Origin of the sequence: Umezawaea sp. NPDC059074 (assembly GCF_042738955.1) — a bacterium.
Taxonomy (GTDB): domain Bacteria; phylum Actinomycetota; class Actinomycetes; order Mycobacteriales; family Pseudonocardiaceae; genus Umezawaea.
Genome location: NZ_JBHYHC010000021.1, coordinates 1 through 57,671 on the forward strand (window position 1 = coordinate 1; position 57,671 = coordinate 57,671).

A 57,671-nucleotide genomic window follows, 5' to 3' on the forward strand; every position below is an offset into this window, starting at 1 on the left:
CAGGGCTTTGGGGCACTGCCTTTTGGCCCGATCAAGGGGCAAATCTAGGGGCCCCAAATCAAATCGGACACAGCGGGCTGGGAATCGAAGCCGCCAGGTGACCAAGCTGGAAGCCGCAGGCGGACGACCCGGCCACGCTGGTCCCGGACGACAGGCGGCCGGGACCAGCGTGGCTCTAGCGGTACAGACGGATGTCGGCGAGGCTCCACCAGTTCGCCGCCGTGCCTGTCGACGTGACGCGCAGGTACCGGGCCGACGTAGGTCGGACGTCGACAGTGGTCAGCTGGCCGGTGGCGGTGCCGGTGGCCAGGGTGCGCCACGTCGTGCCGTCCGTACTGGACGACAGCTGCCACGAGCGTGCGTAGTCGCCCTCGTAGCCGCCACTGTCGATGGCGACCCGGCTGAACTGCTTGCGCGACTTGAGATCCAGCTCAACGTACTGCCCCGCTGCCTGTGCGGCCCCGCTGGACCAGCGCGTTGAGGCGTCGTCGTCCGCGATGAACGCCGCGCCCTCGCCGGCGGGCACGGACGTGGCGGTGGCTCCGGTCAAGGAGACCGCGTCGTAGCGGGACCGGAGGTCCTGTGGCCAGGTGAAGGTGGCCAAAGCGCCGCCAGGGAGGGTGTACTCGAACTGCTTGGTGCCCACACTCACCGCGAAAGTGCGTGGCGCGTCGTTCTCGTTGTGGACGACCAGGGCGGTGGAGCCGTCCGGGTTGCGGAAGGCCGTGTCCATGATTTGGCCGTTCCAGCCTGTGGTGCCGAAGGAGGTGCTGGCGATTCTGGTGGCGCCCGGCTTCACGAACTTCGACAGGTGGCCGATGGTGTAGTACTCGGCGTCTGTGGTGACGCTGCCGTCTGGTTGGACGGTGACCAAGCCGGTGCACGTGTCGCAGCCGCCGTTGTGGGGGCCGCCGGTGCTGTCCAGGGCGATGTTCCAGTTGACCGCCGACTTGGCCCAGTTGCGGGTGGTGCCCAGCACGACGTTGCGGGCGTGCCAGCGGAGGGTGTCGTTGAAGACCTTCGCCGGTGGGTCTGTCGGGCCGTGGGAGCCGGAGCACTCGGTGAACCAGATTCCCTTGTCGGGGAACGCGTTGTGCAGTGCGGTCTGGTCTGCTGGGGAGCCCGCGTAGCAGTGGTAGGCGGTGCCCGCGATCCAGCGTGCTGCTGGGCTGCGGAGGATTTGGTACGGGTAGTCGGTTTCCGGGGACGAGCCCGGTGGGGTGCCTGCCACGTCGCCGGGGTGGGTTTGCCAGTTGTGGTCGTAGGCCAGGATTTTGGTGCGGGGGCTGGCTACGCGCAGCTTCGGGCCGAGTGCCTCGATGACCTTCAGTTGCTGTGCGACGGGCATGTCGGTGCCGGGATAGGCCGACGGGGTGCGGTTTTGGGGTTCGTTCTGCACTGACAGGAAGTCGATGGGGACGCCTGCGGATTCGTAGGCCTTCACGTACTTCACCAGGTAGCGCGCGTAGGCGTCGTAGACGGCTGGGTCGTCCTTGAGGCGGCCGCCGACCAGGGAGTCGCCCGTCTTCATCCACGCGGGTGGGCTCCACGGGGTGCCCATGACCTTGAGTGCTGGGTTGAGGCGTTTTGCCTGGCGTAGCAGGGGGAGGATGCGTTGTTGGTCCGCTGCGATGGTGAAGTGCTTGAGGGGGAAGTCGGTCTGGCCTGGTGGGACGTCGTCGTAGGTGTAGTGCTGGGCTGCCGCCGTGAAGTCCGAGGAGCCGACTGGCTGGCGGAGGAAGCTCACGCCGATGCCGTTTTTCGGGTCGAACAGTTTGCGCATGGTGTCGTCGCGGACGGCGGGAGTCAGGCCGCTGAGGACTGCCGCTGAGGAGTCGGTGATGGACGCGCCGAAGCCGTCCACCCGTTGGAAGGTCTGGTTCGGGTCGACCACGATCGTGGGGTGGGTGGACGTGCTGGAGGTGAAGGCGACGGGGTCGCGTTCGGTCAGCAGTTCTGCCCGGTCGGGGGTTGTCACCCACACCCGTGCGCGGGGTGTGTCGTGGTTCGGGGCCGCCGCCTGGCCGGACGTCGTGCCCGCCAAGGTCAGGACCACTGCTGCCGCGACGCCGTACGCGGTTCTTCTCATGAGCCACCCGTCCCGATGTGTAACAGGGCATCAATCAGGATGTAACAAGTCGTTCCATCATGGAACACGTCGGCCGGGTTCAGCGTCAAGAGGCAGGTCAGGGGTCGGCGGTTATAGTGATCGAGTGGAGCGGCGAACGAGGGTGCGGGACATCGCCGCGGAAACCGGGGTCTCGATCGCCACGGTGTCCCGCGTGCTGAACGACCACGTCAACGTGGCTCCTCGGACCCGTGAGCTGGTGCTCCAGGCTGTCGAGAAGCATCGGCAGGACGACAAGCCGCGTGGGGCGGTCCACGTGCGGTGTCCGTATCTGCTGACCGACTACTTCGGGTTGATCGTCTCGTCGATCGCGGAGACGCTGCGGCTGCACGGGTTGCGGATGGTGCTCGACGCGGGTGAGGCGGCCCAGCGGAGTGATGCACTTGGTGCGTTGCCCGATGAGGTGGGGGTTGGGTCGGCGATTCTGATTCTGCCGCCGGAGGACGGGGATCAGCTGGTCGCGTTGGCGCGGACCGGGTTTCCGTTCGTGGTGGTCGATCCGCGGACGCCTCCGCCGCCGGATGTGGCGGCGGTGTCGGCCGCGCATTTTTCCGGGGCGCGGTTGGTGGCTACGCATCTGGTGGAGTTGGGGCATCGTCGTGTTGGGGTGATCGCGGGGCCGGAGGAGTGGTTGGCGAGTGATGCCAGGGCGGCTGGTCACCACGCGGCGCTGGCTGCCGTGGGTGTGCTGCCTGATCCTCGGCGGATTCGGCACGTGGAGCCGACTGTGGATGCTGGGGTGCGGGCGGGTGGTGAGTTGTTGGACGACGTGGATCCGCCTACGGCGCTCGTTTGCTTCAACGACAAGCTTGCGGTGGGGGCGTTGCGGGCCGCGCGTGAGCGGGGGTTGCGGGTGCCCGAGGACGTGTCGATCGCCGGGTTCGACGACATCGACCTCAGTCGGGCCACCACGCCCGCGTTGACGACCGTGCGGCAGCCGTTGGCGGAGATGGGGCGGATCGCCGTGACCCAGTTGGTGCGGGTGTTGGACGGGCATCGGCCGGAGGCGTTGCACCTGGAGTTGTCGACGTCGCTCGTGGTTCGGGATTCCACCGGGCCCGTCCGTTAGCCTGTACCGGGTAGTACAAACCGGGGAGGGCCTGTGCTCACGAAGAAGGGTGCGGCGACTCGGCAGCGGATCATCGACGCCACCGCGGCCGAGATTCGTGAGCGGGGCGTCACGGCGGTCACGTTGGAGGACGTTGGGGCGCGGAGCGGCACGGGTAAGAGTCAGCTCTTCCACTACTTCCCGGAGGGGAAGGAGCAGCTGTTGCTGGCCGTGGCGCAGCGGGAGGCCGATCGGGTGATCGAGGACCAGCAGCCGCAGCTCGGGCGGCTCACGACGTGGGCCGCGTGGGCGGAGTGGCGGGATGTCGTGGTCGAGCGGTACCGGCGTCAGGGCGTGCACTGCCCGCTCGGGGTGTTGATCACCGAGGTCGGGCGGCACACGCCCGCGGCGCAGGAGGTGACCCGGCGGTTGCTCGACCAGTGGCAGGGCGAGGTGCGGGCGGGGGTCGAGCACATGCAGGCCGACGGGCTGATCGGTCGTCACGTCGACCCGGACCGGGCGGCGGGAGCCGTTATCGCGGCGATCCAGGGTGGGGTGGCGATCCTGATGTCGACCGGGTCGTCGAAGCACCTGGAGGCGGCGATGGACCTGTGCCTCGACTACCTGAGGACCAGCGCCGGACGTCCCGGCTGAGACGTCCGGCGCTCGTGGTCACACCCAGTTGCGCACGGCCGGGTGGTAGCCCGCTGGCTTGTCGCCGACCTTGGCGCCGGTGCTGACCAGCCATTCCTGGTAGTTCGGCGTGAACATCCGGTACAGCGACTCCGGTGGCACGGCGCTCGCCTCGTCGAGTGCGGTCCGCAGCTCCGGCGGCAGGTCGAAGTCGAGTGCGGCGATGGTGGTGTCGAGTTGGGTGGCGCTGCTCGCGCCGACGATCGCGGAGGCGATCCCCGGCTGGGTCGCCGCCCAGTTCAGTGCTACCTGCGCCATCGTCACGCCCAGGTCGTCCGCCACGGACTCCAGGGTCTTCAGCAGGTCCCACTGGCGTTCGGTCCACTCGCCGCTGTTGCCGAAGCGGCCGTCGCCTGCCGAGCCCTGGCGGTACTTGCCGGTGAGGAACCCGCCCGCGAGCGGGCTCCACGCCGTGATGCCGAGGCCGAGTTCCCGGCCCGCCGCCACGTGCTCCACCTCGATCGCCCGGTCGATCAGGGAGTACGGGAGTTGGAGGTTGATCATCGGGACCAGGGAGTGCGCCTCGGTCAGCGACTGGGCGCGGGCGGCGTACCAGGCGGGGACGTCCGACAGGCCCGCGTAGCGGATCTTGCCCGCTTTGACGAGGTCGTCGAACGTGCGCAGCACCTCGTCGATGGGGGTGACGCGGTCCCACGTGTGCAGCAGGAACAGGTCGAGGTAGTCGGTGCGCAGGCGGCGCAGTGACGCCTCGACGGCGCGGATCATGTGCTTGCGGCCGTTGCCGCCCGCGTTCGGGTCGCCGGGGTCGACGCTGTTGGTGAACTTCGTGGTGAGCACGAGCCGGTCGCGGGTGCCGGTCTCCGCGATCAGGTTGCCGAGGATCGTCTCGCTCTCGCCCGCGGTGTAGAAGTCGGCGGTGTCGAGGACGTTGCCGCCCGCGTCGAGGTAGCGCTGGAAGATGGGCCGGGCCTCGTCCTCGGTCTTGCCGTACGCGGCGTGGAAACCGCTGGTGCCGAAGTTCATCGTGCCCAGCGTCAACCGGCTGACGCGAAGGCCGGAACGCCCCAACAGGAAGTACTGGTCTAGTGACATGCCTCCAGAGTGGGCATTTGGAAATGGACCGGCAAGTACAGAAACGGGCTAGGGGGTGAGGTGGAGTTCGGTGCCCTGCCAGCGGGAGCGGAGCCTTCGGTCGTGGCTGGCGATGACGATCGCGCCTGGGCCCGCGCCCAAGGCCTCCTCCAGTTCGTCGCAGAGGACGGGGGAGAGGTGGTTGGTGGGTTCGTCGAGCAGCAGGAGTTGAGGGGTGCGGGCCACGAGCAGGGCGAGGTTGAGGCGTCTGCGTTGGCCCACCGAGAGAGTTCCCACGGGTTTGTCCGTGTCCCACGGGTCGAGCAGGCCGAGGGAGTCGAGGGGGACGATTTCGGCGCGGGCCGGGCCCAGAACGGCGTCGTAGGCCTCGCGGGCGGTGCGTTCGGGGCGTTTGAAGGCGGTGTCCTGGCTCAGCATGCCGACTCGGAGATCCGGGGCGCGGACCACGCCGGTCGCGTCGAGCTTGCCCGCGAGCACGGCCAGCAGGGTGGACTTGCCCGCGCCGTTCGGGCCGGTGACCAGCAGGCGTTCGGAGGCGGTGACGTCGAGGCGGGCCACGGTGAGCCTGCCCGGCACGTGGACCTCCCGCAACGCCACCAGCACCTCGTCCGGGGCCTGTTCGGCGACCGCCTCCGGGTGGAAGCGGAGTGGGAGCGGGGGAGCGTCGACCTGGCGGCGTTCCAGGTCGTCCAGCTTGCGGGTGGTGCTGCGGACGCGGCGGGCGATCCGGGCCTGCGCCCGGCCCGCCGCGTTGCCGTAGCCCATCTTCTCGTTGTCGCTCTTCACCCGGTTCGGGATGGACCGGCCCGCGGTCACGCCGAGGGTGTCCCGCAACGCGGTCAAGCGCTCCTGCTCGTCGGCGTGCCGCTCGAGCCACCGGTCGCGCTCGGCGCGCTTCCACGCCAGGTAGTCGCTGTAGCCGCCGCCGAACCGCGTCGGCCAGTCGATCGCCGGATCGAGGTCGATCAGCTCGGTGCACACGGCGTCGAGGAACGTCCGGTCGTGGCTGGCGACCACGACGACACCGGGCAGCTCGCGCAGCCGGGCCTCCAGGAAGGCCGCGCCCGCGTCGTCGAGGTGGTTGGTCGGCTCGTCGAGCACCAGCGCCGCGGGCCGCCGGACCAGCAGTGCCGCCAGCGACAGCCGGGAACGCTGCCCGCCGGACAGGGTCCCGAGGGTGCGGTCGTGCGCGAGCCCGCCGAGGCCCAGTCCGAAGAGGACGGTCTCCGCGCGCCGGTCGGCGTCCCAGGACTCCCGGCGCTGGGCCAGTTCCAGCCGGTCGGCGTACTCGGCGAGGTGCTGTTCGTCGTGGAGCAGGCCCGCGAGCCGGTCGAGTTCGGCGAGGTCCTCGCGCGACTCGGCCAAGGCGTCGTCGAGCACGGCGGAGACCGGGAGCCGCGGGTCGTACGGCATCTCCTGGCCCAGGTAGCCGAGGTCGTCCGGGCGTTCGACGCTGCCGCGGTCGGGGTCGTCGACCCCGGCGAGCAGCCGCAGCAGCGTCGACTTGCCGACGCCGTTCTCGCCGATCAGGCCGACGCGGTTGCCGGGTGCGGCGGTGAGGGACAGGCCGTCGAGCACCCGGCGTCCTCCCAGGTCGCGCACCAGGTCGTGGGCGATCAGCGCGGTCTCAGGCATCGGGCGCGCCCGTCTCGATCAGCACGTGGTTCTCCAGTCGCAGCCTGCGGTCGATCCTGATCTCCCGGAGGAAGCGCTCGTCGTGGCTGACGACGACGAACGCGCCCTCGTAGGAGTTGAGCGCGCTCTCCAACTGGCCGGTGCTGACCAGGTCGAGGTTGTTGGTGGGCTCGTCCAGCAACAGCAGTTGCGGGGCGGGCTCGGCGTACAGGACGCACGCCAGCGTGGCGCGCAGCCGTTCCCCGCCGGACAGCACGCCGACCGGGAGGTGCGCCCTGGACCCGCGGAACAGGAAGCGCGCCAACAGGTTCATCCGCTGCGCGGGCGGCATCTCGGGGGCGAACACCGCCAGGTTCTCGGCCACGGTCCGCTCGTCGTCGAGCAGGTCGAGCCGTTGGGACAGGTACGCGATCCGGCCGTCGGCCCTGGTCGTGGCACCGCTCACCGGGGTGAGGTCGCCCTGCACGATCCGCAGCAGCGTCGACTTCCCGGACCCGTTCGGTCCGGTCAGCGCGATCCTCTCCGGCCCGCGGATCGCCAGGTCGAGGCCCTGGAACAGGTCGCGCTCGCCGCGGCGGGCGTGCAGCGCCTCGCCGAGGAAGAGCGTTCGGCCCGCCGGGACCGCGGTCTTCGGCAGCTCCAGGGTGATCTTCTGGTCGTCGCGCAACGCCCGCTCGGCGCGGTCCAGCTTCTCCTTCGCCGCGCCGACCCTGGCCGCGTGCGTGCCGTCCGCCTTGCCCGCGGACTCCTGCGCGTTGCGCTTCATGGTCCCGGCGAAGATCCGGGGGAGGCCCGCGCTGCCGAGGGTGCGGGCGGCGTTGCTCGACCGGCGGGCCGCCCGTTCGCGCGCCTGCTGCATCTCGCGCTTCTCCCGTTTCACCTCCTGCTCGGCGGTGCGGATGTTCTTCTCCGCCACCTCGCGCGCGGCGTCCACGGCCCGCTCGTAGTCGGTGAAGTTCCCGCCGTGGAACCGGATCTCGCCGCCGTCCAGCTCGGCGATCCGGTCCACCCGGTCGAGCAGCTCCCGGTCGTGGCTGATCACGAGCAGGCAGCCGTGCCAGTCGTCGAGCACGGCGTGGAGCCGGTGCCGCGCGTCCAGGTCGAGGTTGTTGGTGGGCTCGTCGAGCAGCAGCACGTCCGGCCGCTTGAGCAGCTGGGCCGCGAGCCCGAGCGACACGACCTGCCCGCCGCTCAGGGTGTCGAGGGACCGGTCGAGGTCGATCTCGCCGAGCCCCAGCCGGTCGAGCTGGGCACGGGTGCGCTCCTCGACGTCCCAGTCGGTGCCGATCGTGGTGAAGTGCTCCTCGGCGACGTCGCCGGACTCGACCGCGCGCAGGGCGTGCAGCACCGGGGCGACACCGAGCACCTCGGCCACCGAGAGACCCGCGACCAGCGGAAGGTCCTGCGGGAGGTAGCCGAGGACGCCGTCGACGGACACGCCGCCGGACGACGGCCGCAGCTCGCCCGCGATCAGCTTGAGCAGGGTGGACTTCCCGGCCCCGTTCGGGGCGACGAGCCCGGTGCGGCCACCGGGGACGGAGAACGACAGGCCGTCGAAGACGGGGGTGTCGTCCGGCCAGGAGAAGGACAGGGCGGAACAGACGACGAAGGCGTCGGACATGCTGGTGAGACCTCAGGAGGTGGAGCGGGCCACGGGGCTCCGCTGGTGTGCTGGGGACGACTGAGGCGGCCCTGCGGCGTCGCGCCGGGGCCTGCTCCTACCGGGAATCACCCGGAGATGTCGTCTTCACCTGCCACACCCCGACCCTACCAACCGCGCCCCGGCCTCGCCTCCCGCGGTGGCTGTGACGCGCGACCGTCCACGGGTGACCGTCGTCTCGCTCCGGCGGTCGCGGGGAGGTCCTTGCGGTCCGCGCAAGTTGAAAGATCCTCACGGATTGTGCCTTCCGGGCAGGAAAGCTGCCCCTTCGTGCAGACCGATTGATCCATCCGAGTGATGCCGCTCGACAGAAAGTGAGGTTAGGCTAACCTACATTCGACCGCCTGGCGTGGCTCGCCCTGTGGTCGTTCGGTGGGTGGAAGTTGTTGTGCGCGAAGGGTTTTGCGCCTTCGGGAGATGGGTCGACGTGGATGGACCGATGCGTGAGGACGCATTATCGCTTCCTTATCGACATCGACTATCGTTTCCAATCATGCCCGAACGGGTGATGGCTTTCGTGGCCGTCCGTGATCAAGCGAGGGGAGGTGGATCGGCGTGTTCGCGAGTCCGTGGTTGCGGTGCCGCACGCCAAGGCCCCGGTCCGACGTCCGGGTGGTGTGCCTTCCGCACGCCGGGGGCTCGGCGGGCTTCTACGGGACCTGGGGCGCGGCCGCGCCGGAGGACGTCGAGGTCGTGGCGGTGCAGTACCCCGGTCGCGAGGACCGGCTGACCGAGCCGTTCGCGGACGGGATGGCGCGGTTGACGTCCCGGATCGCGGCGGCGGTCGCGGCGCTCGACGAGCGGCCGACCGTCCTGTTCGGACACAGCTTCGGCGCGCTCGTGGCGTACGAGGTGACGCGGCTGCTGGAGGTCCGGCACGACCGGGTCCTGAGTGGACTCGTGGTGTCGGGTCGGCGTGCCCCGTCGGACCCGCCGAGCGGAGCCGTGCACCTGCTGCCGGACGACGCCGTGGTGGCGGAGTTGGCCCGGCTCGGCGGGACCGGCGGCGAGCTGCTGGCGATACCGGAGGCCCGTGCCGTGTTCCTGCCCGCGATCCGCGAGGACTTCCGGCTGGCCGAGACCTACCGGCACGCGCCCGGCGTTGAGCCGGGCTGCCCGGTCACGGCGGTGATCGGGGACGACGACACCGAGGTCGACGCCGCGCAGGCGGCGTTGTGGGCCGCGCACACCACCGGCCCGTTCGCCCTGCGGACCCTGCCCGGCGGGCACTTCTACCTGCTGGACCACGCCCCGGCCGTGCTGGAGCTGGCCACCCCGAAGAGAGGACGACCGTGACCGTCGAACGCCGGATCCCGTTCGTGTGCGATCCCGTGGCCACGGCGGCCGCGCTGGCGGCCGGGTCCCCCGACTCCTACGTCGTGTACGAGGACCACGGCGTCGTGGCCTACGCCGAGGGCGAGGTCGCGTCGGTCAGCGCGCACGCCGAGGGCAGCACGCTCGTCGAGGGCTCACGACGCCGCTTCTTCCCGGCGAACGGGCGGGTGCTCGCGTCGGTGTCCGAGGCGCTGGCCGCCATCGGCGCCCCGACCTGGCGGGCCTACGGGTGGGCCACCTTCGAGCTGAGCCACGTGCTGCACGGCCACGACCTGCCCGGCGGCCCGTTGGCCTACCTCGCGGTGCCGCGCCGGGAAGTGCGGCTGGACAACGGGATCGCGGTGCTCATGGCACCCGCCGCCGAGCTGGACGACCTCGAACGACGGCTGCGCGACGCGGCCGAGCACGTGCCGCCGCCCGCGGGCCGCGTCGAGGTCGACATCCGCGAGGACGGCCGCGACTACCTGGCCGCCGTGGCGGCGGCGGTCGCCGACATCTGCGCGGGGCTGTTCGACAAGGTGATCCTGTCGCGGGTCGTGCCGGTCGACGAGGACGTCGACTTCCCGGCCACCTACGTCACCGGGCGGCGCGGCAACGACCCCGCGCGGTCGTTCCTGCTGCGGCTCGGCGGCTGGGAGACGACCGGGTTCAGCCCGGAGATCGTCGCCGGGGTGGGCGCGGACGGTGTCGTGAGCACGCAGCCGCTGGCCGGGACGCGGGCCTTCGACGGCGACTCGCTGCTCGACGTTGCGCGGCGGGAGGAGCTGTACCGGGACGCCAAGGAGGTGTTCGAGCACGCGATCTCCGTGCGACTGGCCGCCGCCGAGCTGGCCGAGGTGTGCGCGCCGAACTCGGTGCGCGTCAACGACTTCATGTCCGTCAAGGAGCGCGGCAGCGTGCAGCACCTCGCCTCCGACGTCGAGGGCAGGCTGCGCGCCGGGCACACGTCGTGGGACGCGCTCGCCGTGCTGTTCCCGGCCGTCACCGCCTCGGGCATCCCGAAGGCGGCGGCGTGCGAGGCGATCCGCCGCGCCGAGGCCGAGCCGCGCGGCCTCTACAGCGGGGCGGTGCTGACCGTGGACTCCACCGGCGCGCTGGACGCGGCGCTGGTGCTGCGCAGCGTGTTCCGCCGCGACGGCCGGACGTGGCTGCGGGCGGGCGCGGGCGTCGTCGCGCAGTCCACGCCCGAGCGGGAGTTGGAGGAGACCGTGGAGAAGCTGCGCAGCGTCTCCCGGTTCCTGGTCGCCGAAGTGGCCGAGGTCCCCGCCGTGCGGGCGGCCGCGTCGTGACCCGAGTCGTGGTCGCGGGCACGGCGTTCGGCCGGATCTACCTCGACGCCGTGGCCCGCGACCCGGACCTCACCCTGGCGGGCGTCGTCGCCCGTGGCGGCGACTACTCGCGCGCCACGGCCGAGCGGTACGGCGTGCCCCTGTTCACCAGCGCCGACGAGGTGCCGGAGGACGTGGACGTGGCCTGCGTGGTCGTCCGGTCCGGCGCGCTCGGCGGACCCGGCACGGACCTGGCGCTGGCGTTCCTGCGGCGCGGGATCCCCGTGCTCCAGGAACATCCGGTGCACGCCGACGAGATCGCCGTCTGCCTGCGCGCCGCCCGCGCCGGGAACGCCGCCTACGCCGTGCACACGCTCTACCCGAGCCTGCGGCCGGTCCGCCGGTTCCTGGCCGCGGTGGACGTGCTGCGGCGCAACGGGAAGCTCGACTTCGTCGACGCCGCCTGCAACAGCCAGGTCGCCTACCCGCTGCTCGACGTCCTGGGCCGGGTCGCGGGCGGGCTGCGGCCGTGGGAGTTCGGCGAGGCGACCACCGCGCCGGGCCAGCCGTTCAGCACGCTGCACGCGGTCGTCGGCGGGGTGCCGGTGACGCTGCGGGTGCAGAACCAGGTGCACCCCGAGGACGCCGACAACCACTCGTTCCTGCTGCACCGGATCGCGGTCGGCTGCGAGGGCGGGGTGCTCACCCTCGCCGACACGCACGGCCCCGTGCTGTGGAACCCGCGCCTGCACTCGCCTCGGGACGACACCGGACGGCTGGTGATGGCCGGGCCCGGCACCGAACGGCTCGCCGTGCCCAGCACCGTCGTGCTCGGCGACGAACCGCCGGGGACCTACCACGCCGTGTTCGCCGACCTGTGGCCCGACGCCGTGGCCACGGCGCTGCACGACCTGCGCCGGGACGTCGCCGAGCCCGGTCGGCGGATGCGCGCGGGCCAGTGGGCGCTGGGCGTGAGCCGCGCGTGGAGCGACCTCACCGCCCGGCTCGGGATGCCCGAACTGGTGAGACCCCCTGTGCCGCACGAGATCCCGCTCGCCGACCTCCTCGCCGTGAAGGACATCGCATGAGGTGCAGCCACGTCCTGCTGAAGGTCGACGACCTCCACCGCGCGGTCCGCGACTTCCGCGACCTCGGGTTCGTCGTCGACTACGCGTCCGCCGAGCGCAAGGCCCGGCACGCGCACATCTGGTTCGCCTCCGGGCCGATCGTCGAGATCCTCACGACGCCGCCGGGCGCGCGGTTCACGAAGTGGCCGCTCGACCTGGCGTTCGGCCGGGGCTCGGGTGCGCGGATGACCCGCTGGGCGCGGTCCGAGGAGGGGTTCTGCGACGCGGCCCTGCTCGCGGACGACCTCGACCTGCCGGACCTCGGCCGGAAGGTCGGCTGGACCCGCACCAAACCCGACGGGTCCACCACCCGGTTCTCGTTCGCCTACCCGCGCAACGAGCGGGTGCCGTTCCTGGTCACGCCGTACGACCCGCCGCAACACCCCGCCGCCATCACACATCCCAACGGTGCCACGGGCGTGAGCCGCGTCCACGTCGACATCGGCCACGTCGACCGGGCCGTGTTCGACCGCCTCGTCGGCCCCGACGACGGCTTCGCCACCCGGCCCGCCGACACCACCCGCGTCCGCGCGGTCGAACTCGCCGGACTGACCCGCGCCCTCGATCCCGCACTGCTGCACGGCGCCGTCGTGCTCGCCCCCTAGCCAGCGAAGGACCCCTCATGTCGATCAACCGCCGCGACCTCTTCCGCACGGCCGGGATGGCGCTCGGCGTGGCAGGCGCGGGCGCGTTCCTCAGCGCCTGCGGCACCTCCGCGCCCGCCGCCGGACCCGTGCGGAACACCGGGGTGACCACCGCCAGACCGGGCGGGGTGCTGCGCGCCGTCTTCACCGGCGGTGGGGCCGCCGAGAACCTCGACCCGTTCGGCAGCGGCTCGCCCGTGGACTTCGTCCGCAGCGACGTCGTGTTCGACTCGCTGTTCACGCTGCACGCGGGCGAGGTCGTGCCCGCACTCGCGACCGGCGTGGAGGTCGGGCCCGGCGCGACCTCGTTCACGCTGAAGCTCCGCGACGGCGTGAAGTGGCACGACGGCACGCCGTTCACCGCGCAGGACGTGGTCTACAGCTTCACCTACATGAGTTCGGCGGACCGGGCGTACCCCAGCGAACTCGGCAGGTACTTCGACTTCACCGCCGTGCAGGTGCGGGACCCGCTCACCCTCGTGGTCCCGGCCCGCCAGCCGATCGGCGATCCGGCGCTGTTCCTGGCCGCGTTCCCCGGCAAGGTGGTGAAGAACGGCGCGGCGTTCGCGGGCACGACCGCGATCGGCACCGGCGCGTACCAGCTGACGGCGTTCGAGGCCGGGCGCGAGGCGCGGCTCAAGCGCTTCGAGGACCACTGGGGCGGCAAGGCCCCCGCCGACGAGCTGGTGCTGCTCAGCCTCACCGACCCGCAGGCGAAGGTCAACGCCGTCGTCACCGACCAGGCCGACTACGCGGGCGACATCCCGTTCACCACGGCCAAGACCGGCGTCGCGTCGGCCGATCTCGAGGTGCGGACGGCGGGGGAGGCCAACCGGACCGCGTTCGGCTGGGTGCTCAACACGACCCGCGCGCCGTTCGACGACCCGCGCGCCCGCAAGGCCGTGCGCCTGGCCGTCGACCGGCAGGCGTTGGTGGACTCCGTGCTGCTCGGCTACGGAGTGCCCGGCAACGACCTGCTGTGCGCCGGGGCCAAGTACTTCAGCTCACGCGCGCCGATCACCCGCAACGTCGACGAGGCCAAGCGGCTGGTCGCGGAGTCCGGGGCGGCCAAGACCGAGGTCGTGATCCGCACGGCGGAGTGGGAGATCGGCTACAACGCCTCCACCCAACTCCTGGTCGAGCAGCTCAAGGCGATCGGCCTCAACGCTCGCGCGGAGGTCGTCGGCCCGGCCGAGTTCTTCGAGCCGAACGCCGTCGCGGCGGCCAACGCGGTCGCGTTCTCCAGCGGCGGCATCCCGCTGACGGTGATGTACGGCCGGTTGAGCGCCTACCCGCCCCTCGGGCTGGCCGACGAGAAGCTCACGGCCGCGTTCGGCACGGCCGTCGGCAGCGCCGACGAGGCCGCGCGCGCCCAGGCGTGGGCCGACGTGCAGGACGTGATGTTCGACCACGGCAACACCGTCGTGTGGGGCCAGGCGGACGTGCTGTCGTTGGCGCGCAAGACCGTGGCGGGCGTCGACGTCCGCGACCAGCCCAAGTACCCCTACCTCGGCAAGGCCGGGCTGGCGTGATCGCCCGACGACTCCTCACCGGCCTGGGCTCGCTGGCCCTGCTGTCGCTGGTGGTCTTCGTCGGGGTCGACCTGCTGCCCGGCGACCCGGTCACCAGCCGGGTCGGGCCCGGCACGTCGCCCGAGCGGGTCGCGGAGCTGCGGCACCACCTCGGCCTGGACCGGCCGGTGCTGGTCCGGTACGGCGAGTGGCTGGCCGGACTCGCCGGGGGAGACCTGGGCACGTCCGCGTCCGGCCGCCCGGTCACGGCGCTGCTGTCCGACCGCGTCGGCAACTCCGCCGTGCTGGCCGGGATCTCCGTGCTGCTGCTGGCCCCGCTGTCGCTGGGGCTGGGCGTGTGGGCGGCGTGGCGGCGCGGCAGGGCGGTCGACCGGATCGTGTCCACGGGCGCGCTGCTGCTGGTGTCGGTGCCGGAGTTCGTCGTGGCGGGAGCGCTGGTCCTGCTGTTCGCGGTGACGCTGCGGGTGCTGCCCGCGGTGTCGCTGCTGCCGGTCGGCGCGAGTCCGCTCGCGCACCCGGACGTGCTGGTGCTGCCCGTGCTGAGCCTGCTGCTGGTGGGCCTGGCCTACGCGGTGCGGGTGATCCGGGCGTCGGCCGCGACGACGCTGACCAGCCCGCACGTGGAGTTCCTCCGGCTGGGCGGCGCGTCCGAGGCCGTGGTGCTGCGGCGCGCGGTCGTCCCGGCCGTGCTGCCGGTGGCCGTGCAGGTGTGGCTCGTCAGTGGCGTCTCGTTCGTCGGCGGCGCGGTGCTGGTGGAGAAGGTGTTCGGGTATCCGGGGATCGGGGAGCTGCTGGTGTCGTCCGTGCAGATCGGGGACCTCCCGGTCGTGCAAGCGCTGGTGCTGCTCCTCGGTGGCGCGATGCTCCTGGTGCTGGTGCTGGCGGACCTCGCCGTGGTGCTGCTGACGCCCCGGCTGCGCACGGCGGTGGCGCGGTGAGGCGCGTCGGTTGGACCGTGGTGGCGCTGGTGGTGCTGGCGATCCTCGTCGGCCCGGAACTGGCCCCGCACACGGCGACCGCGCCCGTGGCGCCGCCGTACTCCCCGCCGGGGGTGGGTGGCCCGCTCGGCACGGATCACCTCGGGCGGGACGTGTTCTCCCGGCTGCTGCACGGCGGTCGGCCGATGCTGCTGACCAGCGTCGTGGCGGCGCTCGTCGGGTCCGGGATCGGTGTCCTGGCCGGGCTGTTCACGGCGTTGGCCACGCCCGGCCGGAGCCGGTTCGTGCTGCGGCCGTTGGACGTGCTCGCCGCGGTGCCGCCGATCCTGGTGCTGCTGCTGGTCCTCACGGCGCTGCCGGACCGCACCGGGCTGGTGCTGGCGGTCGCGCTGTCGGGCGTGCCGCTGTCCGCGCGGGTCACCCGTGCGGCGGCGGAGCAGGTAGTGGGCCGGGCCCACGTGGAGGTGGCCGTGGCGCGCGGCGAGAGCTGGGCGTGGCTGCTGGGCCGCGAGGTGCTGCCGCTGGTGGCGGGCACGGTGCTGGCCGACCTCGGCCTCCGGTTCGTGACGGCCGTGTACCTCGTGGCGGCGGCCGGGTTCCTGGGCCTCAGCACGTCCGCCTCCGACTGGGGGCTGCTGATCGTGGAGGCCCTGCCGGGAGCGGCGTTGCAGCCGTGGGCGCTGCTGGCCCCGGTGCTCGGCATCGCGCTGGTCGCCGTGACCGCGAACCTCGGGTCCGACGGGCTCGCCCAGCGGTCGAGGTCGGTGCTCGGATGAGCCCCCTCGTGGAGGTCGGCGGGCTGCGGCTGCGGGCCGGGGACCGGGCGATCCTGGACGGCGTCGACCTGACCGTCGCCGACGGCGAGGCCGTGGGGCTCGTCGGCGCGTCCGGGTCGGGCAAGACCACGCTCGCCCTCGCCGTGCTCGGCCACCTGAGGTCAGGCGTGCGCCACGACGGCGGCCGGGTTTTGGTGCGGGGCCAGGTCATGCTGCCCGATCCGGCACCGGGCGTGCGCGGTGGCACGATCGGCTACGTCGGCCAGGACCCCGGAGCGTCGCTGAACCCGTACGCCCGGATCTCGTCGATCCTGCGCACCGCGGGCGGCCAGGACGTCGGCGAGCTGCTGGACCGCGTGGGGCTGACGAGCGCGTTCGCCCGCCGCTACCCGCACCAGCTCTCCGGCGGCCAGCAGCAACGCGTGGTGCTCGCCGCCGCGCTGGCCCGCTCGCCCCGGCTGCTCGTGCTGGACGAGCCGACGACCGCGCTCGACCTGGTCGCGAAAGCCGAGGTGCTGCACGAGGTCCGCCGGCTGCGGGACACCGGTGTCGCCCTGCTGTGGGTCAGCCACGACCTCGGCACCGTGCGGTCCCTGGTGGACCGCGTGGTGGTGCTCGACGACGGCAAGGTCGTGGACGACCGGCCGGTGCGCGAGATGGTCACCACGTCCTCGCCCCGGACAGCCCGACGTCCCGCGGTCGACCGGACCGTGGTCCTGAGTGGACGGTCGCTCGGCGCGGGCTACCACGGGACCGACGTGCTCACGGGAATCGACTTCGACGTCCACCGCGGCGAGTGCCTCGCGGTGCTCGGCGTGTCCGGCGTCGGCAAGAGCACCCTGGCCCGCTGCCTGGCCGGACTGCACCGGCCCAGCGCCGGGGAAGTCCTGCTGCACGGCGTCGCGCTCGCCCCGGACGTGCGCGGGCGCACCGGCGCCGACCGCGCCGCGATCGGCCTGGTCGCGCAGAACCCGGCCGATGCGCTGCACCCCCGCCAGGACGTCCGGACCGCGCTGGCCCGGCCGTTGCGGCTGCTGCGCGGCCTCCGGGGATGTGCCGAGCAGGACGCCGAGGTGGCGCGGCTGCTCGACGCCGTCCGCCTCCCGGCGGCGATGGCCTCCCGGCAGCCGGGCGAGCTGTCCGGCGGCCAACGCCAACGGGTCGCGCTCGCCAGGGCGCTCGCCGGACGGCCGGAGGTCCTGCTCTGCGACGAGGTCACGTCCGCGCTCGACACCGGCACCCAGGCCGAGGTCCTGGACCTGCTGACCGACCTGCGCGCCGACCTCGGCGTCGCGGTCCTGCTGATCACGCACGACCCGTGGGTCGCGGCGTCCGCCTCGGACGGCCTGCTGGTGCTGGCGGGAGGTCGGGTCGTGTCCTCCGGGCCGACCGCCGACCTGCTGCCCGCCGCCGAGGACCCCGAGGCGCTCGTGGCCCGTCTGCTCGTCCCCCCGTCCCCAGAAGGAGCTTCGCTGGTATGAGTGCACCGGAGATCGTCGACGAGCTGCGCGGCCTGGGGGTGGACCTCTGGGCGGAAGAGGGGCAGATCCGCTTCCGCGCGCCCCGAGGCGTGCTGACCGACGACCGGCGGGCCGCGCTGCGCGCCCACAAGGCGGAGATCGTCGACCTGCTCGCCCGCGACGCCACACCCGTGGTCACGGCCGATCCCGCCGCGCGCGCCGAACCGTTCCCGCTGACCGACGTGCAGACCGCGTACCTGCTCGGCAGGCAGGACCCGTTCGGCTACGGCGGGGTGGCCTGCCACGGCTACCTGGAGGTCGAGTACCCGGACCTGGACCCGGCGCGGGTGGAGGACGCCTGGAACCGGCTGGTGCAGCGGCACGACATGCTCCGCGCGGTCGTGGAGGCGGACGGCTACCAGCACGTGCTGCCCGAGGTCCCCCGATGTCGGGTCCCGTTGGAGGACTCGCGGGACGCGGTGCGCGCCGACCTCGGCCACCGGATGCACGCCACGGACGTGTGGCCGCTGTTCGAGCTGCGCGTGACGCCCGGCGTCCTGCACATCTCGATGGACTCGCTGATCGCCGACTGGGCCAGCGCGGGCGTCCTGCTCGACGAGCTGGACGTGCTGCTGGCCGACCCGGCCGCCGAGCTGCCGCCGTTGGAGATCACCTTCCGCGACTACCTGCTGGCCGAGCGCGGGCTGCGCGAGACCGCCCGCTACCGCCGCGACCGCGACTACTGGCTCGCCAGGGTCGACGACCTGCCCACCGCGCCGGACCTGCCCACCCGGATCGCCGAGTCGACCGGCCCGGTCCGCTTCGACCGCCACCCGATGCGGCTGTCCGCGGCCCGCTGGGACGCCCTGTGCGGCCACGCCCGCGCGCACGGCGTCACGCCGTCCACCGCCGTGCTCTCCGCCTACGCGGCCGTGCTCCAGCGCTGGTCCCGCCGTCCGCGTTTCGGCCTCAGCCTCACCCTGCTCAACCGGCAGCCGCTGCACCCGCAGGTCGACCGGCTGGTCGGCGACTTCACCTCCGTGACGCTGCTGGCCGTCGAGGACGGCGTGGGCGTGCCGTTCCACGAGCACGCCCGGCAGGTCGGCGAGCGGCTGTTCACCGACCTGGACCACCGGCTGCACTCCGGCGTCGAGGTCGTCCGCGAGATCGCCCGCCGCCGCGACCGCGAGGCCGCGCTCATGCCCGTGGTGTTCACCAGTGCCATCGGTGTCGGCGGGCGGACAGGGTTCGGCATCACCCAGACGCCGCAGGTGTTCCTGGACTGCCAGGTCACCGACGACGCCGACGGCCTCCAGGTCAACTGGGACGTGCGGCGCGGCGTCTTCCCCGACGGGCTGGTCGAGGACATGGCCGTCGCGTTCGAGGCGCTGCTGGTCGACTTGGCGGACTCCCCGGACGCCTGGCTGGCCGCCGACCCGGTGGCGCTGCCCGCGTGGCAGGTCGAGGAACGCCGCCGGGCCAACGACACCGCCGCGCCGCTGCCGACGTCCCTGCTGCACGCCGAGGTGTTCGCCCAGGCCGCCCGGACGCCGGACGCCGTCGCGCTCCTCGGACCGGCGGGCACGCTGACCTACCGCGACCTGGCCCTCCGTGCCGGGGGAGTCGCGAAATTCTTGCGGGCGGCCGGGTGCGAGCCCGGCGAGCGGGTCGCGATCGTGCTGGACAAGGGGCCGGACCAGGTGGTCGCGGTGCTCGGCGTGCTGCTGGCGGGCGGCGTCTACCTGCCCGTCGACACGACCCAGCCGCCGCTGCGCCGGGACAAGCTCCTGGCCGGGGTCCGGCACGTGCTGACCGCGCTTGATGACATCCCGCCCGCGGACGAGATTCCCGTTGCTCCGCAGGGGGATCCGGACGCTTTGGCGTACGTGATCCACACGTCCGGGTCGACCGGCGACCCTAAGGGCGTGATGATCACCCACCGGGCCGCGCTGAACACCGTCCAGGACGTCAACCGGCGGTTCTCCGTGACCGCGCGCGACCGGGTCCTCGGCCTGGCGCAGCTCGGGTTCGACCTGTCCGTGTACGACGTCTTCGGGCTGCTGTCCGTCGGCGGCTCGATCGTGCTGCCGGACCCGGCCCGACCCGCCGACCCGTCGCACTGGGCCGCGCTGGTCGCCGAGCACGGCGTGACGCTGTGGAACTCCGTGCCCGCCCAGCTCCAGATGCTCGCGCACTACTTCGAGACCGACCCGGTCCCGGTCCCGTCGCTGCGGCTCGCGCTGCTCTCGGGGGACTGGATCCCGGTCACGCTGCCGGCGCAGCTGGCCGCGTTCGCCCCCGACCTGGAGCTGATCAGCCTGGGCGGCGCCACCGAGGCGGCGATCTGGTCGATCCACCACCCGATCGGCCACGTCGACCCGTCCTGGACGTCCATCCCGTACGGCGTTCCCCTGGCGAACCAGGGTTTCCGCGTCCTGGACGCCCACGGCCGCGACTGTCCGGTGTGGACTCCCGGCGAGCTGCACATCACCGGCGACGGCCTGGCCACCGGCTACTTCGGCGACCCCGAGCTGACCGCCGCGCGGTTCCCCACCCACCCGGACGGGCAGCGGCTCTACCGCACCGGCGACCTCGGCCGGTACCTCCCCGGCGGCGAGATCGAGTTCCTCGGCCGCGAGGACGACCAGGTCAAGATCCGCGGCCACCGGATCGAACTCGGCGAGGTGGAGGCCGCTCTGCTCGCCCACGACGGCGTCGGGGCCGCCGCGGCGGTCGTCGCGGGGGAGCGGCACGGCGAACGTGCCCTGCTCGCCTTCGTGGAACCCGCCTACGGCGCGAAACCCCCGCCGGACCTGGACGTCAGCGCGGTGGGCCGGTTCGCCGACCGGCAGGTCGCGGGCTTCACCGCCGACCAGGTCGCCGAGCACGTCCGCCTGCTGCACGAGGCCGCGCTGGCGTCCATGCGCGACGCCCTCGCCTCGCACGGCGAGGTCGCCGAACGGCACCAGTGGCTGGCGAACCGGTGGCGCACGCTGGTCGCCGACGGCGTGCCGGACGTGACGGCCGAGGAGGCGTGGGCGCGGCTGGCCGACGACGGCCTGACCACGCCGGAGTTCCTGGACTTCCACCGGACGCACGTCGACCGCGTGCACGAGTTGCTCGACGGCGAGCAGAACCCGTTCGAGCTGCTGTTCCCCCAGGGGAGCATGGACCAGGCGCGGGCGGTCTACCGCGACTCCGCGATCTTCCGCTACCTCAACCACGCCGCCGCCGCGCTGCTCAACCGGATCGCCGCGGCGCACGACCGCAAGACCTTGCGGGTGCTGGAGATCGGCGCGGGCACCGGGTCGACCACCGACGCGGTCCTGCCGCTGCTCGCGGGCCACGACGTCGACTACCTGTTCACCGACGTCTCCCCGTTCTTCCTCGCCGAGGCGCGCGACCGGTTCGGCTCCCACGCCGGGGTCCGGTTCGGGCTGTTCGACCTCGACCAGGACCACCGCGCCCAGGGGTTCGCGCCGAACTCGTTCGACGTCGTGCTCTGCGCGGGCGTGCTCAACAGCGTCCAACGCCCGGAGGCGGTGCTGGACCTGGTGGCGCCCGGCGGCTGGCTGGTGTTCACCGAGCCGACCGCCGAGCACCCGCACATCCTGTTGACGCAGGGCTTCATGATGGACGGCCCGTCGCTCCGGTCGTGCGAGCGGTGGCTGGACCTGGTCGGCGGGACGGCCCTGTGCCTGCCCGAGGCCGACCACCCGCAGGCCGCGCAGGGGATCCACCTGTTCGCCGCGCGGGTGAAGACCGACCGCGTGCCGGTGGTCCCGACCGAGCTGACCGCGTTCCTGGCCCAACGGCTGCCCGCGCACATGGTGCCGTCGCACCTCCAGGTCGTGGACCACCTGCCGTTGACCGGCAACGGCAAGGTCGACCGCAAGGTCCTCGCGGGCTGGCGACCGGCGGCCACCACCGAGGACGTCGACGTCGACGGCCCGCCGCCGGACGAGCTGGAGGCCCGGCTCGGCGCGCTCTGGGCCGCCGCGCTCGGCATCCCGGCGATCGGCGGGCACGAGAGCTTCTACGACCGGGGCGCGGACTCGCTGATCCTCGCCAGGGTCGCGGGCCGCCTCCGCGAGGACGTGCCCGAGGCCGCCGACGTCCCCTACGACACCCTGCTGCGGCAGATGCTCAACGAGCCGACCGTGGCCGCGCTCGCCCGCTCGCTGCGGGGGACCGCCGTCGTGGCCCCGGTCGCGAGCCGTGGTGCCACCGGCAACTCGCTGCTGGTGCCGTTCGGCGGCGGCGGCGACGGTCCCACGCGGGTGCTGTTCCACGCCGCCCTCGGCACGATGGACTACTTCCACTCGCTGGCGAACGCCCTGGTGGCGCAGGACCTCGGCCCCGTCGTCGGGCTCGCGGTGGCCGACGCGGACGTGTACTGCCAGACCGCGCCGAAGGACCTCATCGCCCGCGTCGCCGACGACTACACCGACCGGCTGCTCGCCGAGGGCCACACCCGGTTCCAGCTCATCGGCTACTGCCTCGGCGGCCTGCTCGCCACGGAGGTGGCGCGGCGGCTGCTGGAACGCGGGGTGGACGTGGCGGACCTGACCCTGGTCGACAGCATCCCGATGTTCGTCGAGACCGACGAGGAACTCGCGTTCGAGGCCATCTTCGTGCCGAACCTCAACCTCGACCCGGTCGAGGCGGTGTTCGGACCGGACGTGGACGGCGCCGACGTGTACCGGGCCATCGACCTGCTGATGACCGAGCACGACCGCAAGGTCCCGGCGGGCGCGATGGCCGCGCTGACCGGCGATCCCGGCCTGGAGGCCGTCGCCGCGGCCGTGCGCAGGCAGCACGAGCGCACGCAGGAGGACCGGCTCGCGGGGTACGCGGCGGCAGCGGCGAACCAGGCGGGCGTGCCCGTCGGGCCCGAACTCGTGCCCGCCCTGTTCCGCGTCACCCGGCACAGCATGAAGGCGGCCCGCTTCGACCCCGAGCCGTACGCGGGCGACATCACGTTCCTGCGGGCGACCGAGCAGCAGTCGTTCGGCATCACCGCGGGCGTCGGCCACCTGGCCGCCCCGTTCTGGCGGGAGACCTGCCTCGGCGAGTTCACCGTCGTCGACGTGCCCGGCAACCACTTCAGCGTCATCGAGCCGCCCCACCTCGACGTGGTGGCGGGCCACCTCGGCGCAGCGATCACCAAGGGAGTGACCACGTGACCACGCTGGTCGAAGACCAGGCCCGCACGGAAACGCCCGCGCCGGACGTCCGCACGACCGACGCGGCGCTGAAGGACCTGCGCGCGCCGGTCGTCTGGCTGACCCGGCTCGGCATCGCGCTGACCGCCGTAGGTGCTCTGACCACGCTCGTGCCCTTCGTCGGCATCGCCGAACTCGGCCGGGCGCTGCTGAAGCCCGGACCGGTCGACGCGGGCGCGGTCGGCGTGATCGCGGGTGTCGTCGCGCTGGCGCTCGTCGTCGGCTGGGCGTGCAACGGCGTGGGCCTGTCGGTCACGCACGTGGCCGACTCCAAGCTCCAAGCGTTGCTGCGCAGGCGGATCGTCCACCGGCTCGGGCAGGTGCCGCTCGGGTGGTACTCCGACACCAACTCCGGGCTGGTGCGCAAGGCCGCGCAGGACGACATCGACGACCTGCACCACCTGGTGGCGCACCACGACGTGGAGATGACCGGCGCGATCGTGCTGCCGCTGTCCGGGATCGCCTACCTGTGGTGGCTCGACTGGCGGCTCGCGTTGCTCGCGGTCGTGACGCTGCCGGTCTACCTGGTCGCGTACGGCTCGATGATGCGCGGGTTCGTGGCGAAGATGGTCGAGATGGACGCCGGGGTCGCGAAGGTGTCCGCCGCGATCGTCGAGTTCGTCCACGGCATCACCGTCGTGAAGGTGTTCGGCCAGGCCAACCGCGCGCACCGGGCGTACGACCGGGCGGTCGGCGAGTTCGGCGAGAAGTACGCGGGCTGGGTGCGGCCGATGCTGAAGCTCGAAGCCCTCACGTCGATGGCGCTGTCCGCGCCGGTCGTCGCCGTGACCAGCCTGGCGGGCGGGATCTGGTTCGTCTCCGAGGGCTGGGTGACGCCCGTCGAGGTGCTGGCCGAGGTCCTGGTGGCGATGGTGATCCCGTCGACCCTGCTGGTGCTCAACCAGGGCGTGACCGCGCAGCGCAAGGCGACCGCCGCGGCGGGCCGACTCGTGGCGCTGCTGGACACCCCGCCACTGCCAGTCCCCACCGACCCGCTCGAACCGCTGGGCCACGACGTGGAGTTCGACGCCGTGTCGTTCGCCTACGACGGCACGGACACCGTGGTCTCCGGCATCGACCTGCGCTGCGCGCCCGGCACGGTCACCGCGCTGGTGGGCGGGTCCGGCGCGGGCAAGTCGACGCTGGCCAAGCTGGTGCCCCGGTTCTACGACGTCACGTCCGGCGCGGTCCGGATCGGCGGGGTGGACGTGCGGCGCATCGCGCCCGACGTGCTCTACCGCAAGGTCGGGTTCGTGCTCCAGGACGTGCGGCTGCTGCACGGGACCGTGGCCGAGAACCTGCGCCTGGGCCGTCCGGACGCGACCGACGAGGAGGTCGTCGCGGCGGCCACCGCCGCTCGTATCCACGACCGGATCATGGCTCTCCCCAAGGGGTACGACTCGGTCGTCGACGAGGACGCGGTCTTCTCCGGCGGCGAGGCGCAGCGCGTCTCCATCGCCCGCGCACTGCTCGCCGACACGCCGATCCTCGTGCTGGACGAGGCCACCGCGTACGCCGACCCCGAGTCCGAGGCGCGGATCCAGGACGCGCTGTCCGTCCTCGCCCGCGGCCGGACGGTCCTGGTGATCGCGCACCGGCTCGCCACGATCGCGGGCGTCGACCAGGTCGTCGTGCTGGACGGCGGCCACGTCGTGGAGCGGGGCACACAGGACGAACTGCTGGCCGCGAACGGGCGCTACGCCCGCATGTGGGCCGCCTACACCGACGGGGGCACCCGATGATCCGCGACCTGATGAAGATCCTCGGCCCGGCGCACGACCGGGCCGTGAAGGTCTACCTGGCCTGGCTGGTGGCCTACTCCGTGCTCCAGGGCCTCGCGATGGTGGCGCTGTTCCCGGTGCTGACGGCGTTGCTGACCGGCGACCTCACCACGGCGTGGCGCTGGGTGCTCCTGGTGCTCGTCCTCGTCGCGGCCACGTGCGTCGCCCGCTACCAGCAGGCGATGCGGGGCTTCGCCCTGGCGATCGTGACGCTGACGAGCCTGCACCACCGGCTCGGCGACCACGTGGCCACGCTGCCGCTCGGCTGGTTCTCCTCGGAGAAGGTCGGCAGGCTGTCCCGTAGCGCCACCAACGGCACGCTGATGGTCACCAACGTCTTCGCGCACATGCTCACGCCCTTGGCCAGCGGCATCCTGTCGCCCGCCACCGTGGCCGTGGCGATGCTGTTCCTGGACTGGCGGCTCGGCCTCACCACGATCCTGTGCGCGCCGCTGCTGTGGCTCGTCCACCGCTGGGCGGTCACGTCCGTCGGCCGCGGCGAGCACCTGACCGACGCCGCAGGCGCCGAGGCGGGCAACCGCGTGGTCGAGTTCGCCCGCAACCAGCAGGTGCTGCGGGCGTTCGGCCGGACCACCGAGGGCTACCGGCCCCTGGAGGACGCCATCGAGGGGCAGCGGGTCGCGGGCAACAAGCTGCTGTGGCTCGCCGCACCCCGGCTGCTGGCCAACGGTCTGGCGGTGCAGCTCGCGTTCGCCGTCGTGATCGCGATCGGCCTGCTGCTCGCGGTGAACGACGCCATCGACCCGGTGACGCTGATCGCGCTCATCGCGTTGACGGCCCGGTTCGTCGGGCCGCTGGCCGAGGTCGCCGGGATCAGCGGGATGGCCCGCATGGCGGCCAACGACCTGAACCGGCTCGCCGCGATCTTCGACGAGAAGCCCTTGGCGGTGCCCGAGGTGTCTCAGACGGTGGTCAAGCCCGGTGAGGTCGAGCTGGCCGGGGTCGGGTTCGGCTACGAGGTGGGCACTCCGGTGCTCGACGGCGTGTCGCTGCGGATCCCGCCGCGCACCATGACGGCCGTCGTCGGCCCGTCCGGGTCGGGCAAGAGCACGGTCATCCGCCTGGTGATGCGGCTGTTCGACGTCGACTCGGGCAGCGTCCTGGTCGGCGGCCGGGACGTGCGCGAACTGTCCACGGAGGACCTGATGGCGCAGCTCTCCGTGGTGATGCAGGACGTGTACCTGTTCGACGACACCCTGGAGGCCAACATCCGGGTCGGCAAGCCGTCGGCGACCGACGAGGAGGTCCGCGAGGCCGCCCGGATCGCGGGCGTGGACGAGATCGTGGACCGGCTGCCCGGCGGGTGGACGGCCAGGGTCGGCGAGGGCGGCGCGTCGCTGTCCGGTGGTGAACGCCAGCGCGTGTCCGTGGCACGGGCCGTGCTGAAGGACGCGCCGATCGTGCTGCTGGACGAGGCGACGGCGGCGCTCGACCCGGAGAACGAGCGGTACGTGCAGAACGCCCTGCGTTGCCTGATGGACCGCTCGACGCTCCTGGTCATCGCCCACAAGCTGCCCACGGTCGTGGCGGCGGACCAGATCCTCGTCCTGGACGGCGGCCGGATCGCCGAAGCCGGTACCCACGAGGAACTCCTGGCCGCGGGCGGCCGGTACACCGAGTTCTGGGCCGAACGCCGCCGCACGCGCGGGTGGCGACTGGTGTCGGAGGAGTCCCGGTGATCGGCGTCGTCGGAGCCACCGGGGAGGTCGGCTCGCACGCGGTCCGCGTGCTGCGGGACCTGGACGTCGGGCCGCTGCGGCTCGGCGGGAGCAGGGACGTCGACCACCGCGACGACGGGTCGCTCGACCGGTTCGCGGCCGGGTGCCGGGTCCTGGTGAACTGCTCGGGACCGGCGCACGCGGTCGGCGACCGGGTCGCGCGGGCGGCGCTCCGCGCCGGGGCCGGGTACGTGGACGCGTCCGAGGTGGACGGTCCGGGCGTGACCGGGGCGGGGTTGCGGCCGGGGCTGACCGGGCTGCTGCCGCGTTGGCTGGCGCGACGGGAGTTCGACGCCGTGCACGGGCTGGTGGCGCACCTGGCGGTGCTCGACCGGTTCACCGCGACCGCCGCCGCCGACTACCTGCACGCCTCCGACAGCGAGCCGCTGGCCGCGTGGCGCGAGGGCAAGGTGTCCGGCGTGCTCACCCGGCGGACCGGGGTGGCGCTGCCGTTCCTGGCCGACGAGGTGACGCTGCTGCCGCACCTGGGGCGCGAGGAGGAACGGCTGGCCGCGGCGCTGAAGCTGGCCCGTGGCGACTGGTACACGGCCGTGAGCGGCGAGCACGTGCGGACGGCGTTCGACCGGGCGCGCACGCTCGACCACGCCGACGCCGTGGCGGCCCTGGTCCGGGCGAGCGCGCTGGACCTGGCCGGCCGCGAGCCGCACGTGGTGCTGGCCGTGCGGCTGGACGGGGTGTCGGGCAGCGAGCCGATCACCCGGACCGCCGTGCTGCGCGGGCGGGGCAACGGCGAGCTGACCGGTGCGCTGACAGCGTTGGCCGTGCTCGCCGTGGACCGCGGTGAGGCGCTGTCCGGTTTCGCCGCCGAGGTGCTGGACCCCGAGGTCACGCTGGCGCGGCTGGCGGAGTGCGGGATCGCGTCGCCGTTCGTGGTCGAGGGTGAGCTGTCGGTCGAGGAGGGGGCGCTGTGAAGGCCGCTCTCGCCGTCCTGGAGGACGTCTGCCTGCGGGCGATGGCCGCGCTGGCCCCGTTCGCCGACGCCGCGCCCCGGCACGGCTGGCTGGTCGACCGGTGGCGGATCGCGGTGGCGGGTCGCGAGGTCGGCCGGTACGTGGAGCCGGGGGAGGAGTTCGAGCGCGCCTACGCCGAGCTGGGTTTCCCGCCCGCCATGGCCCGCTTCCACCGCGAGGCCCTGGCGCGGCTGCCCGAGTTGCTGCGGGACGAGGTCCGGGTGCAGGAGTTGCTGTTCGCGGGCGGGGACGTGCTCACCGCGTTGGCCGCCTACCAGGACAACACGATCACCCAGCGGCTCAACGCCGCCGCGGGTGAGGTGGTCCGGGCGTCCGGTCCTCGTGTGCTCGAACTGGGCGGGGGCGCGGGCCTGTGCACCGCCGAGGTCCTGAAAGCCTTGAGCGGCCGGGACTACGACTACACGTTCACCGACGTGTCGCCGCTGTTCACCCGTGCCGCCGCCGACCGGTTCGGCGACGACCCGCGGGTGTCGTTCCGGCTGCTCGACCTGGACGCCGACTTCGCCGTGCCGGGGGACGTGGACGTGGTGCTGGCGGGCAACGTCCTGCACAACGCGGCCGACATCGGCCGGTCCCTGCGCCGCGTCCGTCGGGTGCTCGCGCCCGGCGGGCGGCTGGTGTTCACCGAGGCCACCGCCGACCACGCCGCCACCCTCACCTCGATGCAATTCCTGCTGTCCGGGGAGGAGAACCGGGTGGGCACGCCGTTCCTGGACGGACCCGGCTGGCACGCCGCTCTGACGGCGGCGGGTTTCGCGGTGGGGGAGGGGCTGTCGGTCGAGGGCCAGACCTTGTTCGTCGCGACCGCGCTGGGGATCCCGCCCGACTGGCCCGCCGCGAAGGTGTTGGCGCACCTCGAACGATCGCGGGTCGCCGAGGTCGAGCTGGCCGCCGCGACGGTGTGCGCGCTGGCCGCCGAACCGTCGTTCCCGCTGGCCGACCTGTCGGCGTTGCGGCGGATCCGCTACCACGGCGGGGAGGTCCCGGACGCCGTGCGGGACGCCTTCGGCGTGGAACTGGTCCGGGACGACGTGGATCTCGGTGACGTGGCGGACCTGCTGGCGTCAGTGGCAGAACAGGCGGACCGGGAACTGGCCGGGATCGACCTGGACGCCGCCGTCGCGGCGGTGGACGCGTTCGGCCGCACGGCGCTGCTGTCGATGCTGAACGCCTTGGTGCGCCTCGGGGATCGGCCGGTCGCCTTCCCGGCCCTGGTCGGTCGTTGGCGGGTGGCGCTGCGGCGGGCTGGGCTGGCGGACGGGGTCGACCCGGAGGAGCACTCCGACGCCGCCCTCGACCGCGCGTGGACCGACGCGGCCACGGCGTGGGAGCGGACGGCGGGGTCGGCGGGGACCGTCGAGTACGCCCGGCGCAACGCCGAACGGCTGCCGGACCTGCTCGACGGCACCTGCGACGCCGTGACGCTGCTGTTCCCCGAGGGCCGCACGGACCTCGCCGACGCGCTGTACCGGGAGAACGTCACCGGGCGCTACCAGCACGCGGCCGTGGGCGCGCTGCTCGGCGGGATCGCCGCCCGGTGGCCCGCTGGACGGACGCTGCGGGTGCTGGAGGTCGGCGCGGGCACCGGGGCCACGACCGACCGGGTGCTGCCCGCGCTCGCCGCGACGGGCGTCGAGGTCGACTACCTCTACACCGACGTGTCCCGGTACTTCCTGGACCGCGCGGCGGACCGGCTGCGCGCGTACTCGTGGGTCCGGTTCGACCGCGTCGACATCGACGCGGACCCGGTGTACGCCACCGGTTCCTTCGACGTGGTCATCGGCGGCGGGGTGCTCAACGCGGCGGCGGACACCGACGCGTCGGTGCGGCGGCTCACCGGCCTGCTGTCGCCGGGCGGCTGGCTCGTGCTCACCGAACCGACGGTGGAGGAGCCGTGGATCCTCACGTCGCAGGCGTTCCTGATGGCCGAGCCCACCGACGGCCGGGCCGCCACCGGAGCGACGTTCCTGACCCTCGACCAGTGGAACGGCGTGCTCGACGCCGCCGGGCTCGACCGGGTCCTCGGCCTGCCGCGCGCCGGACATCCCCTGCACCGCCTGGGCCACCGGGTGTTCGTCGCCCGCCCCTCGAACGACTAGGAGACCTCCGTGTGCGGAATCGCGGGATGGGTCGCTTTCGACGGCGACCTCACCGACCACCTGCCCGTCGTCGACGCCATGACGGCGTCGATGGGCGAGCGCGGCCCCGACGCGTCGGGCACCTGGGTGCGGCGGCACGTCGCGCTGGGCCACCGCCGCCTCGCCGTGATCGACCTGCCCGGCGGCGTGCAGCCCATGCGGGCCAGGACCGACTCCGGCGTCGTGGCCCTCACCTTCTCCGGCGAGGTCTACAACTTCCGCGAGCTGCGGGCCGAGCTGGAACGGCGGGGCCACCGCTTCGAGACCCGCAGCGACACGGAAGTCGTGCTGCGCGGGTACCTGGAGTGGGGTGAGGACGTCGCCGCCCGGTTGACCGGCATGTACGCGTTCGGGCTGTGGGACGAGCGGGTCGGGAAGCTCGTGCTGGTGCGCGACCGGGTCGGCGTGAAACCCCTGTACTACCACCGGACCGCGGACGGGATCCTGTTCGGCTCCGAGCCGAAGGCGATCCTGGCGAACCCGGCGTTCGAGCGGGTCGTGGACGTGGACTGCCTGCGCGAGCTGGTGGGGTTCACCAAGGCGCCGGGTTGGTCGCTGTGGCGGGGCATGAGCGAGGTCGAGCCCGGCACGGTCGTCACCGTGGACCGGTCGGGCCTCCGGCACCGCACCTACTGGCGGCTGGAGACCAAGCCGCACCACGACGACCTCGCCACGACGGTCGGCCGCGTCGGCGAGCTGTTCGGCGACGCCGTGCGCGGCCAGACGGTGTCGGACGTGCCGCAGTGCGTGCTGCTGTCCGGCGGCCTGGACTCCAGCGCCGTCACGGCCGTCGCGGGCGCGGAACTGGCCGGGCGCGGGGAGAAGGTCCGCACGTTCTCGGTCGACTTCGCCGGGTACGAGGAGAACTTCACCCCGGACGAGCTGCGCGAGACGCCGGACTCGCCGTTCGTCCGCGCGGTGGCCGAGCACGTCGGCTCGCTGCACCGGGACATCGTGCTGGACTCGCGGGCGCTCGCCGACCCGGCGCTGCGCCGGGCCGTGGTCGCGGCGCGGGACATGCCGATCGGGCTCGGCGACATCGACTCGTCGATGCACCTGCTGTTCCGGGCGATCCGGGAGGAGTGCACGGTCGCGCTGTCGGGGGAGTTCGCCGACGAGCTGTTCGGCGGGTACGCGTGGTTCCACCACGAGGCCGCCCGCGACGCCGACACGTTCCCGTGGCTGGCGTTCTCCAACGCCTACACCGGCGACCGCACCGAGATGCTGCGCCCGGACCTGCGCGACCGGCTCGACATCGGCGCGTACGTGGCCGACGAGTACGCCACGGCGGTCAAGGCCGTCGAGCACCTCGACCACGAGGACGCGCTGGAACGCCGGATGCGCACCAGCACGCACCTGCACGTGACCCGGCTGGTGCGGGCGATGCTCGACCGCAAGGACCGCATGTCCATGGCCGTGGGGCTGGAGGTGCGGGTGCCGTTCGCCGACCACCGGCTGATCGAGTACGTCTACAACGCGCCGTGGTCGATGAAGGCCGTCGGCGGTCGGGAGAAAAGCCTGCTGCGCACGGCGGTCACCAGCCTGCTGCCGTCGTCGGTGACCGAGCGGGTCAAGAGCCCGTACCCGTCCACTCAGGACTCCGGGTACGCGCTGGAGTTGCAGCGCCAGGCCAAGGACGTGCTCGCGGAGCGCGACAGCGGCGTGTTCGCGGTGTTCGACGCCGACTGGGTGCGCACGGCCGTCGCCCTAGACCCCGCCGCCGTCACGGGACGCCTGCGCACCGGCTTGGAGCGCGTGCTGGACCTGCACCACTGGATCGACCTGTACCGCCCCGAACTCCGGCTCGACTGACCACGGGAGACCACCATGACCAGAACCACCGGACCACTGGTCCTGGGCGAGGACTTCGTCCAGGACGCCCACGCCGTCGGCGCGGCCCTGCGCGCCGACGCGCCCGTCCGCCACGTCGTGCTGCCGAGCGGGATGCCCGTCTGGCTGGTGACCGGGTACGAGGAAGCCAGGGCCGTGGCGACCGACCCCCGGTTCAGCAGCCGGCGCGTGTACGACCGGATGCACCGGATGGCGTTGGGCGAGGACGAGGAGAGCCCGTTCTCCGAGGACTTCGCGGGCAACCTGCTCAACCTCGACCCGCCCGACCACACCCGGCTGCGGAAGCTGGTCGCGAAGACGTTCACCACCCGGTCCGTCGCCCCGCTGCGGCCCCGGATCCAGCAGATCGCCGACGAGCTGCTGGACGGGATGACCGGCCGCGACACCGTGGACCTGCTGGAGGCCTACGCGTACCCGCTGCCGATCCGGGTGATCACCGAGCTGCTCGGCGTCCCCTTCGACGACCGCGAGCAGTTCACCGAGTGGTCCAAGACGATGGTCGACGGCGGCGCGACCGAGGCGGCGGGCGCGGCCACGATGAGCATGGCCCAGTACTTGCACGGGCTCGTCGAGGCCAAGCGCGCGCACGCGGCGGACGACCTGCTGTCCCGGCTCGTGCACGCCTCCGAGGACGACGACCGGCTCACGACGCCGGAGCTGATCGCCACGGCCGTGGTGCTGCTGATCGGCGGCTTCGAGACCACCGTCAACCTGATCAGCGGCGGCGTGCTCAGCCTGTCGCGGCACCCCGACCAGCTCGCGCTGCTGCGGGCCGACCGGAGCCTGATGCCGACCGCGATCGACGAGTTCCTCCGGCACGAGACGCCGAACATCCTGTCGTCGCCCCGCTACGCCACCGAGGACGTGGCGATCGCGGGGGTGGTGATCCCGAAGGACGACTTCGTGATGGTGTCCTGGCTCGCGGCCAACCGCGACCCGGCCCGCTTCGCCGACCCCGACCGGCTGGACGTCACCCGGCCGCTCGGCGGGCACCTGGCGTTCGGCCACGGCCTGCACTTCTGCCTCGGCGCGCCGCTGGCCCGGCTGGAGGGCGAGATCGCCTTCGGCGGGCTGCTGGACCGGTTCGCGCGGATCGAGGTCGTGTCCGCCGCGGACGACCTGCGGTGGCGCGACAGCACGGCCATGCACGGCCTCGAGTCGCTGGTGCTGAGGCTGCGATGAGCGGCTGGCCGGACGAGTTCGCCGCCCGCTACCGGGAGCGCGGCTACTGGCGGGACCGCACGCTGTTCGCGCTGCTCGCGGACGGCGCGCGGCGGTGGCCCGAGCGGGAGGCCGTGGTCGACGGCGACCGCCGCTGGACCTACCGGGAGCTGCACGACCGGGCTACCCGGCTCGCGGCCGGGCTGCACGCCAAGGGGATCGGCCGCGGCGACCGGGTGCTCGTGCACCTCCCGAACGTGGCCGAGTTCCTGTCGCTGTCGTTCGCGCTGTTCCGGATCGGCGCGATCCCGGTGCTGGCGCTGCCGCCGCACCGGGAGACCGAGATCGCGCACCTCGCGAGCCTCGCCACGCCCGTGGCCTACGTCGTGACGGAGGAGTTGCGGCACCTCGCCGACGGGGTGCCCGAGATCGCGCACGTGTTCGTGGTCGGAGAACCGGGAGCGCACACGGCGTTGGACGCCGTGGCGGTCGACGGCGACCTGCCCGACGGCCCGGACCCGGACGACGTGGCCGTGCTGCTGCTGTCCGGCGGGACGACCGGGCTGCCGAAGCTGATCCCCCGCACGCACAACGACTACGACTACACCCTGCGGGCCAGCGCCGAGGTGTGCGGGTTCGGCCCGACCACTCGCTACCTGGCCGCGCTGCCGATGGCGCACAACTTCCCGCTGGCCTGCCCCGGCGTGCTCGGCACGCTGTGGGCGGGCGGCACGGTCGTGCTGTGCACCAGCGCGGACGCCGAGACGGCGTTCCCGCTGATCGAGACCGAGCAGGTCACCGCGACCGCGCTGGTGCCGCCGCTCGCGCTCGTGTGGCTGGACGCGGCCGAGCGGGGGCTCGACAGCCTGGACCTGCTCCAGGTGGGCGGATCGCGGCTCAAGGCCGAGGCCGCCCGGCGGGTCGGACCGGTGCTGGGCTGCGCGCTTCAGCAGGTCTACGGCATGGCCGAGGGGCTGCTGAACTACACGCGGCTCGGCGACCCCGAGGAGATCGTCACCGACACGCAGGGCCGTCCGCTGGCCGAGGACGACGAGGTGCGGATCGTCGACGCCGACGGCACACCCGTGTGGCCCGGCGACACCGGTGAACTCCAGGTGCGCGGGCCGTACACGATCCGCGGCTACTACCGCGCGGACGAGCACAACCGGACCGCGTTCACCGCCGACGGCTTCTACCGCAGCGGCGACCTCGTGCGCAGGCTGCCGACCGGGGAACTGGTCGTGGAGGGCCGCGCCAAGGACGTGATCAACCGAGGCGGCGACAAGATCCCGGTGGAGGAGGTCGAGAACCTCCTGCTCAGCCACCCCGCCGTGCACGACGTCGCCGTGGTCGGCGTGCCGGATGACGTGATGGGCGAACGGAGCTGCGCCTACGTGATCGCCCGCGGTGCCGCGCCGACCCGCAAGGACCTCGTCGCGCACCTGTCGGCGTTCGGGGTGGCCGCGTTCAAGCTGCCCGACCGCGTGCGCGTGGTCGAGTCGTTCCCCCGGACCAGCCTCGGCAAGGTCGACCGCAAGGCGTTGGGAGGCCGGTCGTGACGCAGGCGTACCCGTTCAACGACTTCCACGGCGTCGACCTCGCCCAGGCCTACGTGGACGCTCGGGAACGCCCCGGCCTCACGTCGGTGCGGCTGCCCCACGGCGAACCCGCGTGGCTCGTCACCCGGCACGACGAGGCCCGGTTCGTGTTGGCGGACAAGCGGTTCAGCCGGGCGGAGGCCGCGAACCGGGACGCGCCCCGCGTGCTGCCCCGGTCACCGGTCGGCATCGTGTCGATGGACCCGCCCGACCTGTCCCGGATCCGGGGCCTGGCTGCCAAGGCGTTCACCCCGCGCCGCGCGGAAGCCCTGCGCCCGCACGTCCGGGCGCTCACGGCGGACCTGATCGACGCGATGGTCGAGACCGGCCCGCCCGCGGACCTGGTGCGGGACTTCGCCCTGCCCATCCCGATCTCGGTCATCTGCGCGCTGCTCGGCGTCCCGCCCGCCGACCAGGAGAAGTTCCGGCGCTGGAACGACAACCTGCTCTCCACCAGCGCGCTGACCCCAGAGCAGTCCGGCCGGAACCTCGCCGAACTCCAGCACTACGTCCTGGAGCTGATCGAACTCCGCCGCTCCGAGCCCGCCGACGACCTGATCACCGCGCTGGTGCAGGCGCGGGACGTCGACGACCGGCTGTCGACCGGCGAACTCGTGCTGCTGTGCATCGCGATCCTCGTCGCGGGCTACGAGGCCACGGCGTCGCAGATCCCGAACTTCGTCCACACCCTGCTCGCCGCCCCGGCCGAGTTCGCCCGGCTTCGCGCCGACCCCGGACTCGTCGACACCGCCGTGGAGGAACTGCTCCGGTTCATCCCATTGGCGTCCTGCGCGATGTTCCCGCACTACGCCAAGGAAGACGTCCGGGTCGGGGACGTCGTCGTGCGCGCGGGCGAACCCGTGCTGGTCTCGATCGGAGCGGCCAACCACGACCCGCTCGCCTTCCCCGACCCGACCACCCTCGACCTGACCCGCGACGCGCGCGCCCATTTGGCGTTCGGTCACGGCCTGCACCACTGCGTCGGCTCCGCGCTGGCCCGCGTCGAACTCCAGGAAGCCCTGCGGGCGCTGGTGACGCGGCTGCCGGGGCTGCGGCTCGCCGGTCCGGTCGAGTGGAAGACGGCCACGTTCTTCCGCGGCCCCCACGCCCTGCCCATCACCTGGTGAGAAAGGACCACCCCGTGCCGCACGACGACCTCCCGCTGGTGCTCGCGGACCTGCTCGACGTGCCACCCGAGGCGCTCGACCCGGACGACGACCTGATCGAACTGGGCCTGGACTCCATCACGATGATGAGGCTGGCGGGAACCTGGCGGAAGAACGGGTCGCGGGTCACGTTCGCCGACCTCGTCGCCCGCCCGACGCTCGCCGCGTGGCGCGACCTGCTCGCCGAGTCGGCGGACACCCCGACCCGTGACGTCGTCGAGGTCGACGAGTCGGCCCCGTTCCCGTTGGCGCTCATGCAGCACGCCTACTGGGTCGGGCGCGCGTCGGGCCAGCGGCTCGGCGGTGTGGACGCGCACTTCTACCACGAGTTCGACGGCGTGGGCGTGGACCCGGACCGGCTCGACCGCGCGGTGCGGGCGCTGTTCGCCCGCCACGCGATGCTGCGCACGCAGGTGCTCGACGACGGCACCCAGCGCGTTCTCCCCGAGACCCCGTGGCCCGGCCTGCGCGTGCACACCACCTTGGATGATCGCAGGCGCGAGCTGTCCCACCGGCGGATGGACGTCGGCGCGGGCGAGGTGTTCGACCTCCAGCTCACGGTGCTGCCCGACGGCCGGACGCGCGTGCACGTCAACCTGGACATGATCGCGGCCGACGCGCTGAGCCTGCGGGTGCTGCTCACCGACCTCGCCCGGCTCTACGCGGGCGAGGACCTGCCGCCCCTGGCCTACAGCTACGCCCGGTACCTGGCGGAACGGGGGACCGGCGGCCACGAGGCAGCCCGTGACCACTGGCGGGACCGGCTCGCGGACCTGCCGGGCGCTCCTCAGCTCCCGGCTCTGGAGAGCGACGGCGAGCCCGTGGTCGTGCGCCGCCACCGGCTGCTGTCGGCCGACGAGGTCGAAAGGCTGGAGCGGTTCGCACAGCGGCGCGGCCTCACCACGGCGATGGCGCTCGCGGCGGTGTTCGCCGAGACGCTGACGGCGTGGAGCGCCGAACCGCGGTTCCTGCTGAACCTGCCGCTGTTCGACCGCGAGCCGCTGCACCCCGACGTGGACTCGCTGGTCGGCGACTTCACCTCGTCCGTGCTGCTGGAGTGGGACGGGGCCGCGCCCGGCTCGTTCGCCGACCGGGCCCGGCTGCTGCAACGGCGGTTCCACGCCGACGTGGCGCACACCGGCTACTCCGGGGTGGAGGTGCTGCGCGACCTGTCCCGCCTGCACGGGGACCAAGTGCTGGCCCCGGTCGTGTACACCAGCGCGCTGGGCTTGGGCGAGCTGTTCGCGCCCGCGGTGACGGAGGCGTTCGGCGAGGCCGCGTGGATCATCTCGCAGGGCCCGCAGGTGTGGCTCGACGCGCAGGTCACCGAGCTGAACGGGGGACTGCTGGTCAACTGGGACGTGCGCGAGGACGTGGTCGTCCCCGGCGTCCCGGACGCGATGTTCGCCGCCTACAGCCACCTCCTGGACGCGTTGCTGGCCGACGGGAACGCGTGGGACCGGTCGATCCCGCTCGTCCCCGAAACCCAGCTCGCCGTACGGGCCGAGGTCAACGACACCGCTGTCACCCGCCCCCGGCGTCGGCTGCACGACGCGTTCTTCGCCCGCGCGGCCGACACTCCCGACGCTCCTGCCCTGCTGTGGGACGGCGGCGCGCTGACCTACGGCGAACTCGCGGCGAAGGCCCTCCAGGTCGCGGGACACCTGCGCGCCAAGGGGATCGTGCCCGACGACCTGGTGGCGGTGTCCCTGCCGAAGGGGCCGGACCAGGTCGTCGCGGTGCTCGGCGTCCTCGCCGCGGGCGCGGCCTACCTGCCGCTCGGCGTGGACCAGCCCGCCGCCCGGCGGGAGCGGATCCTGGACGGCGCGGGCGTGACGTTCGTGCTCGCCGAGCTGCCGCCCGCCGAACCGCTGTCGGAACCCTTGAGCGGCACCGACTCCGCGCTCGCGTACGTCATCTACACCTCCGGGTCGACCGGCGAGCCCAAGGGCGTGGAGATCACCCACGCGGCCGCCGTGAACACCGTCGACGACCTCAACCAGCGGTACGGCATCGGGCCCGACGACCGGACGCTCGCCCTGTCGGCGCTGGAGTTCGACCTGTCCGTCTACGACGTCTTCGGCCCGCTGTCGGCGGGTGGCGCGGTCGTGTGCCCGTGGGACGGAGGACGCCGGGACGCGAGCGCGTGGGTCGACCTGCTCCGCGCGCACCGCGCCACCGTGCTCAACTGCGTGCCCGCCCTGCTGGACATGGTGCTGACCGTCGCCGACGGCCCGCTCCCGCTGCGGGTCGTGCTGCTGGGCGGCGACCGGGTGACCGTCGACCTGCCCGACAGGCTCGCCGCCGTCGCCCCGGACTGCCGGTTCGTCGGCCTGGGCGGCACGACGGAGACCGCGATCCACTCGACGGTGTGCGAGGTCGACGTCGTCGACCCGACGTGGACCTGCGTCCCGTACGGCACGCCGCTGGACAACGTGGTGTGCCGCGTGGTCGACGCGCTCGGCCGCGACCGCCCGGACGAGGTGCCGGGGGAGCTGTGGATCGGCGGCGCGGGCGTGGCGCGGGGCTACCGCGGCGATCCCGTGCGGACGGCGGAGAGGTTCGTCGAGCACGACGGCGTGCGCTGGTACCGGACCGGCGACCGCGCCCGCTACCGGCCCGACGGTGGCCTGGAGTTCCTCGGCCGCGACGACCACCAGGTCAAGGTCCGCGGGCACCGGGTGGAACTCGGGGAGGTCGAGGCGGCCCTGACCGCGCACCCGGACGTCCGCTCGGCCGTCGCCGTCGTGACCGGCGGCCGACTCGCCGCGGCGGTCGTCGGCACCGCGGCACCGTCGCGGGACTTCCTCGCCGACCACCTGCCGCCGGCCATGCTGCCGGACACCGTCGTGGTGCTGGAGGCGTTGCCGCTCACCGCGAACGGCAAGGTCGACCGGGCGGCGGTGCGGCGCGTCCTGGACGGCCACGCCGTCGACCGCCCCGCCGTGACCCCGCCCGCGGGCGAGGTCGAACGGCTGGTGGCCGCCGCGTGGACCGACGTCCTCGGGGTCTTCGGCATCGGCCGTGAGCACGACTTCTTCGCACTGGGCGGCGATTCCCTGCTGGCGACCCGGCTGATCGGCCGACTCCGGGGTGACGGCCTGTCCGGCGTCACGCTCACCTCGCTGTTCGGCCACCCCGTCCTGGCGGACTTCGCCTCCCTGCTCACCCTGTCCACCGCCGAGCGTCCTGCCGCGCTCGTCGCGGACCTCGCGCACCGGCACGACCCGTTCCCGCCGACCCCGGTCCAGCGCGCGTACTGGCTGGGCCGCGACGAGGGCTTCACCCTCGGCGGGATCGGCTGCCACTTCTACCGCGAGTACGACGTCGACGACCTCGACCTCACCCGGCTGGAACGGGCGGTGAACCAGCTCGTCCGGCGGCACGAGATGCTGCGGGCCGTCTTCGACGAGCGCGGCGACCAGCGCATCCTGCCCGAGGTGCCGTGGTTCCGGATCCCGTTGCACGACAACGGTTTCGACGACCTGCGCGCGAGCACGTCGCACACGGTGTTCGACCCGGCGGTGTGGCCGCTGTTCACCGTCCGCGCGGCCCGTGAGGGCACGCGAACCAGGCTGGCCGTGGGCATGGACAACCTGGTCCTGGACGCGTTGAGCATCCTGGTCTTCTACGCCGAACTCGCGGCCCTGTACGAGGACCCGGCCGCCGAGCTGCCGTCGGTCGCCGTGTCCTTCCGCGACTACGTCCTCGCCGTCGACCCGGACGGCCGGGTCGAGTCGCGGGAGTACTGGCGGTCCCGGCTGCCCACGCTGCCGCCCGCGCCACGGCTGCCGCTGGCCAAGGACCCGGCGGACGTGGCCGTGCCGCGGTTCGACCGCCGCACGGCGATCGTGGACGCCACCCGGTGGCGGGCGATCGTGGACCGGGCGCGCGAGCACGGCGTGACGCCGTCGGCGGTGCTGCTGACCGCGTTCGCCGAGGTGCTGAGCCGGTGGAGCGCACAACCGGACCTGACGCTGACCACGACCCTGTTCGACCGCAAGGAGGTCCACCCCGACATCGACCACGTCCTGGGCGACTTCACCTCCCTCGTCCTGGTCTCCTACGAGCCGGACGGCACGTGGCTCGACCGCGCGCGCCAGGTGCAGCGGCAGCTCTGGCAGGCGCTCGACCACCGCGACGTCTCGGCGGTGTGGGTGCTGCGCGAACTCGCCCGCGCCACCGGCGACCCGCGGACCACCATGCCGGTCGTGTTCACCAGCGCCCTCGGCGTGTCCGCCGACGCGCCCGCGGGCCTGTTCGCCGACCATGTGTGGGGCGTGTCGCAGACCCCGCAGGTGTGGCTGGACCACCAGGTCACCGAGGTCGACGGCGGCGTGCACGTGAACTGGGACGCCGTCGAGGAGCTGTTCCCGGAACGCTTGCTGGACAGCATGTTCGACGCTTACCGGGCGTTGCTCGACTGGCTCGCCACGTCGTCGTGGCCCAGCCCGGTGCCGGACCTGCTGCCGTCCGGCCAGCGCGCGGTCCGGGCCGCCGTCAACGCCACCGACGCGCCCGCGCCGGACGGTCCGCTGCACGGCGCGTTCTTCCGGCTGGCGGCCGAGGACCCGGCTCGGGTCGCCCTGCTCGGCGACTCGACCGTGACCTACGGCGACTTGGCCGATCGGGCGCTGCGGGTGGCGGCTTCCCTGGAAGCGCAAGGGATTCGGCCGGGGGAGACCGTGGCGATCTCGCTGCCCAAGGGGCCGGACCAGATCACCGCCGTCTTGGGCGTGCTGGCCGCCGGGTGCGCCTACGTGCCGATCGGCGTCGACCAGCCGAAGGCCCGCCAGGACCGGATCCTCGCCCTGTCCGGGGCCCGGCTCGTCCTCACGGACGTGGAGGTGGACGTCGAACCCCTTCCCGCCTGCCGACCGCCGTCGGACCTGGCGTACGTGATCTTCACGTCCGGCTCGACCGGGGAGCCCAAGGGCGTGGAGATCACCCACCGGGCCGCGCTCAACACCGTCACCGACGTGTCGGAGCGGTTCGGCGTAGGCCCGGACGACCGGCTGCTCGCCGTGTCCGCGCTGGACTTCGACCTCTCCGTCTACGACGTCTTCGGCCCGCTGTCCGTCGGCGGCAGCGTCGTCACCGTCGCCGAGGACGCCCGGCGGGACGCGGCCCGGTGGCGGGACCTGGTGGTGGAGCACGGGGTCACGGTCTGGAACACCGTCCCGGCCCTGCTCGACATGCTGCTCGTGGTCGCGAAGTCGTTGCCGCTCAAGGTGGTCCTGGTGTCCGGCGACTGGGTCGGGCTCGACCTGCCGGACCGGCTGCGGGCCGCCGCCCCGGCGTGCCGGTTCGTCGCGATGGGCGGGGCCACGGAGGCGTCGATCTGGTCCAACTACACGGAGGTGGAGTCCGTCGACCCGGACTGGCCCTCCATCCCGTACGGCGTTCCCCTGCGCAACCAGCGGTTCCGGGTCGTCGACCGCGCGGGCCGCGACTGCCCGGACTGGGTGCCGGGGGAGCTGTGGATCGGCGGCGCGGGCGTGGCGCGGGGGTATCGCGGCGCTCCGGAGCTCACCGCGGCCAAGTTCGTGGACGGCTGGTACCGCACCGGGGACGTGGGCCGGTACTGGCCGGACGGCAGGCTGGAGTTCCTCGGCCGCGACGACCACCAGGTGAAGCTGCGCGGCTACCGCGTCGAACTCGGCGAGGTGGAGGCAGCGCTGCTGTCCGCGCCCGGTGTCACGCACGCCGTCGCGGTCGTCACCGAGGACCGCCGCCTGGTCGCGGCGGTCGTGGGAGCGGACCCGCTGGCGCACGCGGCGACGGTGCTGCCGGGCCACATGGTGCCGGAGCACGTCGTGGTGCTGGACGAGGTGCCGTTGAGCGCCAACGGGAAGGTCGACCGCGCGGCGGTGGCGGCGCTGGCCGCACCCGCCCGGCCGCGGGGGGAGGCACCGCGCGGCGAGTGCGAGGTCGAGGTGGCGCGGATCTGGGCGGAGCTGCTCGACGTGGACGCCGTGGGGCGCGACCAGAGCTTCTTCGCGCTGGGCGGGGACAGCCTGCGGGCCACCCGGCTGCTGGAGGCGCTGCGGCGGCGGTTCGGCGTGGCGGTGCCGTTGCGGGCGCTGTTCGCCGCGCCCACGGTCGAGGCCGTCGCCGCGGTGATCTCGGCCGCGGACCTGGAGGAGGGCGTGCTGTAGTCGAGGACGGGCGGGCGGTCACGTGCCGCCCGCCTGGCGCTCGCGGAAGGCGATCATGTTCATCCGGTTGCCGCACCGCACGCTGCAGAACCGCTTGGCGCCGTTGCGGGACAGGTCGAGCACGAGCCCGGTGCAGTCGTCCGCCGCGCAGATCCGCAGCCGGTCCATCTCGTTCATCCGGATCACGTCCATCAGCGCGAGCGCCGCCTCCACCCCTAAGCGCTCGGCGAGCGGCGCGTCCGGGTCCGTCGCGTGCATGTGCCAGTCCAGGTCGTCGTGCCGGGTGAGGTACGGCAGCGCCTTCGCGTCGCGGAGGATCTTGTTCACCGCCTCGACGGCCTCGTCGCGGTCGAGGGTCCACACCCGCCGCACGAGGGCGCGCGTCCGGTGCACCTCCCGCAGCTCGGCCTCGTCGTGGTCTATTCGCCCGGTGTAGGGATAGCGGGCCAGCATCGCGCCGAGCAGGTCCACGGTCGCCAACTCGTCGTCACCGTTCCGCGACGCTCCGGGGTCGGTGTTGCAGAGGGAGACCATGAAGCTGAGGGACTCCTCCGTGTCAGGGGCAAAATGCAATTTGACTCCTTACTCGGGTGGGACTTAGCGTCAGGGGCGTCAAGCAGGTTAGGTCATGACAGACCTGGTCATTGGGAGGCAGCATGAGGTTCTCGCCGACGTCCACGGGTCTGGTGGCCGCGACGATCTCCTTCCTCGCGTTCGGCACGTCCGGCGCGCTGCTGAAGCCGCTGCTGGAAGCGGGCTGGTCCCCGGTCGCGGCCGTCACGGTCCGCGCGCTCATCGCCGGCACCGTGCTCCTCCCGTTCGTCCTCGTGTCGCTGCGCGGCCGGTGGAACGCCCTGTGGCGGGCCCGCTGGCGGGTCGTCGGCATGGGCGTCGTCGGCGTGGCCATCACCCAGGTCCTCTACTTCGCCGCCATCCAGCGCATCCCGGTCGCGACCGCGCTGCTCATCGAGTTCCTCGCCCCGCTGCTGCTGGTCGGGTTCGCCTGGGCGAGCACCCGCCGGACGCCGGGACCGGCCGTGCTGGTCGGCTCGGTGCTCGCGGCCGTCGGCCTGGTGCTGGTGATCGGCCCCGGCGCGATCCAGACCGTCGACCCGGTCGGCCTGCTGGTCGCCTTCGGCGCGGCGATCGGCTGCGCCGTGTACTTCGTCATCGCCGCCCGGCCCAGCGACGGCCTCCCGCCGGTCGCGCTCGCCGGGGCCGGGCTGCTGCTGGCCGTCCCCGTCCTCGCGCTGGTCGGGGTGACCGGGCTGCTGCCGTTCACGACCTCGTTCGGCGACCTGCCGCTGTTCGGCACGGCCACGCCGTGGTGGGTCCCGCTGGTCATCGTCGCGGTCATCGGCACGGCGCTGGCCTACGCGGCGGGCATCACCGCGTCCGGGCTCCTCGGCTCGCGGGTGGCGTCGTTCGTCGGCCTGCTGGAGGTCGTCTCGGCCTCGCTGTTCGCCTGGCTGCTGCTGGGCGAGGAGCTGACGCCCCTCCAGTTCTTCGGCGGGGCGCTGATCCTGGGCGGCATCGCCGCGGTCCGCGTCGAGCGGACGGAGCCCGCTCACGGTTCGCCGTCCGTCCTGGCCGAGCCCAGCGCGATGGTCAGCTCCAGCACGGTCGTCGGGTCCTCCAGCCCCGACCCGTACAGCTCGCGCAGCTGACTCATGCGGTAGCGGACCGTCTGCGGGTGCACGAACAGGTCGGCGGCGATCTCGTCGCGCCTGCCGTGGTGCAGCAGCCACGAGCGCAGCGTCTCCACCAGCTTGACCCGCGGGCCGGACCGCAGACCGTCCAGCGGGGCCAGCACCTGGGCGCGCAGGTCGTCCAGCGCCTCCGGGTCGGACCGCAGGACCAGGTCGGCGAGCCGCTGCTCGGTGTCCAGCGGGGCGGTCCCGGTCGGCTGGAGGCCGAGCCGCACCGCCCGCTGGGCCCGCAGGTACGACGACCGCACCCGCGTCCACGGCCGCGCCGGACCGAGCACCGCGCCCACGCCGACGAGCGCGCCGGTCAGCGCGGGTCGGGACCGACCCTCGACGTCGGGGACCAGGAGCACCGTCAACCCCGTCTCCGGGACCTCGTCGTCGGCCTGGAGGGTGCGCGGGTCCAGCCGCACCAGCACGCCGCGCGCCCGTGCCTCCGGGACGATCACGGCGGTCAGCGATCGCGGCGGCTCCCACCCCGCCCGTTCCGCCGCCGACACCAGGGCGTCGGGGGAACTGCCGGTGAGCAGGCCGCGTGCCAGCCGGTCCAGGAACTGCTGGCGGACCCGGCCGGTGGTGGCCAGCTCGTCGGCGTGCCCGGCCACGCTCAACGCGGAGAGCTGGTCGATGTAGGCGAACAGCCGCTCGGCGAACCGGGCCATCTCGCCGGACGGCAGGCGTTCGGCCGCCGCGATGGCGCTCAGCTCCCGCCACGCCACCCGCGCGCCGATGCGGTAGGCCGCCAGCAGCGCGTCCATCGACCGGCCGCTGCGGGCCTCGCCGCGGCCGAGCGCGTACGCCCCGTCCAGCGCCGGGCCCAGGGGAGTGCCCGCGTCCGCGCCCGCCGTGCCCGCCGTCAGCTCCAGGAACCCGCCCAGCGCCAGCTGCACGGCCCGCTCGATCGTCCGGCCCGTCCCGCCCGTGAACACCTCCGCGTACGCGGGCACGTCGTCGACGACGGCCGCGACCGTGTGCTCGGCGACCGAGGCCAGCTCGGACCGCATCGCCGCCGCCACCGACGCGGGGAGCTGGAACTCATTGTTCGCAGGGGACAAAGAACGGGGCTCGATTCACGTCGAAGACACAGGAATTTACCTCACGATGTTGACACGCTGGAGTCATGTCGACAACACGGACTCCGGCCACGGCCTCGCTGCGCCACCGCGCGCGCCGGTTCGCCGAGCTCGTCACCACGCCGCTCGTGCCCAGTGACTTCTGGGAGCTGCTCGACCCGCTGCACGGCGGCAGCGGCCTGCGCGGCCGGATCGTCGGGCAGCGCCAGGAGACCCGTGACGCCGTGTCGCTCGCCATCCGCCCCGGTCGCGGCTGGGCGGGCCACACCGCGGGCCAGTACGTGCGGCTCGGCGTCGAGGTCGACGGCGTCCGCCAGTGGCGCTCGTACTCGCTGACCTCGCCGCCGCGCCCCGACGGCGTCATCACCGTCACGGTCACGGCCGTGCCGGACGGCATCGTGTCGACGCAGCTCGTCCGCCGGACCAAGGTCGGCACGGTCGTGCACCTCGACCAGGCCGCGGGCGACTTCACGCTGCCGCGCGACCGGCCCGCGAAAGCCCTGTTCGTCACGGCGGGCAGCGGCATCACCCCGGTGATGGGCATGCTCCGCGACGGCGTCGGGCGGCTCGACGACGTCGTGCTCGTGCACTCCGCGCCGCGGCCCGAGGACGTCGTCTTCGGCGCCCAGCTCCGGGCGCTCGCCGCTCGTGGCGGGCTGCGGCTGGTCGAGGTGCACACCGCCGTCGACGGTCGGCTAACCCCGGCACGGCTGGCCGAGCTGGTCCCGGACTTCGCGACGCGGCAGACGTGGGCGTGCGGTCCGAACGGGCTGCTCGACGCGTTGCAGGAGACCTACGACGCCGCGGGCCTGGAGCTGCGCACCGAGCGGTTCCGGCCGGTCGTGCTCGCCGTGGGCGACGGCGGCGCGGTCACGTTCGCCGACACCGGCGTCACCGCCGAGGCCGACGCGGCCACCTCGCTGCTCGACACCGGCGAGGCCAACGGCGTGCTCATGCCGTCCGGGTGCCGGATGGGCATCTGCTTCGGCTGCGTCATCCCGCTGCGCGAGGGCTCCGTGCGCGACCTGCGCAACGGCCACGTCACCACCGCCGTCGACGGCGACGCCATCCCCGTCCAGACCTGCGTGTCCGCCGCGGCGGGCCCCTGCCGTCTCGGCATCTGACCCCCTTCACCTGAGGACGCCATGACCACGATCCAGAAGCAGGACCACAACCCGATCGCGCACCTGACCGCCGAGGACGTCGAGAACCTGGGCCGCGAGCTGGACGCGTTGCGGGAGAAGGTGATCGCCAGCCGCGGCGCGAGCGACGCCGCGTACATCCGCAAGGTGATCAAGACCCAGCGGGCGTTGGAGATGGGCGGCCGGGCCGTGCTGCTCGCGTCCCGCTACAAGCCCGCGTGGTTCGTCGGGACGGCGGCGCTGGCCGTGGCCAAGATCCTGGAGAACATGGAGATCGGCCACAACGTCATGCACGGCCAGTGGGACTGGATGCGCGACCCGAAGATCCACTCCACCACGTGGGAGTGGGACCACGCCTCGCCCGCCGACCAGTGGAAGCACTCGCACAACGAGCTGCACCACACGTACACGAACGTCCTGGGCAAGGACAACGACCTCGGCTACGGCATCATGCGCGTCGACGAGGGCCAGAAGTGGTACCCCGCCCACCTGGGGCAGCCGCTGTGGAACCTGATCAACGCGATCTTCTTCCAGTACGGCATCGCCGCGTACGACCTGGAACTCGGCAAGAACCTCAGCAGCAAGAAGCGCCGCAACGACCCCGGCTTCCGCGAACGCCTGTCCGCGACGCTGCGCAAGGTCCGCCGCCAGGCCGCGAAGGACTACGTCGTCCACCCGCTGCTGTCCGGCCCGTCCGCGCCCACGACGCTGGCCGCGAACCTCACGGCCAACCTCATCCGCAACCTGTGGACCCACTCGGTCATCATGTGCGGCCACTTCCCCGAGGGCGTCGAGACCTTCGAGCGCACGTCGATCGAGGGCGAGACCCGCGGCGAGTGGTACCTGCGCCAGATGCTGGGCTCGGCGAACATCAGCGGCGGCCCGTTGATGCACATCATGACGGGCAACCTGTCGTTCCAGGTGGAGCACCACCTGTTCCCCGACCTGCCGAGCAACCGCTACCAGGAGATCGCCCCCGTGGTGCAGAACCTGTTCGAGCGCTACGGCCTGACCTACACCACCGGCTCCCTGCCCAAGCAGGTCGCGTCCGCGTGGCGCAAGGTCATCCGCCTGGCCCTGCCCAACGACTTCCTGACCAAGCGCCCCACCACCACACCTCGCCCGACGCCCGCGGCCACGCCGCGAGCGGCCGAGCCGGTGCGGGTGGCGGTAGCGGGGGCTTGAGCATCCGGTCGGTGGTGGGGCTCGGGGGCCTCACCACCGACCGGAGGTGTCAGGTCAGAACTGGAGCGACCAGCCGTTGATCCGGCCGGTGTCCTGGCGGGCGACGTCCTGGACCCGGAGCTTCCACACGCCGTTGGCGACCTCGCCGGAGGCGTTGACCGTGTAGGTCGCGACGACGTCGTCGCCGCTGTCGCTGCCGGACGACTTCAGCCGGAACGCGGTGCCGTCCGGGGCGACCAGGTCGATCACCAGGTCACCCCGGTAGGTGTGGGTGATGTCCACGCCGACCGCCAAGGCGGCCGGGGCGTTGCCGGTGACGCCGGAGACGGTGATCGGGCTCTCGACCGTGGTCAGGTCGGGGATCGTCACGTCGGCGGTGTTCTCGAACTTCGGGCCGGTGGGCGGCGGGGTCCCCTGGGCCAGCGTCCACAGGGCGTGGGCGATGGCGTCGGTGTTGCGGTCGAGCGCGGCGACGTTGACGTTGTCGATCGTGTCGCACGAGCGGTGGTAGCAGCGGTCGAAGGCGACGCCGGACGTGCCGCCCCACTTGGCGGCCTGCGCGGCGGTCTTGACCACCTCGGCGCCCGCGAACGTGCCGCCGGTGGCGATGCCCGCCCGCGCGAACGCGGCGTGGTCGGAACGCCCGCCGACCTCGGTCAGCTCGGTCTGCACGCCGATCGACGTGTAGTAGTCCACCAGCATCTGCTGCACGGCCACCGAACCCGAGGGCTGGCTCGCGCCCGCGTAGACGAAGTAGCCGGGGTTCGGCGAGCCGGTCATGTCGAAGTTCAGGTACGTCTTGATCTTCGCCTTCTCGGTCGACGACAGCGAGTTGACGTAGAACGTCGAGCCGACCAGGCCCAGCTCCTCCGCGCCCCACCAGCCGAAGCGCAGGTGCTTGGCGGGCTGGAACTGCTGGGCCGCCACGGTCAGCGCGACCTCGAGGATGCCGGAGGACCCGGTGCCGTTGTCGTTGATGCCCGGACCGGCCGTGACGCTGTCCAGGTGGCCGCCCAGCATGAGGATGTTGTTCGGGTCGCCGCCGGGCCAGTCGGCGATCAGGTTCCACCCGGTCGCGCCGCTCGACGTGAACTGCTGCAACGACGTCTGGAACCCGACCGCGTCCAGCTTGGCCTTCACGTAGTCGATCGACGCGCGGTAGCCGGGCCTGCCGTGCGCCCGGTTGCCGCTGTTGGCCGTGGCGATCGACTGGAGGTTGGTGAGGTGGGCCTGGACGTTGGCCACCGGGATGTCCGGGGCGGCCACGGTCGCGGCCGGCGCCGCCGACGCCGTCAGCGGGCTCAACAGGGTGCCGGTGAGCAGCAGGGCGCTCGCCAGCGACAGGGTGGACTTCTTCGAGAACAAGGCTGCCTCCGCAGGGATTGGGAAAGCCTCGTCGAGCTTGCGGGCTGGACACCCGGAGCGGTAGCGACGTTCGTTGTGGCACGTTTGGCCGATCAGGACCGGTTCGTCCGACTTGACCCTGACGCGCGGGTCAGGGGTTAGCGTCCCCGCTCCGATCCCGTGGAGGAGCCCGCCGTGTCCCGTGAAGTCCGCCTCGTCGCCGTGCCCGAAGGCCTGCCACGCCCGGAGCACTTCGAGGTCGTCACCACCCCCGTGCCCACGCCCTCGGCCGGTCAAGTGCTGGTGCGCAACCGGTTCTTCCAGGTGTCCGCCCGGCTGCGGACCCTGCTGTCCGGCGCGGCCGAGGGCACGCCGCTGCCCTCGGTGCGGCCGGGCGAGTCGCCGCCGTCCGCGACCGTCGGCGAGGTCGTCACCGCGCCGGAGGACAGCGGTCTGAGTCCCGGTGACCTGGTCTTCCACTGGCTGGGCTGGCGCGAGCACGCGGTCCTGCCCGCCGAGGCGTGCGTGCCGCTCGGCGACGCGCTGCCCGACCCGGTGGCCCACCTCGGGTCGGGGTGGACGGCGTACACGGCGCTGACCCGCTACGGCGCTCTCGTGCCCGGTGAGACCGTGCTCGTCACCGCCGGGGCCGGGGGAGTGGGCTCGCTCGCGGGCCAGATCGCCCGCGCACTCGGCGCGGGCCGGGTCATCGGCACCACCGGCTCACCGGAGAAGGCCGACCGGATGACCGCGGACCTCGGCTACGACACCGTCCTGGTCGGCGGAGCCCCGCTCACCGAGGAGGTCGACGTCGTCGTGGACAACGTCGGCGGCGACCACCTGCGCGCGGCCGTCGCCCGCGCCCGCCCCGGCGCGCGGATCGTGCTGGTCGGCACCCTGGCGAGCCAGTTGCGGCCGCGCCTGTCCGGCGCGGTCGCCCCGGTCGAACTGGACGCCTTCCAGCTCATCCTCAAGGGGATCACCCTCCGTGGGTTCAGCGATCCGGGCGACCCGAGGGCCAAGGCGGAGTGGACCGAGCGCTTCGGCACGTGGCTGCGGGACGGTGCGATCACCTTCTCGCACGTCCGCGTCCGGGGCATCGACCACGCGGCCGAGGCGTTGCACGACGTGATCGGCGGCAGGCACGTCGGCACGGTCGTCGTGGAGCTGTAGGAGGACGGGATGAGGATCGGTGACGCCGCGGCGGCCGCGGGCACCACGCCACGGGCGCTGAGGTTCTACGAGCAGCGCGGGCTGCTGCCCCCGCCGCGGCGCACCCGCACCGGCCAACGGCTGTACGGCGAGCAGGAGGTCGCACGGGTGCGCGTCATCCGCGAACTCCTGGCCCACGGCCTCACCGTGGAGGACGTCGCGGCGTGCGCCGACCGCCTGCACCTGCTGGAGGACGACGTCCTGCCGCGCTACGGCGAAGGCGTGTGCACGCGGACGAGCGGTGTCGTCGAGCGCCGGATCGCCGCGCTCGACGCCGAGATCGGCAGGCTCACGGCGCTGCGCGACCGGCTGGGCTCGGTCCGCGGAGCCCAGCCGGCGGCGACCGTCCACAGCGGAGCGTCAGGGCCGGGCGATGCCCTCCACGAACAGCTCCAGCAGTCGTCCACTCCGGTCGGCAGCGGCCGGGGAGGTCTCCCGGACCCACGCGGCGGCGCTGATCAGGTCGAACAGCTCCCGTGACGTGAGGTCGCCGCGGACCCGGCCCGTGTCCTGGGCCGCGCGCAGCAGGGTGGCGCCGCACCGCTCCATCGCCAGGCAGCCCTCGTGCCAGTGGCTGTCCTCGTCGCGCATCCCCTGCGCCAGTACCGCGGCCAGGCCGCGGAACGTGCTGGAGAACAGCACCGCCTCGCACGTCCAGTCCATCAACGCCCCGAGCGGGTCGTCGCCCGCCGCCACCAGTTCACCGTGCGCGAGCAGCGCGGTCAGGCCGTCGCGGGTGGTCGCCTCGATCAGCGACTCCCGCGTGGCGAAGTGCCCGTAGAGCGTGCCGACGGCGACGCCCGCCCCGGTCGCGATCTCCTCGAGCGAGGCCGCGGATCCCTTGGCCTGGAAGGATTCCCGAGCGACCCGCAGGATCGCGTCGTAGTTGCGGCGCCCGTCCGCGCGCACCGGTCGACGCGCGGGCGGGGGAGCGTTCCCCACGTAGGACCTCCGGCGGGCAGGGGTCGTGATCAGCTAAATCGAGACTACCTCGACTTCTCCCGACCCACCAACCCGCCCCGGTTCCCCGGCGAAGGGCAAGCCCCGTCCAGCCCGTGGACGACGTTGACCGCCGCCACCGGACTTGATCGGATCATTCCGTGACCGCCACCCGTTCCCCCGACACCGTCGAGATCACCCTGGTGATCCGCGCGAGCACGGCAGGCGCGTCGGCGGTGGCCGACACCGTGGCCACCGCACTGCGCTCCGCGTTCGACGAGGCCCGCCTGGACGTCGACATCCCGCAGCTGGACGTCGACGTGCCGCTCCAGCGGGGCGCTCCCGAACTGCGCGTCCTCGCGGCCTCCCGCCGCGTCCTGCACCGCGGCGTGCCGGTGCCGCTGACCCGGCTGGAGTTCGACCTCCTGCTGCACCTGTGCCGCGAGCCGCGGCGGGTGCACGGGCGGTCGGCGCTGATGAACCGGGTGTGGCGGATGTCCTCGCCGGTCGACACCCGCACCATCGACGTGCACGTGCGCCGGATCCGCGCCAAGCTCGGCCGGGACGGCGCCGAGTTCATCGGCACCGTCCGCGGCGTCGGCTACCGCGTGGAGCGGGCGCACCTCGTGCGCGTGGAGGACGAGGGCTAGGGGACGGGCTTGTCGAGCACGGCCCCGTCCGGCCGCACCTGGTCCGCGCCGCGGGACTCGTCGGCGTAGACCATGAGCGTCGAGCCGCCGAGGGCGAGGACGATCCCGATGAGCGCGTAGACCGTCGGCAGCGTCTGGTAGGCGATGAGCGACAGCACGATGGTCAGCACGGGCGCGAGCGCGTTGGTGACCGGCGCGACGATCGCGGCCTTGCCGCGCGAGAGCGCCATGACGAGGAACAGCGCGCCCACGGCGTTGAGCAGCTGCGTGCCCAGTGTCAGCGCGGGCGCCTGCCAGGGGGCGTCGCCGGGGAAGTCGCCCATCATGAACCAGGCCACCGGGACCAGCAGCAGGCCGCTGACCGTCATCCACGCGAACGTCGTCGCGTCGTTCACCCCGACCGTGGCGGCCTTCTTCATGAAGTAGGCCTGCACGCCCCAGGCGACCGTCACGACCAGCGCCAGCACGAGCCACGACCCGCCGGTCGCGTCACCGGACCCGCTGGTGATGCTGAACAGGACGATCGACGCCAGCGCGGCGACCAGCCCGACCGTGGCCAGGCCGCGGACGCGTTCCCGCAGGATCGCCACGGCCATCAGCACGGTGATGGCGGGGGAGATGGAGATGAGCGGGAAGATCAGGTACGCCGGTCCGGTGCTCAACGCCTTGAACAGCACCAGCTGGCCGCCCGCGCCGGTCAGCCCGACGACCAGGCCGTACACGGCCGCGATCGGCCGCCGGTCGAGCTTGTGCCCCCGCAGCGCGAAGAAGGCGGGGATGAGCATGGTGAACGCCCAGAGGATGTACACCATCTCGTTGGGGTAGCCGTAGAGCGAGGTCGGGGCGCCGGAGAACGCGCCCCACACGCCCCAGAACAGCACCAGCAGCCCGGCGTAGGGGATCCAGCCGGTCGAACCGCGATCACTCATCACTGCCTCCTGGGAACACGGTGGGCGCGTGCGCCCGCAACCTGGTGACGGCCTCGGGGCGCAGCGGGCGGCCCGCCAGCCGGGCCGCGTGCAGCGCGGCGCCGAGGACCGGGGGGAGGAGCGGGTCGCGCAGGTCCACCGGCGCGTCGGCGAGGTGCTCGCGGAACGCGGTGCGCACGGCCTCGTTGCTGAAGACCCCGCCCGACCACGACACGGGGACGACCTCGTCGGCCCCGTAGTCGAGGTGGGCGATCGTGGACGTGACCAGGCCCGCCAGCGCGTGCCCGGCGTCGCGGAGGATCTCCCGGCACGCGGTGTCGCCGTCCTCGGCCGCCTCCGTGACGACCCGCGCCAGCGCCGCGATCCGGGCCCGGTCGCCCTGCCAGCGGTTGAGGACCACGTCGACGAGGTCCAGGTCGGCGGCCAGCCGCAGGTGGCCCGCCAGGCGCTCGCGCAGGGGACCGGTGGGCAGCCTGCCGTCGGACATCTTCGCGAACGCGGCCAGCCCCCGGACCGCGATCCAGTAGGCCGAGCCCTCGTCGTCGAACAGCTCGCCCCAGCCGCCCACGCGCAGCCGTCGGCCGTCGTGCTCGCCGTAGGCCATCGACCCGGTCCCGGCGATCACGTTCACGCCGTCGACCGCGCCGAGCGACCCCGCCCAGCCCGCGACCATGTCGTTGTCGCAGCCGTACCGCGGGTGGCCGAGCACCTCGCCGGGGATGGCGTCCAGCGTCGTGAGGTCGGCGCTGACCTCGCCGTAGCCGGGGAGCGCGACGAACGCGTGGGTGATCAGGTCCGGGGTGGTCCCGGCGTCGGCGCACACGGCGTCGACCCCGGCGCCCAGCACGTCCCGGACCAGGTCGATGCTCTGGCCGAGGTAGTAGCAGCTGGGCGCGAGCGCGGTGGCCGCGACCGTGCCATCGGCGAGGACCAGCGCGAACGCCGTCTTCGTCCCACCGCCGTCGACACCGAGGAACACCCCGTCGTCACTGGTCGAGTCCATGGATGGTGACTCCCTTCACGACGCGGTTGACCTCGTTGGCCGGGAACGGGTTGTCGGGGTCGAGACCCAGCGCGAGCGACCGGGCGAGCGCGAGGTGCTGGGCGACGAGCAGGAGCACCGGCGCGGCGGCCGAGTCGGACAGGCCGCCGAGCGTCGGGAACGACCACGTCTCGTCGTCGCCGAGGCAGCCGACGGACACCACACGCCCCTCGGGCAGGGCTCGGCGCAGCTCGTGCACGATGTCGAGGTCGTAGCGGCGCGTGTAGGGGTCGTTGGAGAGGTACACGACGACGACCGTGGAGTCGGTGAGCACCGACTTGGGCCCGTGCCGGAACCCCAGCGGCGTGTCGAAGTAGCTCACGACCCGGCCCGCGGTCAGCTCGATGAGCTTGAGCGAGGACTCGCGCGCGGCTCCGGCGAGCGCGCCGCTGCCCAGGTAGACGACCCGGTCCGCGTCCAGGTCGAGCCTCGCCAGCGCGGGCAACGCCGTGTCGGCCGCCTCCGCGAGCCTGGCGACGTCGTCGAGACCGCCGAGGACGACCAGCGCGGCCAGCATCATCGAGGTGGCGCTGGAGGTCATCGCGAACCCGCGGTCGTGGGCGTCCTCGGGCATCAGCAGCGCCAGGCCGGTCGCCCTCCGGTAGAGCGCGCCGTCCGGGTTGCAGGTCAGGACCAGGTGGTGGGGCTCCGATAGCAGCTCGTCGGCGAGGCGGACCGCCGCCAGGGACTCGGGGCTGTCGCCCGAGCGGGCGAAGGACACCAGCAGCGTGGGCACGTCGTCGGCGAAGTGGTCGCGCGGGTTGCTCACCAGGTCGGTGGTGGCCACGGCGTCCACTCGGCGGTGGAGCGCGCGAGCCAGGGCGGGGGCGACGATCTGCCCCGCGAACGCCGACGTGCCCGCGCCGGTGAGGACGACCCGCAGGTCCTCGCGGGCGGTCAGCGGGGCGAGGAACCCGGCGATCCGCTCCCGGTCGCGGTGCAGGGACGCGGCCAGCTCGCGCCAGACCTCGGGCTGGTGGGCGATCTCGCGGGTGGTCCACAGCGCGGGGTCGAAAGCCGTGGTGGTGAGGGGGTCCGGCATGCCGCGAGACGGTAGGGAGGCCGTGTGCGGTCTGCAATGAGAATGCTACTGGTATGGTACCGGTATGCCCGGAGCGGAACGGGGGCTGCCGTCGCTGGAGCTCCCGCGAGGAGCGTTGGACCCGGATTCGGTCCCCCTGTACGAGCGGGTCGCCCGGTGGCTGTGGGAGGACCTCCGGGTGAGCGGCGCCCGCGTCGGCGACCGGCTGCCGTCCGAGCGGATCCTGGGCGACCGCTACCACGTGTCACGGGTGACGCTGCGGTCCGCGCTCGCGCTGCTCGCCGAGCACGGCGCGGTGCAGGCGGCGCCCTCGCGCGGGTGGTTCATCGCGGGCGAGGTGCTCAGCGCGACCTCCGCCGCGCACGTCGAGGGCTTCGCCGACCACGCCCGCAAGCACCGCATCCCGACCACCACGAAGATGCTGCTGTCGCGGGTCCGCCCGTGCACCGTGCGCGAGGCGCAGCGGTTGCGGATGACCCCCGGCGACGACCTGTTCGAGATGCGGCGGCTCCGCTACGCCAACGGCATGGTCGTGGTGCTGGAGCACAACCGGCTGCCGCTGGCCCTGTGCCCGGCGCTGGCCGACACCGACTTCGCGCACGCCTCGCTGTACGCCACCCTGCTGACCGCCGACCCGCCGCAGATCCCGCGCCGGGCCGAGTACGCGGTCGAGGCACGGCCGCCGAACCGCGAGGAGCGCCGTGCGCTGGAGCTGGACGGCACGTCCGTGCCGGTGCTGATGGCGCGGCAGTTCACCTTCAGCCAGCACGGGTACCCGCTGGAGCTGACCGACCAGGCGTACCGGGGCGACCGGTACCAGTTCCGCGCGTCCATCACCTGAGCCGCTGTCGGTTCGACACGGTGCGTGATGTCGTAGCCTGCTCACGGGTCACTCCCCGTGGTCGGCCTCGAGCGGCTGATGGAGGTGGACGTGGTCACGGCGAGGACCGACCTTGCGTTGTTCGACCTGCTGGACGAGGGGTTCTGCGTCCTCGAACGCGCGACGACCGCGGTCGAGGGCCAACTGGACTTCCGGTACGTCGCCGCCAACCCGGCGTTGGAGACGCAGTCCGGGGTCGTCGGCGTCGTGGGCCGGACCATGCGCGAGGTGCTCCCCGGCGAGCCGGAGGACTGGTACCGGATCTTCGACGAGGTGCTGCGCACCGGGCGGTCGACGCGGTTCCAGCAGAGCCTGGGCACGTACGGCCGGGTGCTGGAGCTGTACGCGTTCTGCGTGGACCCGGAGACCCGCCGCGAGGTCGCGGTCATCTTCACCGACATCACCGCGCGCGTCCGCGCCGAAGCCCGTGAACGCACCCTGCTCGCCGAGTTGTCGCAGGTCGCGCTGACTTTGCAGCGCGCCATCCTGGGGCCGGTCGTGCTGCCCGAGGGGTTCGTGGTGCGGTACGAGCCCGCGGTCTCGCAGGTCGGCGGCGACTGGTACGACGTGGTGGCGCTGCCGGACGGCCGGTACGGGGTCGTGGTCGGCGACGTCGTGGGGCACGGGCTGGACGCCGCCGCGGTCATGGGACAGCTGAGCAGCGCCGCCCGCGCCCTGCTGCTCCAGGACGGGCGGCCCGCGCGGGTGCTGGAGTCGCTGGACCGGTTCGCCGCGCTCCTGCCGGGCGCGCGGTGCACGACGGTGTTCTGCGCGGTCGTGAACCCCGAGTGCGGGGAGGTCGTGTACGCCAGCGCGGGACACTTGCCCGCGATGGTGGCCGAGGCCGACGGCCGCAGCCATCTGCTGGACCAAGCCCTGTTCGTGCCGCTCGGCGTGCTGGTCTCCGCACGCCGGGAGGAGACGACCGCGGTGCTGCCCGTCGAGGCGACGCTGCTGCTCTACACCGACGGGCTGGTCGAACGGCGAGGCGAGTCGTTGGACGTGGGCCTGGAGCGCGCCGCGGCGGCACTCGTCGCCCACCGGGAGTCGCCGCTGGAGGAGGTCGCGGACCGGCTCGCCCGCGACCTCGTCGGCGAGGAGCCCGACGACGACATCGCGCTGCTCCTCTACCGCCGCTGAACCGGGTCGAATCACCGGTCCGCGATGTGGACCGCCGGGCCTCACCGCGGTCTATGGTGCGCTGACCTGCATCGACGACGACGTGGAGCAGCGCGGTGAACGCTTCGGACGACCTCGACGACCGGTCCACCCCGTGGACCGGATCCCCCTCGGGCGCGCAGTCGGCGGGCCGGGTGCTGCACGTGCTGCGGCTGCTCGCGACCAGCGGCGGCGCCACCGAGTACGGCTGCGGGCTGGGCGACCTGGTGCGCGCCAGCGGACTCGCCAAGCCCACCGTGCACCGGCTGCTCGCGGCGCTCGTCGCGGCCGGGTTCGCCGAGCGGGACCCGCGCACCTCGCGCTACCGCCTCGGCGAGGAGGCCCAGTTGGTCGGGGCGCTCGCCGCCCGGCGCACGAGCGTCCAGCGGATCGCCCGGCCGCTGCTGGCCGACCTCGCCGCCCGCACCCGCGAGACCGTGCTGCTCACCGTCCGGCGCGGGCAGGAGTGCCTGTGCCTGCACCGCGAGGACGGCTTGGGGCAGATCCGCACGTACGTGCTGACCGTCGGCGACACCCACCCCCTCGGCGTCAACGCGGGCGGGATCGCCCTGCTCGCGCTGGAGGACGACGACGCCGTGGCGGCCTCGCTGGACCGCGACGCGGAGTGGATCGCGACCGACTACCCGCTGCTCGACCGGGCCCGGATCCTCGCCATGGTCGCGGACACCCGGCGGCGGGGCTGGTCGTTCAACGACGGCCGCGTGTGCCCCGGCGCGTGGGGCGTCGCCGTGGCGCTGCCCGACGGGTCCGCCGCCATCACGGTGGCGGGCGTGGAGCAGCGGATGCGCGCCGAGCGGCGCACGGAGATCGCCGGACTGCTGCACGTCGCCGCGAAGACCCTGGAACGACGGCTGTCCGGCCGGAGCATCGGGAACACGGCGTGAGCGACGGGAGGTTGGCGGGCCGCGTGGCGGTCGTCGTCGGCGGCGGCCACCGCGGCGCGGGACCGGGAGGCGTGACGGGTATCGGCTTCGCCACCGCCACCACGTTCGCCCGGCACGGCGCGCGCGTCGCCGTGGTGGACGCCGACGCCGAGGCCGCCGAACGCACGGTGGCGGCGGTCGTCGCCGAGGGCGGCGAGGCGCTCGCGCTGGTCGCCGACGCGACCGACGACGACCAGGTCCGCGCCGCCGTCGCGGCCGTGGTCGCCGCGTTCGGGGCGGTCGACGTGGTGCACACCAACATCGGCGGCACGGCGCTGGGCTCGGTGGAGGACATGGCGCTGCACGCCTGGCGCGCGTCGTTCGCGCTCAACCTCGACACGGTGTTCCTGGCCGCCAAGCACACGTTGCCGCACCTCGCGGTGCGTGGCGGCTCGCTCATCACGATGTCCTCGGTTGCCTCCATCCGCTCCACCGGCTACCCCTACCCCGGTTACGCGGCGGCGAAGGCGGCGGTCAACCAGCTGACCCGCACCCTCGCCGTCGAGTACGCCGGACGCGGGGTGCGCGCGAACGCGATCCTCGCGGGCCTGATCGACACGCCGCTGGTGTACCGGCAGCTCGCGGGGGGCTCCGAGGCCGCGACGCGGGCCGATCGCGCCGCCCGCAGCCCGACCGGGGCGATGGGCGCGGCCCAGGACGTGGCCGACGCGGCGCTGTTCCTCGCCTCCGACGAGTCCCGCTACATCACCGGCGTCCTGCTGCCCGTCGACGGCGGCCTGCACGTGCGCGCCTGCTGACACCTTCCCCGAGAGGACGATCGCCATGCCCGTGTTCACCACCTCCGACGGCGTGGACCTGGCCTACCAGGACCGCGGCGGCGACGGCTTCCCGCTGGTGCTGCTGCCCGGCTGGGGCCAGACGCAGGCCATGTTCCGGCACCAGTTCGCCGACCTGGGCGACGCCCACCGGGTGATCACCCTCGACCACCGCGGCCACGGCCTGTCGGCCAAGCCCGACCACGGCTACCGGATCGCCCGGCTGGCCGCCGACGTCGTCGAGCTGCTCGACCACCTCGGGCTCGACGAGGTCGACGCGCTCGGGTGGTCGATGGGCGTGTCGCTGTGGTGGAGCCTGATCGACAGCCACGGCACCGGCCGGATCCGCCGGTTCGTCGCCGTGGACCAGCCGTCCGCGGTGGCGGCGGTCCCGTGGATGAGCCCGCGGGAGCAGGTCGAGTGCGGGGCGATCTTCGACGTGGACGCGCTGGTCGCGCTGGGTGGCGGCCTGGCGGGGCCGGACGGCGGGAAGGTCCGCGAGGACTTCGTGCGCGGCATGTTCCCCGGAGGCGTGCCGGAGGA

At 73.1% G+C, this 57,671-nt stretch carries 42 protein-coding genes (1 of these 42 running past the window's edge); 31 read left to right on the forward strand and 11 right to left on the reverse strand.

The window, feature by feature from the left end:
• Window positions 1–175: 175 nt before the first annotated feature.
• Window positions 176–2,089 (reverse strand): discoidin domain-containing protein, encoded by a 1,914-nt coding sequence (locus ACFWW9_RS12445; protein ID WP_390375261.1) that lies wholly within the window; start codon window positions 2,087–2,089, stop codon window positions 176–178.
• Window positions 2,090–2,213: 124 nt separating this feature from the next.
• On the opposite strand from ACFWW9_RS12445, the gene ACFWW9_RS12450 reads away from it, so the two are divergent.
• Both ACFWW9_RS12450 and ACFWW9_RS12455 read left to right on the forward strand, forming a co-directional pair.
• Window positions 2,214–3,197: a LacI family DNA-binding transcriptional regulator gene (locus ACFWW9_RS12450; RefSeq protein ID WP_390375264.1), complete on the forward strand. Its 984-nt coding sequence runs from the start codon at window positions 2,214–2,216 to the stop codon at window positions 3,195–3,197.
• Window positions 3,198–3,230: 33 nt separating this feature from the next.
• A complete protein-coding gene (locus ACFWW9_RS12455) occupies window positions 3,231–3,830 on the forward strand; it encodes a TetR/AcrR family transcriptional regulator (protein WP_390375267.1) in 600 nt (199 codons plus the stop codon).
• A gap of 18 nt (window positions 3,831–3,848) precedes the next feature.
• Here ACFWW9_RS12455 and ACFWW9_RS12460 read toward each other — a convergent pair whose 3' ends face one another.
• The 3 genes from ACFWW9_RS12460 to abc-f are packed head-to-tail and all read right to left on the reverse strand — an operon-like array spanning window position 3,849 to window position 8,178.
• Entirely contained in the window at window positions 3,849–4,922 is a 1,074-nt protein-coding gene (locus ACFWW9_RS12460; protein WP_390375270.1) for an aldo/keto reductase, read from the reverse strand.
• A 48-nt stretch (window positions 4,923–4,970) separates the two neighbouring features.
• Window positions 4,971–6,557, reverse strand: a complete 1,587-nt coding sequence (locus ACFWW9_RS12465) for an ABC-F family ATP-binding cassette domain-containing protein (protein WP_390375273.1) — start codon at window positions 6,555–6,557, stop codon at window positions 4,971–4,973.
• The gene (gene abc-f / locus ACFWW9_RS12470) at window positions 6,550–8,178 is read right to left on the reverse strand and encodes a ribosomal protection-like ABC-F family protein (protein ID WP_390375276.1); all 1,629 of its coding nucleotides are present in this window, start codon (window positions 8,176–8,178) and stop codon (window positions 6,550–6,552) included. The genes ACFWW9_RS12465 and abc-f overlap by 8 nt, the downstream gene beginning before the upstream one ends.
• Before the next feature lie 594 nt (window positions 8,179–8,772).
• Here abc-f and ACFWW9_RS12475 point away from each other — a divergent pair.
• From ACFWW9_RS12475 to ACFWW9_RS12560, 18 genes are read left to right on the forward strand one after another with little or no spacing between them, the layout of a single operon-like run.
• On the forward strand, window positions 8,773–9,513 hold the full coding sequence (locus tag ACFWW9_RS12475) for a thioesterase II family protein (RefSeq protein WP_390375278.1): 741 nt from the start codon (window positions 8,773–8,775) through the stop codon (window positions 9,511–9,513).
• Window positions 9,510–10,841: a salicylate synthase gene (locus ACFWW9_RS12480; RefSeq protein ID WP_390375281.1), complete on the forward strand. Its 1,332-nt coding sequence runs from the start codon at window positions 9,510–9,512 to the stop codon at window positions 10,839–10,841. Before ACFWW9_RS12475 ends, ACFWW9_RS12480 begins: the two co-directional genes overlap by 4 nt.
• On the forward strand, window positions 10,838–11,908 hold the full coding sequence (locus ACFWW9_RS12485) for a Gfo/Idh/MocA family oxidoreductase (RefSeq protein WP_390375284.1): 1,071 nt from the start codon (window positions 10,838–10,840) through the stop codon (window positions 11,906–11,908). The genes ACFWW9_RS12480 and ACFWW9_RS12485 overlap by 4 nt, the downstream gene beginning before the upstream one ends.
• Window positions 11,905–12,552, forward strand: coding sequence for a VOC family protein (locus ACFWW9_RS12490; protein WP_390375286.1), 648 nt, complete (start codon window positions 11,905–11,907; stop codon window positions 12,550–12,552). The genes ACFWW9_RS12485 and ACFWW9_RS12490 overlap by 4 nt, the downstream gene beginning before the upstream one ends.
• Window positions 12,553–12,569: 17 nt before the next feature.
• Entirely contained in the window at window positions 12,570–14,123 is a 1,554-nt protein-coding gene (locus ACFWW9_RS12495) for an ABC transporter substrate-binding protein (protein WP_390375289.1), read from the forward strand.
• Window positions 14,120–15,061 (forward strand): ABC transporter permease, encoded by a 942-nt coding sequence (locus ACFWW9_RS12500; RefSeq protein ID WP_390375292.1) that lies wholly within the window; start codon window positions 14,120–14,122, stop codon window positions 15,059–15,061. Before ACFWW9_RS12495 ends, ACFWW9_RS12500 begins: the two co-directional genes overlap by 4 nt.
• The gene (locus tag ACFWW9_RS12505; protein ID WP_390375295.1) at window positions 15,058–15,837 is read left to right on the forward strand and encodes an ABC transporter permease; all 780 of its coding nucleotides are present in this window, start codon (window positions 15,058–15,060) and stop codon (window positions 15,835–15,837) included. The genes ACFWW9_RS12500 and ACFWW9_RS12505 overlap by 4 nt, the downstream gene beginning before the upstream one ends.
• Window positions 15,834–17,318 carry an ABC transporter ATP-binding protein gene (locus ACFWW9_RS12510; RefSeq protein ID WP_390375298.1) on the forward strand — a complete coding sequence of 495 codons (1,485 nt, stop codon included), beginning with the start codon at window positions 15,834–15,836 and terminating at the stop codon, window positions 17,316–17,318. Before ACFWW9_RS12505 ends, ACFWW9_RS12510 begins: the two co-directional genes overlap by 4 nt.
• Window positions 17,315–22,483: an amino acid adenylation domain-containing protein gene (locus ACFWW9_RS12515; protein ID WP_390375301.1), complete on the forward strand. Its 5,169-nt coding sequence runs from the start codon at window positions 17,315–17,317 to the stop codon at window positions 22,481–22,483. Before ACFWW9_RS12510 ends, ACFWW9_RS12515 begins: the two co-directional genes overlap by 4 nt.
• Window positions 22,480–24,264: an ABC transporter ATP-binding protein gene (locus ACFWW9_RS12520; RefSeq protein WP_390375304.1), complete on the forward strand. Its 1,785-nt coding sequence runs from the start codon at window positions 22,480–22,482 to the stop codon at window positions 24,262–24,264. The genes ACFWW9_RS12515 and ACFWW9_RS12520 overlap by 4 nt, the downstream gene beginning before the upstream one ends.
• On the forward strand, window positions 24,261–26,003 hold the full coding sequence (locus ACFWW9_RS12525; RefSeq protein ID WP_390375307.1) for an ABC transporter ATP-binding protein: 1,743 nt from the start codon (window positions 24,261–24,263) through the stop codon (window positions 26,001–26,003). Before ACFWW9_RS12520 ends, ACFWW9_RS12525 begins: the two co-directional genes overlap by 4 nt.
• Window positions 26,000–26,974, forward strand: coding sequence for a hypothetical protein (locus ACFWW9_RS12530; RefSeq protein WP_390375310.1), 975 nt, complete (start codon window positions 26,000–26,002; stop codon window positions 26,972–26,974). The genes ACFWW9_RS12525 and ACFWW9_RS12530 overlap by 4 nt, the downstream gene beginning before the upstream one ends.
• Window positions 26,971–29,133: a class I SAM-dependent methyltransferase gene (locus tag ACFWW9_RS12535; protein WP_390375312.1), complete on the forward strand. Its 2,163-nt coding sequence runs from the start codon at window positions 26,971–26,973 to the stop codon at window positions 29,131–29,133. Before ACFWW9_RS12530 ends, ACFWW9_RS12535 begins: the two co-directional genes overlap by 4 nt.
• A gap of 9 nt (window positions 29,134–29,142) precedes the next feature.
• Window positions 29,143–30,984 (forward strand): asparagine synthase (glutamine-hydrolyzing), encoded by a 1,842-nt coding sequence (gene asnB / locus ACFWW9_RS12540; protein WP_390375315.1) that lies wholly within the window; start codon window positions 29,143–29,145, stop codon window positions 30,982–30,984.
• A gap of 15 nt (window positions 30,985–30,999) precedes the next feature.
• The gene (locus ACFWW9_RS12545) at window positions 31,000–32,205 is read left to right on the forward strand and encodes a cytochrome P450 (protein ID WP_390375318.1); all 1,206 of its coding nucleotides are present in this window, start codon (window positions 31,000–31,002) and stop codon (window positions 32,203–32,205) included.
• Window positions 32,202–33,743 carry a (2,3-dihydroxybenzoyl)adenylate synthase gene (locus ACFWW9_RS12550; protein WP_390375321.1) on the forward strand — a complete coding sequence of 514 codons (1,542 nt, stop codon included), beginning with the start codon at window positions 32,202–32,204 and terminating at the stop codon, window positions 33,741–33,743. The genes ACFWW9_RS12545 and ACFWW9_RS12550 overlap by 4 nt, the downstream gene beginning before the upstream one ends.
• Window positions 33,740–34,909, forward strand: coding sequence for a cytochrome P450 (locus ACFWW9_RS12555; protein WP_390375324.1), 1,170 nt, complete (start codon window positions 33,740–33,742; stop codon window positions 34,907–34,909). The genes ACFWW9_RS12550 and ACFWW9_RS12555 overlap by 4 nt, the downstream gene beginning before the upstream one ends.
• Before the next feature lie 14 nt (window positions 34,910–34,923).
• Window positions 34,924–41,106: an amino acid adenylation domain-containing protein gene (locus ACFWW9_RS12560; protein ID WP_390375327.1), complete on the forward strand. Its 6,183-nt coding sequence runs from the start codon at window positions 34,924–34,926 to the stop codon at window positions 41,104–41,106.
• An 18-nt stretch (window positions 41,107–41,124) separates the two neighbouring features.
• On the opposite strand, the gene ACFWW9_RS12565 is transcribed toward ACFWW9_RS12560, so the two are convergent.
• Window positions 41,125–41,640 carry a CGNR zinc finger domain-containing protein gene (locus ACFWW9_RS12565; protein ID WP_390375330.1) on the reverse strand — a complete coding sequence of 172 codons (516 nt, stop codon included), beginning with the start codon at window positions 41,638–41,640 and terminating at the stop codon, window positions 41,125–41,127.
• 122 nt (window positions 41,641–41,762) lie between these two features.
• Between ACFWW9_RS12565 and ACFWW9_RS12570 the strand changes: the two genes are divergently transcribed.
• Window positions 41,763–42,773, forward strand: a complete 1,011-nt coding sequence (locus tag ACFWW9_RS12570; RefSeq protein ID WP_390375333.1) for a DMT family transporter — start codon at window positions 41,763–41,765, stop codon at window positions 42,771–42,773.
• Here ACFWW9_RS12570 and ACFWW9_RS12575 read toward each other — a convergent pair.
• Window positions 42,674–43,816 carry a PucR family transcriptional regulator gene (locus ACFWW9_RS12575; RefSeq protein WP_390375336.1) on the reverse strand — a complete coding sequence of 381 codons (1,143 nt, stop codon included), beginning with the start codon at window positions 43,814–43,816 and terminating at the stop codon, window positions 42,674–42,676. The genes ACFWW9_RS12570 and ACFWW9_RS12575 overlap by 100 nt on opposite strands.
• 116 nt (window positions 43,817–43,932) lie before the next feature.
• Here ACFWW9_RS12575 and ACFWW9_RS12580 point away from each other — a divergent pair, with 116 nt between their 5' ends.
• On the forward strand, window positions 43,933–45,009 hold the full coding sequence (locus ACFWW9_RS12580; protein WP_390375340.1) for a ferredoxin reductase: 1,077 nt from the start codon (window positions 43,933–43,935) through the stop codon (window positions 45,007–45,009).
• A 21-nt stretch (window positions 45,010–45,030) separates the two neighbouring features.
• Entirely contained in the window at window positions 45,031–46,212 is a 1,182-nt protein-coding gene (locus tag ACFWW9_RS12585; RefSeq protein WP_390375343.1) for a fatty acid desaturase family protein, read from the forward strand.
• Window positions 46,213–46,266: 54 nt separating this feature from the next.
• On the opposite strand, the gene ACFWW9_RS12590 is transcribed toward ACFWW9_RS12585, so the two are convergent.
• Entirely contained in the window at window positions 46,267–47,577 is a 1,311-nt protein-coding gene (locus tag ACFWW9_RS12590) for a M28 family metallopeptidase (RefSeq protein ID WP_390375345.1), read from the reverse strand.
• Between the two features lie 174 nt (window positions 47,578–47,751).
• On the opposite strand from ACFWW9_RS12590, the gene ACFWW9_RS12595 reads away from it, so the two are divergent.
• Together ACFWW9_RS12595 and ACFWW9_RS12600 are read left to right on the forward strand one after the other, a co-directional pair.
• Window positions 47,752–48,729: an MDR family NADP-dependent oxidoreductase gene (locus ACFWW9_RS12595; protein WP_390375348.1), complete on the forward strand. Its 978-nt coding sequence runs from the start codon at window positions 47,752–47,754 to the stop codon at window positions 48,727–48,729.
• Window positions 48,730–48,738: 9 nt separating this feature from the next.
• Window positions 48,739–49,248, forward strand: coding sequence for a MerR family transcriptional regulator (locus ACFWW9_RS12600; protein ID WP_390375351.1), 510 nt, complete (start codon window positions 48,739–48,741; stop codon window positions 49,246–49,248).
• Here the strand turns inward: ACFWW9_RS12600 and ACFWW9_RS12605 are convergent.
• Complete coding sequence (locus ACFWW9_RS12605; protein WP_390375353.1) at window positions 49,129–49,710, reverse strand: TetR/AcrR family transcriptional regulator; 582 nt, start codon at window positions 49,708–49,710, stop codon at window positions 49,129–49,131. The genes ACFWW9_RS12600 and ACFWW9_RS12605 overlap by 120 nt on opposite strands.
• A gap of 158 nt (window positions 49,711–49,868) precedes the next feature.
• Between ACFWW9_RS12605 and ACFWW9_RS12610 the strand changes: the two genes are divergently transcribed.
• Window positions 49,869–50,357 (forward strand): winged helix-turn-helix domain-containing protein, encoded by a 489-nt coding sequence (locus ACFWW9_RS12610; protein ID WP_390375356.1) that lies wholly within the window; start codon window positions 49,869–49,871, stop codon window positions 50,355–50,357.
• Here ACFWW9_RS12610 and ACFWW9_RS12615 read toward each other — a convergent pair.
• The 3 genes from ACFWW9_RS12615 to ACFWW9_RS12625 are packed head-to-tail and all read right to left on the reverse strand — an operon-like array spanning window position 50,354 to window position 53,370.
• Window positions 50,354–51,286 carry a DMT family transporter gene (locus ACFWW9_RS12615; RefSeq protein WP_390375359.1) on the reverse strand — a complete coding sequence of 311 codons (933 nt, stop codon included), beginning with the start codon at window positions 51,284–51,286 and terminating at the stop codon, window positions 50,354–50,356. The genes ACFWW9_RS12610 and ACFWW9_RS12615 overlap by 4 nt on opposite strands.
• A complete protein-coding gene (locus ACFWW9_RS12620) occupies window positions 51,279–52,289 on the reverse strand; it encodes an N-acetylglucosamine kinase (RefSeq protein ID WP_390375362.1) in 1,011 nt (336 codons plus the stop codon). Before ACFWW9_RS12620 ends, ACFWW9_RS12615 begins: the two co-directional genes overlap by 8 nt.
• The gene (locus tag ACFWW9_RS12625) at window positions 52,273–53,370 is read right to left on the reverse strand and encodes an SIS domain-containing protein (RefSeq protein WP_390375365.1); all 1,098 of its coding nucleotides are present in this window, start codon (window positions 53,368–53,370) and stop codon (window positions 52,273–52,275) included. Before ACFWW9_RS12625 ends, ACFWW9_RS12620 begins: the two co-directional genes overlap by 17 nt.
• 64 nt (window positions 53,371–53,434) lie before the next feature.
• Between ACFWW9_RS12625 and ACFWW9_RS12630 the strand changes: the two genes are divergently transcribed.
• The 5 genes from ACFWW9_RS12630 to ACFWW9_RS12650 form a co-directional block, all read left to right on the forward strand.
• Entirely contained in the window at window positions 53,435–54,211 is a 777-nt protein-coding gene (locus tag ACFWW9_RS12630; protein ID WP_390375368.1) for a GntR family transcriptional regulator, read from the forward strand.
• Window positions 54,212–54,268: 57 nt separating this feature from the next.
• Complete coding sequence (locus ACFWW9_RS12635) at window positions 54,269–55,390, forward strand: PP2C family protein-serine/threonine phosphatase (protein WP_390375371.1); 1,122 nt, start codon at window positions 54,269–54,271, stop codon at window positions 55,388–55,390.
• Window positions 55,391–55,485: 95 nt separating this feature from the next.
• Window positions 55,486–56,313, forward strand: coding sequence for an IclR family transcriptional regulator (locus ACFWW9_RS12640; protein WP_390375374.1), 828 nt, complete (start codon window positions 55,486–55,488; stop codon window positions 56,311–56,313).
• The gene (locus ACFWW9_RS12645) at window positions 56,310–57,110 is read left to right on the forward strand and encodes an SDR family NAD(P)-dependent oxidoreductase (RefSeq protein ID WP_390375378.1); all 801 of its coding nucleotides are present in this window, start codon (window positions 56,310–56,312) and stop codon (window positions 57,108–57,110) included. The genes ACFWW9_RS12640 and ACFWW9_RS12645 overlap by 4 nt, the downstream gene beginning before the upstream one ends.
• Window positions 57,111–57,135: 25 nt before the next feature.
• On the forward strand, window positions 57,136–57,671 hold the 5' portion of the coding sequence (locus ACFWW9_RS12650) for an alpha/beta fold hydrolase (RefSeq protein WP_390375380.1). Its footprint extends 298 nt past the window's final position; the window shows 536 of its 834 coding nt (coding positions 1–536); the start codon lies at window positions 57,136–57,138; its stop codon lies off the right edge, out of view.

Coding starts and splice junctions, on each gene's coding strand:
- ACFWW9_RS12445 (WP_390375261.1), bottom strand. CDS start 2,089: ATGAGAAGAACCGCGTACGGCGTCGCGGCAGCAGTGGTCCTGACCTTG.
- ACFWW9_RS12460 (WP_390375270.1), bottom strand. CDS start 4,922: ATGTCACTAGACCAGTACTTCCTGTTGGGGCGTTCCGGCCTTCGCGTC.
- ACFWW9_RS12465 (WP_390375273.1), bottom strand. CDS start 6,557: ATGCCTGAGACCGCGCTGATCGCCCACGACCTGGTGCGCGACCTGGGA.
- abc-f (WP_390375276.1), bottom strand. CDS start 8,178: ATGTCCGACGCCTTCGTCGTCTGTTCCGCCCTGTCCTTCTCCTGGCCG.
- ACFWW9_RS12490 (WP_390375286.1), top strand. CDS start 11,905: ATGAGGTGCAGCCACGTCCTGCTGAAGGTCGACGACCTCCACCGCGCG.
- ACFWW9_RS12495 (WP_390375289.1), top strand. CDS start 12,570: ATGTCGATCAACCGCCGCGACCTCTTCCGCACGGCCGGGATGGCGCTC.
- ACFWW9_RS12510 (WP_390375298.1), top strand. CDS start 15,834: ATGAGCCCCCTCGTGGAGGTCGGCGGGCTGCGGCTGCGGGCCGGGGAC.
- ACFWW9_RS12515 (WP_390375301.1), top strand. CDS start 17,315: ATGAGTGCACCGGAGATCGTCGACGAGCTGCGCGGCCTGGGGGTGGAC.
- ACFWW9_RS12525 (WP_390375307.1), top strand. CDS start 24,261: ATGATCCGCGACCTGATGAAGATCCTCGGCCCGGCGCACGACCGGGCC.
- ACFWW9_RS12545 (WP_390375318.1), top strand. CDS start 31,000: ATGACCAGAACCACCGGACCACTGGTCCTGGGCGAGGACTTCGTCCAG.
- ACFWW9_RS12550 (WP_390375321.1), top strand. CDS start 32,202: ATGAGCGGCTGGCCGGACGAGTTCGCCGCCCGCTACCGGGAGCGCGGC.
- ACFWW9_RS12565 (WP_390375330.1), bottom strand. CDS start 41,640: ATGGTCTCCCTCTGCAACACCGACCCCGGAGCGTCGCGGAACGGTGAC.
- ACFWW9_RS12570 (WP_390375333.1), top strand. CDS start 41,763: ATGAGGTTCTCGCCGACGTCCACGGGTCTGGTGGCCGCGACGATCTCC.
- ACFWW9_RS12575 (WP_390375336.1), bottom strand. CDS start 43,816: ATGCGGTCCGAGCTGGCCTCGGTCGCCGAGCACACGGTCGCGGCCGTC.
- ACFWW9_RS12580 (WP_390375340.1), top strand. CDS start 43,933: ATGTCGACAACACGGACTCCGGCCACGGCCTCGCTGCGCCACCGCGCG.
- ACFWW9_RS12585 (WP_390375343.1), top strand. CDS start 45,031: ATGACCACGATCCAGAAGCAGGACCACAACCCGATCGCGCACCTGACC.
- ACFWW9_RS12600 (WP_390375351.1), top strand. CDS start 48,739: ATGAGGATCGGTGACGCCGCGGCGGCCGCGGGCACCACGCCACGGGCG.
- ACFWW9_RS12615 (WP_390375359.1), bottom strand. CDS start 51,286: ATGAGTGATCGCGGTTCGACCGGCTGGATCCCCTACGCCGGGCTGCTG.
- ACFWW9_RS12620 (WP_390375362.1), bottom strand. CDS start 52,289: ATGGACTCGACCAGTGACGACGGGGTGTTCCTCGGTGTCGACGGCGGT.
- ACFWW9_RS12625 (WP_390375365.1), bottom strand. CDS start 53,370: ATGCCGGACCCCCTCACCACCACGGCTTTCGACCCCGCGCTGTGGACC.
- ACFWW9_RS12630 (WP_390375368.1), top strand. CDS start 53,435: ATGCCCGGAGCGGAACGGGGGCTGCCGTCGCTGGAGCTCCCGCGAGGA.